The following is a 57,671-nucleotide window of genomic DNA, read 5'->3' on the forward strand; positions in this document are numbered from 1 at the left end:
TTTCTATGTGTTTGGTTTGATTCAATTTGTCGCTTTGCTACCGCGAAGCCCGCCCACTATTTGTGCTAGTTGTGTCACTTATTTCAGTACACAAATACTATAATATAGCGATCGCCTGTGCCAGTTGCGTAAGTCCTGTTCATTACAAATTAGTAAATTAGGTTGCAAAGCTATCTTGGCAAAAATACTTTTTCCACCAGGGGCGGCACACATATCAAAAACTAAACCCAACGGTTGGGGAATAGTTAATAAAACAGAAGCAGCAAATACAGAGGAAAAATCTAAACAATAAAAATAACCCTGTTCATGTAGAGGATGTTTACCCGGTTTTTCTCCTAATAATAAACGATGTACAAAATCGGGTTGCCAATTTGTTGGCAATTCTACTGTAAAGGGCAATATATCAGGCTGGTTTTGACACCAAATAATGGCGGGATTAAAAGAATGGGGATGAATTAATGTATCAATAAATTTTTCTTGTTGCTGAGAGTTGGTAAACAAACGCCGTGAAAGTTTTATTAATAAATTTGATGGTTTTTCCATTAGTAAAAATGTTGTAGAAGAACAGTGTTATCTATGCTCTTGGCTGCATACTGAAATTACAATGACCGCCATTCTCAAACTGATTAATCTGAAACCACTATACCGGAGATGGTGATAAATGTTAGATAACTTTCAGCAGAAATTACGCCGAGAAGCACAATTGTGGCGAGATGAAGGACTCATTAGCTCTTCCCAATACCAAGACCTAGCCCAACGTTATAAATTTAATCACCTCGAAACATCAACACGCGATCGCTTTCGCTCCCTTGTGATTGTTATAGGTGGGATATTTGTGTGTTTGGGTGTAATTACCTTTGTAGCAGCAAACTGGCGATTATGGTCACGGGAAGTCAAATTTATTTTGATGATCAGTTTGTTTCTATCCACCAGTATCACTGGTTTTTACATCAGGAGAGAAGGTCAATCAAGCAACAGTCAACAGAATGAAAAACAAAGCAAACGCATTCTAGGAGAAGGACTACTAATTTTAAGTGCTTTGGTCTTAGGAGTAAATATACTGCTAATGGCGCAGATTTTTAATGTTAACGGTTCCCTTAATGAACTGTTTCTAGCCTGGGGATTTGGTGTTTTGGTGATGGCTTACAGTTTATCGTTAACTTCCCTAGGGACTATGGCCATTATCCTCATTGAAATTGGTTATTGGATGGGAAGAGGAGAATTTTCAGGTTTTGCAGGTGAGTGGAATTGGGCGAGTTTGGCCGTTCGACATATGCCTTTATTGTCGTGGTTACTATTTGTACCCTTAGCATACTTTTGTCGATCGCGTTGGATTTTTGTTTTAGCGGCTTTAGTATTTGCTGGTACTTTGCAATTAAATCTTAACCCTTTACCTCTGCTGAATTTTGCTAATATAACTCCCTGGGTGGCTTCCTTTGCCTTGGTACTCCCACCTGCATTATTTTGGAGTTATGACGATTTGCTGTTTCCCACCATCAACTATAGGTTGTTTCAACCCCTAGCCCGTAACCTAGCATTGATATTTTTTGCCCTTGTATTTTATGTTTTGTCCTTTCGTTGGCAATGGGTAGCCCCTACATTAAATTCTTTTCCCTCGAGTACCACTAATAGCTGGTTTATGTCTGTGCCCATCATTGACTTGGGCATTCTCAGTGGTTTAGCAGTATTACAATGGCTATCTCTACTGCGGTTGAGAAATAACCCCCCGAGACGGGAAGTAATTTTCACCATTGGTGTTGTGACTACCTTTTTAGCTTTCATTATTATTACACCCTTCTGGCATTTAGCTATTACTCCCATTGCTGAACTAGGCAGTTTTATCTTCAATGTACTTTTGGCATTTTTGGCATCAGGGTTAATTCGAGAAGGATTAAAATTAAATAGCAGAAGTAGCTTCTGGGTAGGTATGCTATTATTAACCCTGCAAATTATTAGTCGGGCTATAGAATACGACACAGACCGACTATTTCAGTCCCTGGTTTTATTTCTCTGTGGTTCAGCACTAATTATTGCCGGATTGTGGTTTGAGCGTCGCTTACCCGCTGAATCTAATTCCTAATTGTCATGTCAATAGCTGAGTTGTTGACTATGAGCTATAATAGTTAGCAAAATCTCATTTTTTCACCTTGTTTAGAGAGTCTCTGCGTCATTCCTAATTCTGGTATTAAGCCAGACAAACTAATAAACCATTATTTTAGGACTAGACTCATGAGCAGTAATTCCTCTGAATCAAGTGAAAATAAATCATTGAGAACATTATCTCCTGAAGTCGAGTTTTCCGAAAAGCTGACTTTTAAAGATTACCTCATTGCTACAGAAGAAAAAGCCAACAAGCCTCTACCTTTATGGCGGCTATTACTTGCTTTGTTCATTCAAACGGGAATAATTCTGGCAGTTCCTGTCCAAGCAATGTATACTAACATCATTGGTAGAGATGTAATTTTGCAAACTCTACCCCAAAGCCCTAACAATGTAGTTCAAGAATTTTCTCTTTCATTAGAATACGATATATCCCGTGTGGAAAATTTGCGGAGACTACCGGGATGGAATAACTTAGTTAAAACCAATCAGGGTAGAAACAGACAACTACGTTCAGGAACCAACTTATACCTAATTTTACAGGAGCAACCGATTTCATCAAATCTTAGTATTCCCAGACCTTGGAAACCAGTACGGGTCACTAGCGATCTACCCCAGTCTTTACCCAGGAATCAAGTAGCTTTAAAAGGTGTGTATGATAACAATGCCATTATTTATGGAATAGAAACATACTACCTTCCCCAACAGCAACGGCAGCAAATTACTAACGATATTTTCCAAACCGTCCCACCAACGAGAGGAAATCAAAGCAGACAAATTCAACCAATTACAGTCAGAGTTAAGGTAGATCCTCAAGGTAATGCTGTACCAGTTAGTTTGTGGGTACGGAATAGCGAAACCGTGCAAAGGAGTCGAAATTATCGTTTTTAACCAAACTCCAAGCACCAAGCAACGCCCCAGCGTTGCTCAAGTTTATATCTCAGGTGTTTAGGAAATGCTATGAGTTGACCAATAAATTAAAATACTTGCCAATTTGGCATGACAAATACTGTACTTGCGGTTTAAATAATATATCAACAGGGATGACGGGAAATTGAAAACTCTACACAGTATAGGGTCAAGCCTTGTTTTTCATAATCCCATTCCCATGCCAGTTGTTGATTTGGTGCTGTGGAAAGACTATCAATGGGTGAACCGGTCAATTCTCCGCGCTAATCATCGCTTCATTACAACTGGCTAAAATTCCCACTACTGCAATAATTACCCGTGATCATTTTTTAGTTTTGGAACTGGTTTTATTCTGGGGCTGTTGGTTCTTCCACTGGGCGAATAATGGCTGGGGCTGGGGTGACTTCAGGCTGAAAAATTCCTTCTAATGCTTGTTCTAGGGTGGGAGCCATAACAATGCGATTTTCAAAAGCCACAATTACCCTAACCAAGGTTGGTAGTCTATTTTGGGTGGCTTCTAAATATATTGGCTCCACGTATAATAAGGATTGCTCAATGGGGATAATTAATAAGTTACCCTGGACAACTCTAGAACCTTGACGATTCCACAGGGAAATTTGCTGGGAAATTACCGGATCTTGGTTAATTCTGGCTTCAATTTGCTCTGGTCCGTAAACCAGGCGTTCTTTAGGAAATACGTACAACAGCAACTTACCATAATTTTCGCCATCCGATCGCGCGGCTAACCAAGCAATTAAATTAGAGCGTTGTTTGGGGGTGTAGGGTAGTAAGAGAATAAATTCTTCAAAGGGGACGGTGGGGAGACTGGTAATTAAATAGTAGGGGTCTACTGGTCGGGCTTTATTCCCGTAGATTTCCTGTGGTATTTGCCACTGGTCTTCTCGATTATAAAAAACCTGGGGGTCTGTCATGTGGTAGGTCATCAATCGTTCAGATTGAATTTTGAACAGGTCCACTGGATAGCGGATATGCTTCAGGAGGGTTGGAGGTAGGTCACTGAGGGGTTTAAAGGTGTTGGGAAATATTTTGGACCAAGTGTTAATAATGGGGTCGCTAGAGTCAGCAACGTAAAAGTTAACAGTGCCGTGGTAGGCATCAACTACTACTTTTACTGAGTTACGGATGTAGTTTATTTCTTCGCTGGTGATGTCTGAGTAGGGATAGCGATCGCTAATGGTGTAAGCATCTATAATCCAGTAGAGATAATTGCCATTACTTTCAAAATCGTTATTGTCATTACCATCAGGGCTGGCATCAGCCGCCACTAAGTAGGGGTTGCTATCAAATTGTAAAAAAGGTGCAATAGCTCTAATGCGTTCTTTAATATTGCGCCGGAATAATACCTTAGTATCTGGCAAAAAGTCACGTGTAAATAACATTTGCCAATCTTTTAAATACATAGCAAATAATAACCGTCGCCAAGGTGCGCCAATGGAAATTCCCCCCAGCCCATCATAAACATGGTAAACATTATCACTGCCACTAGGAAAGTCTAACTCTTGAACTCTCGTGCCAGTCATCACATGATTATCAGTTATTTCGCCGAAATAGATACGGGGGTTACCAATGGGGATACTGTCACGAATAGCCTCACTGGAGGTAGCCAGGGGGCTTTGATCATTGCCGGCGATATCTTTAACAAAATACTCAGGTAGCCCACCCGGTCCTACTGTATTAACTGGACTCATGGTAAAACCAAAACCGTGAGTATAAATTAAACGGCGGTTGACCCATGTTTGGGCTTGTTGGGGTACGGCAGTATAATCTAGTTCCCTAGCGGCAATCAATACCTGTCGTCGTTCCGTGGCTTGGTTTTCTGCTTGGTTAGTTGATGCAGACTGTGTTGGTGCTGCGGGTCTTTGGCTGGGTAATTCTTTAAAAAGAGTGTAGCGGTCAATATCCGCATCAGGAAAGCGGTAATATAGTCGAATTTGTTGCAGCTGACGGTTAGTCTCTAGCAGTGGTTGTTGATCCCAAAGGCGAATATTACGAATAGTTAAATCATTTTTTTCCAAGTCGGCTTTAGTTAAGTTTCCTGTGGGGTTAAAGGTTTGCACATCAATCACGTCTAAATCAAATGCTTGCCGAGTTAAAGCAATGGTACGCTCAATGTAGGGTTGCTCTCGTTGTAATTCATTGGGTTGAACCACTAAATACTGCACTACTGTAGGTAAGATAAAATCAGCGGCGACCACCACCAACACATAAATCCCTAGTCCGTAAAATAGCGATTGGCGATGGAGAGAGTGGGGCTTCCAAGAAATTGTCCGCCACAATAAATAAAAAGCCACTCCCAAGGCCAAGACACATAAAACTGTGTAAGCTGGCAAAACTGCCACTACATCGGTGTAACTAGCACCGTATGTCACCCCACGTTGAGAATAAACCAATTCATAACGACTCAGCCAATAACTAAAGGACACAACCAGCATGAATAAGCCACTCAGGGCGAATAAATGACGCTGTTGCTGAGAGGAAAACCCAGGAAAAATTCCTTGGCTGAGACTGTTAGCAGAGAGGAGGTAAGTTAGGGCTACAGCTATAAAGCCATACAAAAACAACCCCACAAACCACAGTTCCAGCAGTTCCCAAAATGGCAGAGAGTATATATAAAAGCTAATATCTAGATTAAATAAAGGCTCAGAAGCGTTAAAAGCCGTGGGCTGAAAATATTGCAGCACTCTAGCCCAGTTGTGAGATAGTATCCAAGCCAATAACAGACTAAAAGCAATGGCTATAGTTTGTAATATAATTTTGGGATACATTAAAATGGACACACCCACCACTGCAATTAAGCCAACATACCAAACCGAGGAGAAAACTTGCACTTTCATCAACTGCCAAATTCTCTCTGGTCGAAACAAGGGCGGGACTGGTGGAATATCTCTAGTAATGGGAGAATGCCAGTAGGTAATGGCTATATCCAGATAGTGAACTAACATTAATCCCACCAATAAAGTTAATACCAAGCCGATGGGTAGTAACCAGATTAATGTTAATGGTTTAGTGCGAGATAATGGCGTTGGTCTTTCATAGCCTTGGGTATAGTGAGGACTGAGAAAATTTTGCAAGTCTGTATTAAGTCCAGCTTCCTGACGCTGAACTTCTTTAATTTTCATAGTCCGGGGATATTTTAGCCCTGCTGCTATGTGAAGATTTGCTAATAAATAGGCAGCACTAACACCAGCTACAAGTATCCACAACCCCCCTCTAGTGACTAACCTGAGTAGAAATACTTGTAAATAGCCCACATTCTCAAACCAGAGAATTTCTGCTCCCAGACGAGAAACCAAGTCCAGGAATAGCCACAGTCCCAGCAATACTATTATTAATCTCGCACCTTTCCATAACATGACTTGTGTAGGGGGGAATCTTTTTAGTTAGATCATAACTCTTGTAGTGACGGCATTGTATGGATTTTTGGACATGAACGCGGGGTTTAACCCTAGGGAAGATGCCCGCACTAGGAGATTTTTATGATTGCAATGTGTTGAGTAGGGGTATAATTGTTTGTATAATTTAATTTATCATATTGTAACCATGCTCACCAGTGTTGACCGCTTATTATTTGTCCGCCAAGTGCCGATTTTTAAAGAGTTGCGAGATGATTTTATTGTGCGCCTGGCTTCAGTAATGCACGAGTTACAGTTTCCTGCTAATTATACCATTTTTAGACAGGGAGAACAGGGGCGATCGCTTTACATTATTGTTTCTGGTAAAGTTAAAGTCCACATTGGAGATAAAAAACTGGCCGAGGTAGAAGAGGGAAAATACTTCGGTGAAATGGCAGTATTTGACACTCAGCCTCGTTCTGCTTCTGTGACTACCTTAGAACCCTGTGAGTTTTTGGAACTAACCCAGGAGCAACTTTACGATGCTATTGAGGAAATTCCCGAAGTTGCAGTGAATATCATTAGGGAATTATCTCGTTTAGTTCGCAAACTCAATGATGATATGACAGCAATTTTAAGTAATTGAATAGTTTCCAGGTATCTAAACCACCTGCTGATCTCTATACTCCATCTCTGTCTACATCACCCTCCGCGTCTGGGTATCCTGGAGGGTGAGATATAAAAATATGGTTTATTTAGCTAAAAACCGCTTGGATAAATCCCACATTGTTGTAAAAACCGCAGTGCTATTTCTGCCCGTTCTCCCCAGTGCAAATGAATATAAGAGGCGTAAACATTGGTAGGTAAACACCATCCTTCAGTTCCCAGATTTTCCTGACTATCATAACGATAAGTTGCTAACAAAGGCGGATGGGGATTTATATTTAAAGAGGAACGATGAAACTCATGCCCGTAAAAGTTTGTACCTGATGACACTAATAAGTTATCTTGTAAAGCAACTGCGCGACGATAACCTAAAGTTAAACGCCCCCCCATAACAGCAGATGTGGGTAACACCCCCACCATAGGCCAAGAGTTACCTTCAAAATCAATAATTTGTTCACACAAATACATTAAACCTCCACATTCGGCAATGGTGGGTATTCCTTGGAGAATTGCCTTTTTTACTGCTTTGAGAATGGCGGTATTTTCTGTTAGTTGCTGGGCGAAAACTTCAGGAAAACCCCCACCAAAATACATTCCTTGCACACTAGGGGGTAATTCAGTATCAGCCAAAGGACTCCAAAAAACTAATTCTGCACCTAAGTTTTGTAATAAATCAAGATTATCTTGATAATAGAAATTAAAAGCGCGATCGCGTGCTACGGCAATTTTCACCGGTTCAGAACTAGAATAACTCCATAACTTCACTCCATCACCCTGGTTTTGCCCCGGGGCTTTTTTGGGTTGTAACAGTGGTAGTATGTATTCCCAATTAAAACAACTTTCTCCCAAATCAGCCAGACGATTAATTACAGTGTCCAACTCAGGTAATTCGGCACTAGGGACTAAACCCAGATGGCGATCGGGTATGGTAATATTATCTTGACGACGCAGGACACCGAGAACAGGTAAATTTAGTGGTTGTAGAGAATCTTGCAGAAGAGATAAATGGCGATCGCTTCCCACCCTATTTAACACCAACCCAGCCATTTTAACTCTAGAATCAAAAGAACAATAACCGTGAGCGATGGCAGCCACCGAACCAGACAAACGGCTACAATCAATTACTAATATCACAGGTAAATCTAACAGCCTCGCCACGTGTGCGGTACTCGCAAAATCGCTAGTAATAATACTTTCTGGTTGATTGTGAACATATTTAACCCCGTCAAAAAGACCCATTACGCCTTCAACTAGGGAGTATTCACACTCTCCACTATAAACAGCAAAACATTTTTTAACATAAGCCTCAGAAGTCAGTACTGGATCTAAATTACGACAAGGGCGGCCAGTGATGTGAGCGTGAAACATGGGGTCAATGTAGTCTGGACCCACCTTAAAGGACTGTATAGCCAAACCACGACGGCGTAAAGATGCCAAAAGAGCGAGGGTAACTGTTGTTTTCCCCACTCCACTACGTTCTCCAGCAATGACTAAGGCCATAAATAAAAACAGATAATATGGGCAATTTTACCCAAATTTATTACATTAGCGGGCAAGACTTGTACTGAGCGCTTCGTACTGAGCGTAGTCGAAGTATAGTCGAAGTATGCCCGCACCACAAGAAAAGTTAGATCAATCCAAATTGACAGTCTGGGCTATAACCTGTAGGCTTTCTTCAAACAGTAACTCCCGACCCCAACGTTGTACCTGCTGACTTAGTAAAGCTTCCGCTTTTTGTTCTGAAAGTGAACCCACCTGTTGAAATAGACCAGGGGATTGAGCGCCGCCGTGTGTTTCCATCCGCATACAGCCCCCAGTCTCGGAACATATAACAGTACTAGACTCAGCCTGGGCATTGATTGAACTGAGGCGTAGAGCAATTAAATCACCCACAACCTCACCCACATCAGCCACCGGAACTCCGGCTAACTCGGCTTCAACTTGTCGCTGGTCAGGGGAAACAAAGGTAATTTTAGTGATATCATAGTCACCAGCTTCCTTTTTATAGGAAACCGGCGACCATTGTAGGCGACTTGCCAGCCAACCCACAAACAGCATGGCTTGGGTGGGGTTGCCTTTTTCGTAGTCAATAGTCACCCGGTCAATTTCCCTCAGTCCGGCGCGACGATGGGGAGAGTCGTAGGCTTGGGCTGTTAACTCCTGCCATGCTGATAATCGTCGCCAGTTTAAGTCAGCTAGGGGAACACCAGTTTCTACTAATTTCTGGAGACTTAATAAATCAGTTTCTGGCTCGTTAAAGTTACAAGAGTCAACAATAACATTATTGCAGACCGCCGCTAGTCGCTTAAACAAATTATTGTTAGGGTCTGGTGTGGCTTTCCACCAGAGAAACTTGGGCAGTCCACCAATTAATAATGCTGGGATCATTCCTCCCACTCGTTCCAAAGCGGCAGCAGTTCCAGTTAAGGTGATGTATTCACAGCAGATCAGTGTACTTGAACTTTGCTTTTGAATGGGGCAGTAGGCAGAAACTTGAGCTTTTACCCCCTCATCTTCCCCGGCGATGGGAAATAAAGCGATAATCCGGCAGGGGTTACGCAGGGCGATTTCATCGGCAATTGCTGGGTTAATGGGACTGAAGTTATAAGCCACGCTTTCCCCGGTGGCCATGTTTCCCTGACGTTTGGCGAACTCTTCCCGCAAAACCTTCAGTGTTTCTGGTGTGGCTGTACCTGTTTCAGGTAAGCCATATTTAACTTGTACTTGCCGTAGGGCCGCTGTCATTTGTGGACCGAGAATACCATCAATAGGTCCGGTATAAAATCCTAAAGCAGCTAACAAATATTGAGTTTCCTCTGGTTCGTAAACCACTAGGGTAAATGTTGTGGCTCTGGTGGCTGCGGGTAGCCCTCCATCTTCTCCGCTAATACCGTAACTTTGCCAAATTTGATTCAGTTCTGTTTCTATTTCGTTCAGGGAAGTATCTTTGGGAGCCTGAAGAGAAAAAATTGTAGGAGCTTGGGAAATCATAGTAGTTTGGTCATTAGTTATTGGTTATTGGTCATTGGTCAGATATGATGCTTTTTACAGCCTGCGCCAGCTACGACCATCTTGGTTAATGAGCAGTTCAGCCTCTGCTGGTTCCCATGTTCCTGCTTCATAGCGAGGAATGGTGGCCGGATCTGCGGGTGCATCCCAAACAGAAAGGGCAGGGGTTACTACTTGCCATGCTGCTTCTACTTCGTCCGCTCGTGTAAATAGTGTTTGGTCGCCCATCATACAGTCAAGAAAAAGGCGATCGTAAGCATCGGAAGTTGCTTGAATGCCGAAGGAACCGTAACTAAAGTCCATATCAACAGAACGAGTGCGAAATTCTGCCCCTGGCATTTTGACATCAAAGCGTAAAGAAATTCCTTCATTAGGCTGAATCCGCATAGCTAAAACATTGGCGTTTCTCTGTTGGGCTGCAGATTGAAACATCCGAGAAGGAACATCGCGGAAGTGAATAGATATTTCACTCACCTTTTTAGGCATCCGCTTCCCTGTACGCAAGTAAAAAGGAACTCCTTGCCAGCGCCAGTTATCAACCAAGAACTTCATAGCCACATAAGTAGGAGTGATAGAGTTAGGGTCTACTCCCGGTTCTTGGTGATAACCGGGGACTTGTTGCCCTTTCATCCAACCTGCACTATATTGACCTCGCACTGCTGAACGTGACAAGTTGGGAACATCAGCTAATCGAGTAGCTTGTAATACTTTTACTTTTTCCGTGCGGATACTGTCGGCATCCATTGAGTTGGGTGCTTCCATTGCCGTTAAGCAGTAAAGCTGCATCAGGTGATTTTGCAGCATATCCCTGAGAGCGCCGGCTTTTTCGTAGTAGCCCGCTCGGTCTTCTACCCCCACGGTTTCTGCTACAGTGATTTGTACGTGGTCAACAAATTGACGATTCCACAATGGCTCAAATATGGCGTTGGCGAAGCGGAATACTAGGAGGTTTTGAACTGTTTCTTTACCTAGGTAGTGGTCTATACGGTAGACTTGGTTTTCTTGGCAGTACTTTTTTACTACTTGGTTAAGACTTTGTGCTGATGCCAGGTCACGACCAAAGGGTTTTTCAATGACTAGACGATGTTTGTAGGAGTCCTGTAGCATTCCGGCGCTTCCTAGCTGTCTGATGGCTTCGGGAAAGAAGTTGGGAGCTACGGAAAGATAGAACATCCGGTTTCCTCTGGTGTTCTCTTTTTCGTCTAGTTCAGTGAGGAAGGTTTTTAGTTTGTGATAGCTTTCTGGTTTGTCTATATCTCCGGGACAATAATACAGACGTTGAGAAAAGTCTTGCCAGAGTTCTCCTAATGGGACGTTAGGATGGGCTTCTGTCATCCCTTTTTCCATTTGCTCCCGGAAGTATTCATGGCTCCACTCTCTTCGTGCTACGCCCACTACTGTTATTTCTGGTGGTATGCGTCCTTCTCGCCGCAGTTTGTACAGTGCGGGGACGAGTTTACGCCAAGTAAGGTCACCTGATGCGCCAAAGATGACTATTATTTGGGGTTCGGGCATTCCTTGCTGTTGCAGACCAACGCGCAAGGGATTTTCTAGAAGGGTAATCATAATGTTTTCAGTGGGCTGTTGAGTGGTGTGTTGTTGGTTTGGTTTTCTCTCAACGAGAATGCTTACACGGGTGACAATAACCTGATTTTGTTTTCTAAAGAGTTCATCAAGGACTGGTAGGGTTTGACAAATTTGTCAATGCCTTCTTTTAGGAGTTCGTCCATGACAATATTGAGATCAATGTTAATGTCTGGGTCTTTAAGGCTTTCTATGAGTTGGTGGGCTTCTTCAACTCCTGTTTCTAAGCGATTAGCTACTTGACAATGGTCGGCACAAGCAGCAATGGTGGCTGGTGGTAGGGTGTTGATGGTGTCGGGTCCTATTAATTCTTCTACATACATAACGTCGCTGTATAGGGGGTTTTTGGTGCTGGTGCTAGCCCAGAGTAGTTTTTGTTGGTTGGCTCCTTTAGCTGCTAGGGTTTGCCATCTCTGGCTGTGAATGATTTTTTTGTATTCCTGGTAGGCAATTTTGGCGTTAGCTATGGCTATTTTGCCCCGGATGGCTTGCAGTTTTGCTTCCTGGGTGATGTCGTCCAGTCCACGCTTCATTTTGGCTTCTATTTTGGCATCAATGTTAGTGTCTATGCGACTGAGAAAGAAGCTGGCTACTGAAGCTATTTGGCTGAGGTCTTGATTTTGTGCTGCCCTTTTTTCTAAGCCAGCCATATAAGCCTCTGCTGTTTTGATGTAGCTATCTACTGAGAACAACAGAGTAATGTTAATATTGATGCCTTCGGATATGGCTTGTTCTACTGCGGGTAGTCCTGCTGGTGTTCCAGGAATTTTTACCAATAGGTTTTCTCGCCCGATTTCTTGGCTATAGCGCCTGGCTTCTGCTATTGATGCTTGGGTTTCATGGGCGATGGTGGGGGGTATTTCTATACTAACGTAACCATCTAGTCTACGACTGGCTTGATATACGGGGCGGAGTATGTCGCAGGCGTTGCGTATGTCGGCAAAAACAAGGTTTTCGTAAATTTGGTATGTGGGTAGTCCGGCGCGAATTCCTGCTTGGATGTCGGGGTCATAAATGGGGTTGTTGGCGATGGCTTGTTCAAAGATAGTGGGGTTGGAGGTGATGCCAGAAATACCCTGATTTTCTACTAGGTTTTGCAGTTCTCCTGATTGAATGATTTCACGGTTCAAGTTATCCATCCAGATGCTTTGACCATGTTGTTTGATTTGGTGTATGTGATTGGTTGCCATGGCTGTGGTTTTTCTCCTGTTCATAAAGAAGACTTTTTTGAATTGTCGCTTTGCCAATCACTTATGACATCAACCAGGTGAAGTAATTTTTAATTCATAAGTAGAGATGTTGTCTAATTACATGGCTGTGGTCAGGTTTTGCGTACGGTTGGTAAAATTGGCGTATTTTTAATTCTAGCTTTGGTGCTGTTGGAGTCTTTTTCTCCTGGGGTTTTAGTGTCCATTTTGAATGAAGGATTCTACTTTGGCCACGTCTTGTTTACTACCAATTATTAAAGGTGTACGTTGATGCAGTTTTTTGGGTACTACGTCTAAAATGTCTACTAATCCTGTGGTGGCGCGTCCTCCTGCTTGTTCTATGACAAAGGCTAACGGGGCTGTTTCATAGAGAAGCCGCAATTTACCTTCTGGTTTCTGTATTGTGCCTGGGTAGAGAAATACACCACCTTGAACTAATATGCGGTGGATGTCGCTGACCATGGCTCCACTGTAACGGGCTGTGTAACCTTCCGTGCGGTGGACGTAGCGGATATATTCCCGCATAGATTCTTCCCATTGCCAAAAGTTACCTTCGTTAACGCTATATACTGAACCGTGGTTAGGGATGCGGATGTTTTCTTCTGAGAGGATAAATTCCCCGAGGCTGGGATCTAGGGTGAATGAATGAACTCCGTTGCCCATGGTATAAACTAGCATGGTGCTGGGTCCATAGAGTATGTATCCGGCGGCAATTTGCTTGTGTCCGTTGGTGAGGAGGTCAGATGCTGTTTGATCTTTGTCGTCGCCTTGTTGTTGTCGAAGGGAGAATATGGAACCCAAACTTAAGTTAGTATCTGTATTCGATGAGCCGTCAATGGGGTCATAGAGTAAAGTGTAGCGACCGATGGGGCAGTTTTCTGGGATGTAGTACGGTGCTTCCATTTCTTCGGAGGCTAGGCGACAAACTAAGCCGCTTTGCTTGAATACAGAGATGAATACATCGTTGGCGTAGACATCCATGTTTTTGACGCTTTCTCCCTGGACGTTGATATCTCCGGAGAATCCCAGAACGCCTTCCATTAGTCCGGCGCGACTGAGGCGACGAGCTATGAGTTTACCTGCTAAGGCGATGCGATTCATCACGGCGCTTAAATCTTGTGCTTCTGCTCCAAAACTGTGCATTTGTTCGAGTACGTGACGGGATAATGTTGTACAATCACGATCTAAGCTTTTCTTGGTGGCATCATTCACAGATAGGTTTAAAGATTCGGGCGCTTGAGTCATTTTTGTTACTCTCTAGGATTTGGCTGATGGGTGAAGATCATTAATGGCAACTTGGTCGTTGCTATCTATATCTTAGAAAGGTATTTTGATAACTTAAATATGATTTTAGATAAACTAAAGAATTAGACATTGCCCACAAAAAATCTAGAAACTTGGAATGTAGCATCTCTGTTTGGTGGATGTCTTGAGGAAACGGGGATGTTTTTTTATTCCATATCGGTAAATGCTGAAATAGCCGTCATAGCTCGGTTGCAAATTTCTTGCTTGTTTACCATTTTCCGCAACTCAGAGACTTTATACCGACCTTCATTAATCTCTAAAGAGGCTTGGTTAATGGCTTGACGGTATGCGCTTTCTAGAGATTCCCTGAGTTCGGAGTCGTCAAGGTATGTACCTTTGGATTTAGGACGAGCATTCAAGTCCTGAATTTCTAAAATCGCGTTTCGGATGAATACATCCCAAGAGCGAGTGGTGCGTTTTTCTACGTCTTGCTTGATGAAATGTAACATAAGAACTATACCATAACTACGAATTTTATTCAAAATATCCTTTTTGCTCATCTCTTCCATTTCATCAATCATCAGTAGCGCACTGGATATGTTGCCTTTTTTTAAAAATTTCCGTAATTCTATTAGTTCTTCCATGAAATTTCATCTGCAAAAGTAGGCAGTAAATATTGCTGCGTGAACACCCATACATTGGCCATGCCATAAGAGTTTAATCTATTTTAAACTTGTTGGCTAACTAAATGAAATGTTTTGCTCCTGAGAATGGATAAAAATGCCCGGCTTTTGTGAAAACTTGGTTAATGTTGACAACTAGCCGGGTATATATTCATTATTTCTAGCAAATTTCTGCAAATTAATTTTGCATAACTAGAAAAAAATATGGTATGGTAGTGAGTCCACTTGATTAAAAATCTTGTTTTTTTGTCCAACCCCCTCCTCGCCGATTATCTTCCTTTGGTTTAGCTTTGTTGACTCTCAGTTGACGACCCATCCATTCTGCGCCATCTAATTTGGCAATAGCAGCATCTTCTTGGGCATCTTCGTTCATTTCAACAAACGCAAAGCCACGCATTCGTCCTGTTTCTCGGTCGGTAGGTAGCACTACTCTTTTGACTTCGCCGTAGTCTGCAAATACTTCTCTTAAATCTTCTTCAGTAGCGCGGTAAGAAAGGTTTCCAACGTAAATAGTCATGTGGGTAACGTAATTTTTAACAAAAAGCGATTAGTTCAGCTGGGGAAACAAAAGTAAACAAACTACAAAATATTGCATGGTCTACTCTGACTCACCTATGGCGAATGTTGTAGGACAGCGATGGTTATGCTGGCTTTTGCTTCAACTAAGGATGCCAGAGGGCTGAACTTACGCTTATGCTCACATAATAACTGATTGTGACATTTTTCAAAGTATGAGATTTAACAAAGTCTAATAATATGGATTTAGGCGTGTTTATATGTTTTTATATGTGTTTATATGTGTTTATATTTGTCTTTTTATGTAATGAGATTTGGTTTAGCCAGCCCTAAGTATACTGTTAGGGCTGGCTAAATACTTACCCTACAAGAGTTTTATTCACACTCTACCTTGGGTTATTGAATTTTGAGATGGGTGACAGTTTCAGTCAATGGCAATTTGCTGAGGTCCGCTAGCCTTACCATTATGTGCGTCGTGAGTTGAGGTAGTATGAGTAGTTGAGTTAATTTGTTGGTCTAGCCAGCTTTTTACAGGATCGTCCTTGAGGTTGAGTCGCAGCACACCTGAAAAAAAACCCCCCATAAATGAAACTGGGTGCTTGGTCAATTGTTGAAATATTGGGGACAATTCATCAAAGAACATATTTCACAGTCTCCTGTTGTTTAGTAGCAATGTTGACATAATCACTGATCTAGAAGGTGACAGTATTGCACCTGTAGCTTCTAATTCATTAGCGATCGCTTTGGAAAATGAAAAAATCTGTATTTCTTGATTCACTTTATGTCGTTGGGTACGACTGCCCTGGTTAATTTGTTGTCCAAACTGAATATACTACCTGACCATTAATAATAGTAAGCAGAGGTTTAATCAAGGGGATTTTTTCGGCGGTAACGGTCATTATATCGTCAGAGATAACCACCAAATCAGCCAATTTGCCACATTCAATCGATCCCTTTTCTTTTTCTTCAAAAGTGACATAGGCGTTGTTAATAGTTAGGAGACGCAATGCTTGCTCTCTGGAGATTCCCTGATCGGGATTGACTAATCCCCATTTCCATGTATTGCGAGTATGAAGAAAATAAATAGCCGTGAAGTAATTCAAGGGAATGCTAGAAATATCACTCCCCAAACCTACTGGAACCCCGCTCTCAATTAGCATTTTAAATGGGTCCATTGTTTGCGCCACGGTTTTACCGTGATAAACTTCAAGCGCAGGATAGTAATAGTAATGATGCCACATGGGTGTCAGGACAACACCAAGTTTTTTCATCTTTGCCAAATGCCGCTCTTGAGGATAGAAGAGTTGGGAGATGATCCAGCGCCGGTCTGAAAGTGGATAAAGATCGTTGACGCGATCGAGAATATCTAACACCTCATCAATCGCTAAATCACCCCCTGCCAAAATCCCACCACTGATGCCTAATTTTGCCATACCCGTGATGATTTGCTCTATTTTTTCTGTGCTACCATCCCGGCTACTGTGAAAGCGACGGACTCGCTCTTCAGGGACGCGCTGATTGTAAATAGGTGTGCTTAAATTGCTCCGATTGTATTCATCATCGGCAAAAATATAACTTGCTCGGTCTATTTGAAACCAGCGATCGCCAAAAGGATTGTTGAGATAAAATTGCTCGAAGTTGCTTAAAATCTCTGAGATGGGTAGGGACATATTTAGGGATAATTGCGCTGAGACTCGAATCGGTAGTTTACCTTCGCGGTAAAGTTGATGGTAAAAACGCAAATCCGGGATGGAAATGCCTCCTTCTCGAATACTGGTGACTCCCGCTTTAGCACACTCTCCCAATGCCCAAAGTAAAGCATTTCTTTTTTGTTCTGCGCTAAATTTTAGATGAACACCATCAAGGAGTTTAGCTGCATCCCCCATCAGTACACCTGTTGGTTCACCTGTAACCGGGTCTTTTTCAATCCAACCGTATTCTGGCTGCGGAGTATTTTTTGTAATCTTAAATTGTTTGAGAGCATAAGAATTAAGATAAATATATTCCCCACGCAATATTACCGGATGTTCGGGGGCAACTGCATCGAGTTCTTCTTTTGTTGGATCTCTCCCTTCTTGAAGCATTTGCGGAAACCAACCGGAATTACTGGTAATTACCTGACCTTTTGGGATTCTTGCTGCTGCTTCCCTCACGGCATCAAGAATATCTCCTACACTTTCTGAAAGAGAAATATTCGCGCCGTATTTTTGGGCGGTTGCTCGATCTAGCAAGCGAAAATGTCCGTCGATAAATCCGGGAATAACTGTTTTTCCTTCCAAGTCTAATGTTTTTGTGCTTTCTCTTGCTAGAGATAGTATCTGATTGCTTGCCCCCACGGCCACAAATCTTCCGTCTTTAATTGCTACTGCTTGTGCAATGGTGAATTTCTCATCTACAGTGATAATCTTAGCGTTGTACAAAATTAAATCCGGTGACATCACTAATTCCTTGTTCTCTTGACTATTCATAATATAGCATTTCTTAAACAAGCGACATACAAATGTAAATGATAAAATTATTCTATTGCTGGCATCTTGACTGCTAAAGATGTACCTCACTTGGTCAAAATTTGCTATAGGGATTGACGGGGGAAAATTCAGGCGATTTTTGTGTCAATGTTTTCTGGTTCCCCTAATTTATAATCCCTGAATAATTGGTTAGTCTGTTGTATAGCTGAGAGCAATGATGCCAGTGAATCTTCTGGCGCACCAAAGGCGACTACTAAAATATTTTGGGATGTTTCAGTAACTTTTGTCTGTTTGTCTGGTCCATCTGACAGAGAAGCCATCACCGTTTTTCCATTTTTCAAAATAATAGCTCCCTCTGCTAAAGTTAGATTTCCTTGAGAAATGTGATCCAGTGTTTCCAGACCTTTAGCTACTCCTACATAAATATCTTTTGGGATTTTATCCAAATCGTGCAACCCCATCAAGATCCCATTTTGTAGTTCAATTCCATAGACCAAATCTACAGATGGATTACTCGGCTGGTAATTTCGTCCATTTAGTGTAGATTTCAATAGCGATAAAATATGATACCTATTTTTAGAGCCTATCCTTTTGTAGAAATGTTTCATGTGATCTGCACGGGACAAAAGCTCCTTCTCATTTGCTTTTACATAATTAGGCAGGGTTTCGATGAGTTTAGTAACTTCCGGTGATTCCTGCGTATTATTAATGTTATTTATAGTACTATAAGCAATTTTGAAGCCGGGATATCTTGACACCAATTCAGATTCCAGATATGTTACTGTCATCGGACACCTTTATCAAGGGTAAACTAACTACATAATTACAGCATATTTCCGGTAAATGAGGTGCAAATTTTGATCACAAAACCTTGCACCAAAAGAGTTTTACCGTTGAGCAGTGTTCGCGTAGCGTGCCGAAAGCTGCTGTAACTCTTGGATAAATATAACACAAAACTCTAACCCAAATATCCTTATGGAAAATTATCTACTGTTCTCAACTAGAGTGGCTCAAGGGTATCAGATGGCAACGGGCGATGGACAACTGATTCCATCTCGTTGTGTTTTGCTGAAGGCAATTGAGACTAATCAACGTTTAGGACATGAAAATAGAGGATTTCTGTCTGAAAAAAATGGATTTATGCCTATGAATTTGCCTTTACAGGCATTACCATCAAGCCATAGGATTTGGGATGATATTGCTTCTGAACTGCCAGAGCTTTGCCGAAAGCTAAATCTACGCCAACGTCTCAACGCAATGCCTCTGCTACCTGCGGATGCCAATAGCCTTTCTGATGTCATGCTATTGCGTGCTTCGTCAATTATTAGTGCTTTTGCTCATACCTATTACTACATTGATACAGAACCTCCCTCCGCTTTACCCCCATCCATCTTGAAACCTTGGCAAGAAATCGCCCAACGCCTCCACAGAAAGGAAGCCCATATGTCCTATATCGATATGTCAACCTACAATTGGCGTTTAATCGACCCCAATGGTCCGATGGAGGTAGAAAACCTGCGACTACTGATTCCCTATTGGGGTAATGAAGAAGAACGTATTTTTCTGGGCAGTACAATTGAAATCCAAGCCCAGTCAACCCCTTTAGTTGGTGCCATAGTCCGCGCCCAAGAAGCCGTCACCAATGACAACCCGCAAGAGTTAGAAAAAGAACTATTGGTGATGCTAGATTGTTTGAACCACCTGACTTTTGTATGCTTGCCCAAGGTAATTCCTAATTCTCGGAGTCGTTTATTTGTAGATCCTGTTGTCTGGGCAAAAACGATCGCACCCCTTTCTGTGCCAATTCGTCAGGGTGCAGCCGGTCCGGTTGGCGCAGCCACAGCGTCCTTACAAGCACTAGATGCCTTTTTAGAAAGAGGCAGTTATGCTAGTGACGTTGGTCAAGAAAGTATCCATGTCCGGGAATGGTTTCCCCCCCACTGGGCTGATTTTTTCTTAGCAGTTAAAGCGATTTCTGTTTCTAATTATATCCGACAGAATAATATCCCCAGACTGAACCGAATCTTTCAAGATGTACTCTATGCCTATGCAGGTGAAAATGGATTTCTCGGCAGACACCGCCTGAAGGCGGCTGGTTATATACAAACAGCTTTCAAAAGCGGGCGTTCTGCCACTGCGGCGTTTAAAGGTTCTTTCAAAGACCGAATTTGGGAAAACATAGACAAACAACTTGAACTAGCACGACAAGAGCGTTACCATTGCTTTTCTAAACAAAATAACTATCATCAAGCTTTTATTAAAGAAGTCAAGAGTGTGAGTGAACTGGGTAATGTAGTGCAAGTCAAACTAGGATTAGAAGAAAGTTGCGTCTATTACCGTCCTGGAGATCGCTGTGCAGTTTTACCGGAAAATCAGGATATTTTAGTAGAAAAAACTCTCAAAGCCTTACAAGCAACTGGAGATGAATTAATACCTTTAGATCCCACTTGGCAAGTAGCGATTAATTATCGGCATGGGTATCAAGGTTATCAAAGTTTGCCCCTCAGAACATTATTAAAATTTGGGCAGATTCGTCCGATCAAACGTCCTGTTGCCAAACTACTATTTACCCTCACCCATCATCCCACACTCAGACGGATTATCCAGAACCATGTAGAACAAGAATGGGAACTTTGGGATTTGCTGGAAATGCTGATAGCAGATGGCTTTGATCCCAAAAGACTTTTGGGAGTTGAACCTGATGCAGTTAAACATATCTGTCAGGTTGTTCCACCAGAATATTTCCGACTTTACTCAATTTCCTCTGTCATGACCACACCTGTTGGTTCAAGTTTAACTAAAGGTGCAACTGAGTTAGAGTTAACAATTGGTAAACTGCACTATGAAACTCAAGACAATGAACTTTCCCGTCAAGCCAGACGGAGCGGTACAGCTTCACAGTTTTTAGCTAGGGAAAATCAGAATAAAATCGCCATCAGAATTGTTCCTTCCCCAAGTTTTCACCTACCCCAAGATGTTAATCGTCCTATCGTTATGTTTGCTGGAGGGACTGGCATCTCACCTTGCCGGAGTTTTCTGCTAGAACGGGCTACAGCCGGAAAGACTGGCGAAAATTGGTTATTTTTCAGCACCCCTACCCGGAGGGATTTCCATTATCAGCCGGAATTGACAGACCTAATAGCCGCAGGAAAACTTCACTTGCGAATGGTTTTTACTCGTGAGGATATTCAAGCTACTTTTCAGTCTCATGGTGACGAAAATAGCTGGCAATTTACACCGAGAAATCGACATCGCATCGGTGATGAGATTCAGCAGGAGGAAAACAAACAATTACTCTGGAAACTCTTACAGGGAATAAAAGAGGGTGGGAAAGGTGCTTATATTTATGTCTGTGGACAAACGGGTTTTGCTACCAGCGTTAGGGAGGCGCTTGAGCAAGTTATTGCTGGTTTTTGTGAAGGTTATCCCCAAGAAAAACAGCGATTAGCAGCGGAAATGATAGAAAATCTCATGGCTGATGGTCGTTATTTGGAAGAAACTTTTACCCCGTTTGTCGGTGCTTTAGAGGAGACAGTCCCATTATATGATCTGTCGGAAATCGCTTTACACAATAATGAGGATGAGGGATACTGGCTGATTATTAACGACGCTGTTTATGATGTTACCCCTTTCCGCAACCAGCATCCCGGAGGATTTAAGATTCTGCGCTCCTACTCTGGAATGGATGCCACCGTTGCTTATCATAAAGTGGGACACCATGCCGATCAAGAAATTCAGGCTATGTTAGCTAGTTATCGTATTGGCATCGTGCGAGGATTTGCTAATTTTCAAGCAGCCACCCCTATTGATAATTTTTATCGTAGTTGGGTTAGCTATCTTTTTCTGATTGTGGAGATAGAAAACGCTCTAAGTAATGATTTTAGTATTCAGAGGGAAATTGTCACCCAAGATGAAGTGCAAAATGGCATCTCTGTTTCTCCTGTGAAGCTGATGATGTATATCAAAACCCATCAGCGTTTTCTGTTAGAGTTTTTACCGCAGATTTTTGGTGAAGTATGGGAACAAGTTTTGCAAATGACAGAGGAAATATATCGGGAAGATTTCACTGAGTTACGGGAGGCATTTTCCAAACTTCAGGAAACGGAAACCTCCCAAAAAGTGTTGGCAGTCTACCCACAGTTTATAACTAAACTAAAAACTGCCGTGGGCAATCATACAATTTCTACAGATGAAGTGATCTTGAATTTAGGTGAATTTTGTGCCCATCTGGAGCAAGCAGACAGCGACCTGCTAAGGAAACTCAAGCTAACTGTCTGTAAAATAATTCAGCTATTCGAGCAGTTTGGGGATGATGTGATGACTTTAGAGGTTAGCACGGAAATTAGGCAAATCGCTAGACAGTTTCCTGATATGATGCTGCATTATTATGAGCGGGTTGCTGCCTTGGCTGAAAGTCCATAGCGAATTTTACGCAAGTAAGGTACATCCTTAGCTGGCAAGATGCCAGCACTACAACACGATCATTTACATTTGTATCTCACGTATTTAAGAAATGCTACGTATTTCTAGATACTCTGTAAATCTTTATTATTATCTAAGCACTGGAAGATCACAGGTAAAGCATAATTAATCTCATTTTCCAGCGTCATAGAGTAGGCTAATTCTCCTCCTGCGGACCCAATTTTGTGGGCTAATTCATCATTATTTTTCAAATATACAACAGTTTCTTCTAAATCTGAAAAATCCGATTTAACGGGTACATAGTTTTCCCATGGAATAAGTCTATCATGAAACCATTGCCTAAATCCTCGTTCTGAATTTACTTTCAGTACGGTACTCCCTGTTAACAACCGCAAAAATAATCCAGTCCAAGTGCTACCATGACCATCAAGATCAATTAAATATTTATAGTTTACCTGATCAATCGCTGCGGCATAGGGTGCAGTCAATCCGCTATTCTTGATCTCGGCAATTACTTCTTCTGAAGAAAACCGATTAGTAATGCGTGTAATTTTTATATCAAACAAATCTTTATTAGCGACCTCAGTTGCGAATTGACAAAGCTGAAATCTTGGCATCATTCGCCATTTATGATCATCCTTTTTGTCCCCTGTTGCAGAACCTCGCCAATATAAAATTTCTTGCCGTGCTTCCCACGGAATAGACTGAGTTGCTAATTGGTCTTTGAAATCTTGATAAGCATATCTGTAAAGAAAATCAGAGTCAGGCAAAAGCAGATGATGGTCAAAATTGCTGTCATAACAGAGTACACTGCCTAAACCTCTACCTTTATCGCCATAAAAAAAAGGCACAATGCCAGAGATTCCGGGGTATTTTTGCCCAAACTTATCAAATAACATGGCTAAAGGCAACAATCTGGACAGAATCATCTTGACACTTTGATGAACATTGAGTTCATCATTGAGCAGAAAAGAGTATTTATGAGTTTCCTCAATTCGTGTTATCAAAAAAGAGAAACTCCCGTCACTATGAACCTTGATCAATTGGGTAATTTGTCTATCTAGTAATTTTTCAATGGCTGGAATAAGACGAACTTCTTTAAGCTTTAGAAAATAAGGATACTTCTGTAGAATATCTGCTCCATGCTCATCAATACTAAAATATCCTTGATTGATTATCTGTTCATCAATCAGATCAAGTAGTTCATTGTCGAACACATCCATCAAATAAGTAGAACCACTCGGCTGATTTATCTCTTTTTCTGGCGGAATAATCCGAAAACCCTGATTTACGTTCATTGCTAATACACCTAGGTACAATATAATTGGTTTGATTTTTTAAATCTATGAACTTACATCTGGATATCTCCTCAATGTATTAGGGTGCAACCCCAGAAATTCGACCGCTTTTCTGAGTGGTATGTATGCCACGGAGAAGGTATAGCATTAGTTCACAAACGTTAGCACATGATTAACTAGCTAATTTCCTTTATATTCCGTCCAGCGATGGAATTTCGGTGTCCCTTCTTTTGCCAGTCTCTGGCGGGCTTCCTGCCACCCCCGATCCCACTCTACTGGATCATGTAGTTCGGTTTCAGGATGTTGGTAACTACGGGCAACAAAACCCGGAAAAAATTCCCTGACTTTAGGCTGATCAATTGGGGTATAGCGACAGTCAAAACTCCACCGAACTTCTTGACTGTGGTTAGCATAAGAGGCATGAATTGTGCGTTTGTCCATTAATAAGACGCTGCCACGTTTGACGGGGACAGGTACTGCTTGTCCAGCAATTTTCAGATATTCATCCGGAATATAAGGTCTGCCTCGATCTAGAAAGTGTTGCAGTAAACCCAGATGGTGACTGCGAGGCCAAACGCACAAACAGCCGTTGTCAACAGTAGCATCTTTCATGGGAAACCAGGCGGTTAACATTTCTGTTTCATCCACTTCTGGCAGTAAACCTGCATTATCCTGATGAATCAAGGTTTTTCCCAATTGTACGCGCCCCATGTGATCGTGAGGCGTTAAATGTTCTGGTGGTTTAATGCGTGTATAGAGAATGGGAGCCGCATATATCTCTCCACCAATAATAGACTCAATGACATCTAGTAGGCGTTTGTGTCGCAAAGCCTGAAACACTGCTGGTCCCGCCCAATAGGGAGTATTTTCTTTGACACCATCCGCGGGGAGCGAAGGGTTAAAGTATTGACCATGCACCTTACCACTATCTTGATAAATGGCGATCAGACGTTCCTCAAAAGGTAAATCCGCATACAATGATCTAATTTTACCTTGGGCGTAGAGATCCTGGGCGAGATGCTCTAAAACGCCAAGATATTCTTCCATAATCGGATTGAGATCGGTTTGGGGATCGAAGATATTATCAATAACCAAATAACCGCGATCGCTAAACTCGGCAATTTGTTCTTCAGTTAGTAATGTCATCACAAACCACCAATTACTTACAACTATAGCCTTCCTCAATAAGCGTTAGATACAAATGTCTTGTGGCGCGAGCATCCTGCTCGCTGCTTAATACAGTAAAAATGTACCTAAATTGGGCAAAATTCGCCATATTAGGGCAGGTCACCACCATTATCGCACCAGTTTCGTATTGCCTCATCAGGTAACATTTCTCGATGAAGAGTATCCCACCGTCTTTCCTGTTCGGCGGTAAACAAATCAACATAATCGCCGACTTTCCCCTTACGAATCATTCTGCCTTTGTTAATAATTGGCATATTCAAAGGGATTACTCTAGGTTCAAATTTGTGGGAATTAGCCTGCATCCACTTGAAACCACATTTTTCGATAATACTGAGCCATTGTGCTGAGGATGGCTCCAAATTTAGGAAGTTAGCGATTTTTTGGAGATTACCTTCAAGATCGTTTTTGAGATCGCCATAGTGGATAAACAGGACGTTTTCAGAATGACGATAAGGCAACCAAGCATTGATACAATTCCAATAAGATTGCCACTGTTGTAAATAGCAGTCAAAAAAAACATCAAAGGAAGGAAATAGGAAAGGTCTTCCTCCCCAAAGTTCTCTAAATTCTTCTGTGGTACTATTGCGGTAATAATAAAAAGAAACTAGAGAATCTTTCCCATTACGCACGGGAATAATATATCTGACCTTTGGTTCAAAGGGCAGTTTAGGGGGAACTGCATGGGTTTTGATAGCACGGAATGGATATTTTTTAAATACAGTGTTTTTCCACCGTTCCAGTCGTTCTTGATCCTCTTGTCCTGGATATTCCACAAATTCAGGTCGGGGACATTCTTCATTAATATCTTGAAAATCAGCATCTCCACCGGTGCGCAGTTGGTGGACAATGTTCTGCATCCAAGTTGTTCCCTGTTTAGCCGCGGATGAGATGACAACATCACCCGCTTTCCAGTCAATTTGAGTAAAAATAGTAGATGGCCAGGCTGGAGGCAGATAGTTTTCACAATGCTTGCAATTCATAAATAATTGAGGTTTTTGATTGATAGATTTAACTAATTATTGATCTTTGATAATTGAGGATGTTCTTGGATAATTTGCATATTTTGAAGTTCCAGATACCTTCCTTCTTTGGTCATTAATTCTGCATGATTTCCACTTTCTAGGATTTTTCCTCCTTCTAAAACTACGATTAAATCGGCATTTTGAATCGTAGAAAGTCGGTGAGCAATAACTAAGCTAGTACGACCTTTCAATAGCTGAGTTAATGACTCTTGAATCAGTTTTTCCGATTCAGTATCAAGAGCAGAAGTTGCCTCGTCAAGGATGACAAATTGTGGATTCTTGACCAAAACACGAGCAATAGCTAAACGCTGTCGCTGTCCTCCTGATAATTTGACTCCTCTTTCTCCGATGATTGAATTATATCCATCGGGAAAACTCATAATAAAATCATGGGCATTAGCCGCTTTTGCAGCTGCTTCAATTTCAGCATCGGTAGCCTCTAGTTTACCGTAGGCAATGTTATCACGGATAGTTCCGTAAAGGAGTAAGGTGTCTTGGGAAACAATGCCCAAATGCGACCGCAAAGAGTCTAGAGAAATATCTCGCAAATCTTGATCATCAATTAAAATTCTACCATTTTTGGGGTCATAAAAACGAGCGGCTAGTTTAGCAATTGTACTTTTTCCTGAACCAGAGGAACCGACTAAAGCAATGGTCATTCCGGGTTGAATATCAAGGGTAAAGTTATGGATGATTGTTTTTCCTTGACGGTAAGCGAAGTCAACCTCTTCAAATCTCATTCTACCCTGGACAGAGGTGAGAGCAATTGCATTGTCCTGTTCTTTCACTTCTGGTTCGGTCTCCAAAATTGCAAAAATCCGATCAGAACTCACTAGTGCTTTTTGCAGGATATTCAGAATTTTACTAAAACGTAGAATGGGTCTGCTAACTTGATTCGTGTAGGCAAAAAAAGCCGTCAGTTCACCAACGGTCAATCTATCCGCTATAACTGCCCAAGATCCTACAACCAAGACGATTAAACTACCAATAATATTAATTGTATCTATAGTTGGTACAAATATAGACCATAGACGAATAGCCTTAATATTCACCTGCATATAGTTACGGCTTTGCTCAGAAAAACGGTCTATTTCATACTTTTCATTGCCAAAAGATTTGATGGCATTAATATTAGATACAGTGTCTTGGATATGATTGTTAATTTCTGCTGCTTGATGCTCTACATCTTGATAAGCAACCTGTATAAAGTTACTGAAAATTTTGGTTATATAAATCTGTAAAGGCCAAGTAACAATTAAAAGCAAAGCTAATTGCCAATCAACACTCAATAAGTAAACGATAATTACTAATACAACCAAGCTATCGACTAAAATCTCCGAAATATCTGATGATATTAACGTTCCAATGGTATTAACATTTTCGGACATTCGGGACATTAAATCCCCTGTTCTCTGATTATCAAAAAAGCTAATAGATAGCTTTTGGATATGTTGATATAAATCATTGCGGATACTTTCAACTATTTTTTGACCGAACAACGACATTAGATAAATGCGAAAATAATCAAGTATGCCTCTAAAGATTGCGATTAAAAGGGTAGCTGCTGCTATAAAAGGTAAGAGATTTAGTTTTTTCTCTGGGATAACCACATCAATTGAGTAGCGGGCAATTTGGGGAATGAGAACCTGAAAAATCGACAGGCAAAAAATTATCCCTAATGCTAATAACAAAATTAACTGATTCCGCCAAACATACTCGAATATACGCCGTAACAGTTTCTTAAATGCCTCTAATGTTTGTTGATTGTGTCCATTATTGTCAACAAATTGAAGAACCACATTTGCCCTCATTTTACTCTCCTTAGTTTTGCTTGGGTTTATCAATTACTATGGCGGAAATCTACTGTTTAATTATAATTTTCTGTTAATTGATATCTAGGTAGTTATTAACGAACTAAGTTAGGCGGAAATTTAACATCATAATCTTGATCCTGATAAACCACTTTCCCACCTACAAGAGTTGCTAAAGGTTTTAAATCTAAAATTTCCTCTTCCGGTACAGTTAAATAATCCCCCGAAAGAATGACGATATCTGCTAGTTTTCCCGGCTCAATCGATCCCTTAATAGATTCTTCAAAGGTTAGATAGGCAGAGTTTAGGGTATACATTTGTAAAGCTTGTTGACGGCTTACTGCGTGTTCGGGACCGATTAACCCCCATTTTTTAGTCTGTCTGCTGACAAAAAAGTATATTCCTTCAAATGGACTAGCGGGTATTTTAGAATAATCACTCCCTCCAGCCACCATAATCCCAGCATCTAGCCATTCTTTAGCCGGGAACAGATGAGCAGCCCGTTCTGCACTATGATACAGTGCAAAAACCGGGTAGTACATATAGGGATGATACTGCATCGCCACGACTAAATCCATACCTTTAACTCGTTCGATATGGCGTGATTGACCATAATGGGCATGATCTAGCACCCAGCGTTTACCTTTGAGAGAAGCAACTTGATCAGCAGCAGCAAAAGCATCTAGCAAAATATCTACTGCCACATCCCCTCCTGCGTGTACAAGAGGTCGCCAACCTAGCTTGTTGAGGGTAATACAAATTTGGTTAAGTTTATCACAGGATAGACGCTGAATACCTCGGTAGTTAACTTGACCTTCTCCTACTAGGGGAAGGGTAGAGTAAGACCAACTATTGAGCATTCCATCAGTGGATTGATCGACCCAGAGTTCGCTTACTCCATTCACTCTGAGCCATTCATCCCCGAAGGGGGGGCGAATTCCCCAGCTTCCTAGCTCTTTTTCCAGTTCTTCCACGGATAAGTTAACATGATCGACATTAACATCCATTGCTATCCGCAATGTGAGTGCCTGATTTTGCCAGAGTCGCTGATAGGCGACCATTTCATATGGTTGTAGTGAAGGGTTGCGAATGCTAGTAATTCCGGCTGAGTTAGCTAAACGCTGGGCCCAAAGAACTGCCGTGTAAAGCTGATCCTCTGTGAATACCCCGATATCACCAGTTGCACTAGAGCCTTTTGAGAGGAGTAACCGTTGAGCAGTCCCCGCAAAGACTCCGGTTAATTCCCCGGTCTCAGGATCTCGCCCAATCATGCCTTTGGTGGGGTTGGGGAGGTCTTTAGTAATGCCGCATAATTCCATCATCCTTGTATTGGTGTGGCGGCCATCTTCAAAGGTGAGAACCACCGGGTTATTCGGACAAGCTCGATCAAGTTCTGCTAAGGTGGGCGTTCTCCCTTCATCTAATAACTCGGCTGCACAACCAGCATTGCTGATAATTACCTCTCCTGGACCTAGTTCTTTGGCTTTTGCTAGCAGTGCGTCTATGATTTGCGGGACGGAGGTAAATTGATCTAAACGAATTCCATTGTAGGCACGGGCTGCCCGGTTCATAAAGTGATGATGGGAATCATTAAAACCAGGAATTACAGTTTTTCCGTTCAGGTTGACCTGAGTGGTATTGTCGCTGGCGAATCTGCTAATGGACTGATCGGAACCGACAGCCAGAATTTTGTGATCTTGAATAGCAACGGCTTGTTGAATGGAAAAATCTGGATCTACGGTCAAAATCTTGCCGTTGTAGAAAACCAAATCCGCTTGGCTGTCAGTTCTTAACATCTGTGAGACTCCTTATTTAAAATATCGGGGTTGAAGATTGTACATAATTTCTAGAAGATCAAACTGGCAATTCTTGCTCTAATTTAGTCCGCAGATCAATGATTTCTTGGCAAATAGGATCAATATCCTGAGCATAAAACCCTTGTGCCAATGAAGGGGCAAACTCCATCAATTTTTCGCAGGCCGTGGTACTAAAGGCAGAAAAACCATTTTCATCAATGATGGCAGCACCCATATCATAACCCCCTTGTTTATTGAGGGCGATCGCTTCCTCTTCTGTACAGTCAGCTGGAAGATCAAGCTCAACTTTGCCATTTTGCATAATTACCGGATAGCCACCTGGTAAACCATTTGGACCCGGTACATGAGTCATCACTGGTGTATTTCCCAGCAAAGCGGTGAGTACTTCTGCGCTATTTGTTCCCACCAATTCGTTGATAATCTTGCCTAAATCGTTGACTGAACGGAGATCATAGAAAGCATCAGCCAGGGTTTTTTCTGCATCAGGCACTTCTTTTCCATCTATCCAAACTCTTGGTCCGTCTAAATCGGAGTGAGTTTTGCCGAGAATTTTAAAGTAATGATAAAGATGACCGATAATTTGTAATTTATGTTCGGGTTGGGGATAGCGCCATCGCATACAACCAGCAAACATGGCTACATTCCCGATCCCAGAAGTAATCGGTAGACCTAAATATTTGAGAATGGGATTGACATGATCTGGAAAACAAGCATTAACTAGAATAGGAGATGGATTCATCTGTTTCACAATAGCGGCTACCCGTTTCACCAGGGCAACTTGGGTAGGTACAATAATTGCATTACCCGCCGCCCAGACAAGTTGTTTCCAGCGAGTGGGTGTTGATGCACCGAGAAAATCCCAGGGCGATTGCAGAGATGCGGTTTGAAAAATTAGACGGGGGGAATATTTAGCAATTTTGTCAGCTAAATCGTTTTCACTGTCCCAATCGATGGTATCACCAATAAAATTGACTCTATGATTCAAGGCACCGGACATGGCGTTAGCTAAGGCCACGACAATATCTACTCGGGATTTTGAACGACCCAGTACAGCGACTCTGATGGGTGCTGCTGACATCAAGGCCAACGCTCGGCAGGTTGTCTCACACACCGAACCTGAACCCATAATTAAAATGTCAAAGCTCATTAATTTCTCCTGATCATAAGTAACAAAATTATTGAATCACGAATTCAGATGTTTCTCTTCGTACTTGACCAAGAAAGCGTGTGATGTTAGTTCCGCTTGTTCCAGAGACACCAGCTTCTTTTTTCCTTGCCTGCTTTACGACATAATTAGCACTTATTTCTAGATGTTTTTTACGGAAAGCATCTAAAAGTTCGACGCTTTGATTGTATAACGCCTTTATTGTTAAGTAACCCTGTTTTTTGCTGAGAATATATTCTCGCAAAGACGGTCTGGCTTCAAGGTCTGCGAGAAACTGACGATGCTTTAAAGGCATATAGTCACGCATTTTCCGCAAAAATTCGCCGCCTTGATTGTGATGGGTGATACTCAAGGCAATATCTAAGGTATGGAATAAAGAACTCTGAGCCGCACTAGCAGCGATCCACATTTGAGGTTCCTCGCTAACACCTTCATAGATAATGCCTGGTTCTTTCCAAGCATCCAGAATCGGACGTAACCGATTATAAAATATATAGGGATCGCATTTTTCCGGCAAACGGTTTAAGGTGGCGAGCATTTTTTCCTGTGCGACTATGAGGCAGTGCAGATTCTGCTCTACAGCAACCACATCGTCATCAGCCATCGCCAACTGTATATCAACTATCGCCTTTACTGCTGGGCCACCGTGAGCCTCGATAACTACCATATCAAGATAAAACCAGTGTTCGTCTTGACTTCCTTGGTAGGAACGGGAAATTGCCAAGTTATCCAAATCTAGTGGCTCAGACTTGTCGATCCGAAACCAGTTGTAAAGCATCATGGAGAAATAAGTAAATACTGGGGGTAGCCCTACTTTTTTCGCTACATAGCACAGTGGCATGGCAAGGTTACGTGGTAGAACGGATGCCTGTTCTGTCTCACCCATAATATAAGCATTCGCCATGACCGAAAGCAATAGAAAAGCACGGTAAAGTTGGTCTTTGCTTTTTAGGGAAACTGGATCAATAATGGCCATTTTATCTATGATCTGACGTACTTTCCCAGCGGTCAGCAATGCAGGAATTTGGGCGCTTATCGTTTCCCAAGCAGCAAAATCAGGTGGCAATTGTGTCAGAGGATCCTCTGAGGGGACAAAGCCACGCACTGGGTCAATTTCATAAGTAGATAAGTCAATCATGATTCTCAACTTTTATGGTTTTTTAATATTGTTGATCAGCTTGTTATTAAGGCTGATTGTGATTCTTATTGACTGATGTGCTGCTTTTTTGATTGCTTCAATGTATAATCCAGAATCTATACTAGCACTTCTCCGCCGTTGTTGCTCTCTGATCAGGATGTTTCCCGTATTCATTGCGATAACAGTAAAGTTGAGAGACGTACTTTTTCTCTTTAAAGTCGTGCCAATGCCCCGTGCCGACTACTTATATCTTATATAGCATTTCTTAAACACGTGAGATACAAATTTAAATGCTCGTCTTGTATTGCCGGCTTCTTACCCGCTAAGTATGTAACTCACTTTGGCAAAATTCGCTACAACACACAAAAAAGCCGTCCCAGAAGGACGAGCTTGTAATCCTATTCTTTTGGTCATTGGTCAACGGTGATCAGACACAATTAAATCTACAGTATCAAAATTAATCATGTGTCCTGTTTGAGGATAGTTACCCGACTTTTGTGAAGCCGGGAATCTTTTTATCCCACAGGTGTTGCTGTTGGGAACATACATTTATCAGAATCGCAACCAGTAGGACCTGCTTCTGTTATTTCCCCAGAATCATACTGAGTTAACGATAGGCAGAAGTCATCAGTCTTGCGTCGGTTTTTCACTTCTTGACTCAATCGGTAGTAGGTGAATTTGTCTATGGGTTCAAAAGGCATCCGGGGAAAAGACTGGAGGTCGTCAAACCGTGCCAGTAGAGCTGCTGAAATGTACCCTTGATTGTTATGGATACATTCATAAATCCGCTTACCTAGGGTTTCCACCTCGTGCGATCGCAACTCCAATGTAGCAGAAGTATTGTGTGTTGTGTACCACTGTTGAACCTGCATAAAGAAGTCAAACTGAGCCAAAGCAGAAAATTGAGAAATGTCTATGTCGTCTGCCCCCGGTAGGTCAGCCCAGGAAACAGCCACAGGAATTTCCACTAACCATTCAGATACACGCGGATCATGGGGGTCGTTGAGTAGTACTCCATTTTCATCTTTATCTGATTGAGATGGAATGACGTTATAGCCATAGTCGATGCAGGCTAAAGCCACAGGGTCATTTTTTCTGAAGGTGATGCGGCGGATAAATCTTTGAGCTTTGGGGGGATGCCAGCCTGGACTAGCACCAGTTAAAAGTGATTTTGTACCACTGGGTTGTACGGTAGTGCATCGGTTGGGACGCTTCAAGTCATGGCGATCGCAATATTCCCAAACAACACGGTGTACAGTTTGTTTCCAAAAACTCAGATATTCTTGCTCTCGGCGTTTAAAGTTTTCTCCTTCTAGGCAGAGGGGTCGCCCTTCTTGCCACCATTTTAGCCAATCCACACCAAAAGCATGAACGAAAAAGTCAAACAGTCCCGTAAAAGACACACCCACAATAGGGTCTAGCTCCCGGCTCAGTTGATATCTAGGTTCACAGAAGCGATGGTGTAATAAAGCAGCCACTGACAAAGCGCCAGCAGTAAAAGCAGCCTCTTGCTCCTCAAAGTCATGGGGGTTGAGTCGGTTGAGGTGAACTTCCGAGAGATTGCAGTGAAAATTGTTGCCAATGATTTCACCACAAGGGTTAAGCCCATAACACGCTAAACGGTGGTTAATTTCTGCCTGCTCCATATCTGGATGAAATTGTTTAAACCAGAGGTTAATAGTTCCCTCTTGGTAACATTGAATAAACTGGTTTTTTAGTGCTTGTGTTGGTAGGATATCGACGCTGGCTCTAGCAACGGCTTCTCCAGCCCACTGAATAGCACCTTCACCGCTAAAGTATTGCTTACGCACTGCTTCTATACATTCCTGTTCAGTGGGTTTGTGGTGAAATACTCTGGTGTGGTTAGCCATACGGAGGGCATCCCGCTCCGGGTCAATGCGCCAATTGCCGTCTGAGTCTTGTTGCCATAAATTATCTTTTGCTACAGATCCCAAGGCATCATTAGAGTTAAATTGTCTCATGCCCGCACTACGTCGGATGTTGCCCGCGACTACGGTTATGGCTGCATGGTCGATGAGTAGGCAACATTCTACAGAGTTTAGTTGGCGACCAACAGCTTTATTGAGAATTTTGGCGCAGTTGTAATATAAGTCAGGTAGTTTCACTGGGTTAGCTACACCGCCAAAGCCTTTGAGACTTTCTCCTGCGGGTCTAACGTTGCTTAGATCCACGGATACTTGTATGGGAGCGTTAAAACCATCATCTGATGATAGTTCTAGTATTTTTTGATAGGAGTCTACCCAGCCTTGTCTGCTGTCTCCTACTTCGATGGTGACGTGATGGCCGTTTATATTTACTATGGTTTGTTCTTGACGTTGATGTGAGGGTTTGGCACCAATCTGTTGTGTGATGCTGACGTTTAATTGATTGCGGATAACGGGTAACTGACCGATATACTCCGGTTCTATTACAGCACCTGTACCACTTCCCATCATAGCTAAACTCATCATCAAGCCAAAACCTGCCCAGTCTGTGAGGTTGGTTGATGTACAGTTATATGCCCCGGAGAAGTTTTGATTTTGGTTGATCCAGTCTGTCCCTCCTACCCATAGCCAGCGACCACTGGGAAGTGCTTTTAAGTCGCGCTGCATACGCTCTATGATGGCTGTTTCAGCAGGTGTAAACTTGCCTAATTTACGTAGGTCTTGGATGGTGCGATCGCACACTTGAGACCATGACTCGCGCCCGTGGGCTTTCTTCCGGCTATAGGTTCTAAAAAATACTGGGTTGGCGGTTGTGGCTTCTTCTGGAAATTCACTGAGATGTGATGGTTTATCTATGTTTTGCACCATAATTTTTGGATGTTAGCTTGTAGATAGATTATGACTATACGCCAACTGAATGTAGGATTAAAGATTGCCAAATTTTCCACTTTGCGCTATTAGTGGCGTAGTCAGTAAAAAATAAACCTACCACCGTAAAGGGTAGAATTGTAAAAATGTCTGTTAATTCTCCCGGCGGACACCATCCACAACCGACTTAACCTCATTACCTGAAAAAGGAGTTGTACCCCCAGTCCAATTAAAATCACTAATACGGATGCTGAAACCACCCAACTCTAGCACAGGGTTATAACGTAAAGTTAACCCATAGGTACGGCGGCTATATTCTAGTATGTAGTCGGTGCTGGTTTGTTTACCTGTGTCTAGGTTGACTGTTGTTTGAAAGCCTAAACGAAGCGGTCCGTAAATTTGCTGTGAAATTCCCGCACCTAGGACTTTGTTATCAACTGAGCGGTCAAATAAAAATGGTGATAAGCCGCTCTTGATACCCTGGGAGTAAGTGATGTTAAAGGCTGTATAGTCTAGATAAGGGCGGGAAAAGTTACCAAACTGCCCTACTAAGCTGATTGTGCCGTTAAGGGTGGTTTGATTTTCGCCGTTGGTGTAATAACTACTAGTACCTGTGAGGCTGGCAATGGTCTGTAAGTAAGGAACCAGGGGGTTAGAGGTGTATTTTAATCCCTGTGTTGGGGTAGGTGGGAGGGGTTGACCCTGCCAAACTAAAAAGCTTTTACTCAGGCTCACACTACCTTGTAAGCGACCGAGAGATATGCGATTATTTGTGGGGTTTGCTGGTAGTAGGTCTAAACGGTCGGTGTTGGCGTTGATATATTGCGCCCCTGCTTGATAGTTGAGATTAACACCACTATTACCTAAAGGAATCACAGGAGAGCTAATTAAACCACCTATGCTACTTTGGACGGTTTGAAAGCCAAGGGTACCGTTATAGAGGCGATCGCGGTAGCTATATTCTAGGTTTAAGATGTGAGGATTGATATCTCCTAGTGTTTGGCGCATTCGCGCGCTGGCCCGCAGGTTCTCATCTGCTTTGTTTAAGTTGAAGCTGGTTAATTCACTGTAACCTTCAAGTGTTGCCTGTTTGCTCAAAACGCTGTTGAACTTGGTTTTGATGCCAAATAAGCTGCTTACATCGGTGCTGTCTTGTAAGGCTTTTTGCACAAATAACTGCGGTGTGATTCTTAAACGTGTCTGGTTGGTATCAACTACTGTGAAGCCTCGTTCGACAAAGAAACCACCACGTTTATCTCCATCAAAGCCGGGGGAAACATAAAATGGTGAAGGATCTCGTTGAAATCTATCTATGGTCTGTGTGTCTACGGGAATAGGTAAGGAAATTGTTTGGTCAAATACTAATCCCTGTCCCTGTGTTTTGATGGTTTCTACTAAAGGTGACTCCCGGATAGAAGTAACTTTAGATGCCCTTAGTTCTAGTTCTGGGGGTGAAAATGGGTCATTGGTAATTCGCACATCCAGTCCTTGCCAACCTCGGGGATAAAATTCTATGCGTTGAGCTTCAAAGCGCAATCGTCTAACTTGACCACCCGGTTTTGGTAAGGGTATATTGCTTGCGTCTATTGTGCCACCTAATGTGAAGTCTATACCTCCGGGGCTGGTGATGCCCGAAAGGGGCTGATTTCTTCTGACGCGATCGCTCACGGTGGGCTGTATGTCTCTGGGGTTGTTGTCGGTGGGTGAAAAGGTTAGGTCTGTTTGGGCTGAGGGGATGAAGATTTCTCCACTGGCGTTGTCGATTTCTCCTTGATCTTGAAGAAAGTTATATTTAAAGCTTTGACCACGCAGAATTTGATCCCCGCGTGTTAAAGCCACATTACCAGACCCTACGGCGATAAGATTGTTTAAATTGACTTGCAGGCGATCGGCATCTACCACAGCCCCATCAAATCGCACTACTACGTTACCTTCTGCGGTGATAATCCGCCGTTGTTGATCATATTCTTGCCTGTCTGAGATGACTTCTATGGTTCTCTGTCTGCTGGGAACTGCTTGTTGAGCCACAAGGGGTGGTGATTTGAATTCTCTGGTTGTGGGGGTTGAGTTGTTGTTGGTGGTTTGACGTGTTTTAATTTTGAGTGTGTTTTGTATTGGTGGGGTGGTTTTTTTCTGTGGGTCTGGCTGTTTGGGTTGATGCAGGGTTTCCCACCACTCTGGCGTATAACTAATTGTTTGGGGTTGACCCAAAATAGCTGCACTTTTGGCGGCGGCTGGGAAGATTTCTGGTGTGTTGGGTGTAGTTGGTTTGTTGGCTGTTTTGTGATCCCTGGTGGCGTTGAGGGTTTTTGATAAGGGCAATTTGTTTTCAGGTTCTTTCTGTTTTGAGTCTTGCTGTGGTGGTGTTTGTTCTGGTTGTTTTTGGGGGTTGCCGTAATTAGTTACAATTGGGAGCGACTGACTATAATTACCATGTGCCCTAGAACTTAGTGATGGTACTGCCTCCATTATGGGAAGCTGTGCAGGTGGGGAAACTGAATGAAGCATATTTAGGCAAGTGAAGCTAAAACGTAGCTAACTGACAGCCGGAAGGATAAATTACACTTTTTGCCTTCCGACCTTTGCTTTTTGCCTAAATATAGCAAGCTGCCATAGAGTTGGGGGTTTGGTGTTTTCCTTCTGCCGGCAGTTGTAGATAATTTGTGGAAATCCTACTCTGAATCCCTGCCTCCAGGGTTACGAGCTGGATCATTGGACAAAAACCCAAAAACGAAAATGGCCACGAAGAGGCCAACAACAATATAAACAGCGATTTTTAAAGTCACCATACAATTATCTCCAAAGGGTGTGAGAAAAAAGTTTCTCTCTGACCTATCCGCTAGACAGGAGAGACAGGAGAGATAGCTACTTTATATTACCGAAATCTCGTCCCTTTTTGAGATCAGTTTGGTTTTTGTGCTTGATCTGTTTTTAACTGGCTAGTTTAGAGACGTTGACTCAGACCGGAAGTTTCCGGTTGTGGTCGAAAGGTAGTTGGATTGTGGGAAGCATCAAGATACCACCAAATCTTTGCTAACTCGGCTTTTAATTACTCGTACAGGTACACCCACGGCTACAGAGTAGGGGGGAATATTTTTATTGACAACTGAGCATGCGCCAATAACACTGCCCTTACCGATAGTAACCCCATCTAATACCGTTACCCCATGCCCTAACCAACAGTCATCTTCAATCACGATTCCCTGACGAGTTACTCCTTGGTGTTTGATGGGTTGGGCTGGGTCTGTAAATTTGTGACTATTGGCATATATTCCTGAATGGGCTGCTATCATACATTGCTTACCTATTTTGATGTTTCCTGGTCCAGCAATACAAACATCAGGACCGATAAAAGTTTCATCATCAATGGATATGCAAGTGTTATCTAAACAGCCAATATCAACGTAGCGTTCCAGCGCTACTCCATTGCCTAAATAAATTTTATTGTTTTGGTGTCCTCTGGCATCCACCCGTACACCTTGAAAAATATAAACCCCATCACTGATTTCAATACCAGAAGTTCCCAGAAATTCCACACCGTTTTGAATATAAACTGGTCTACCCATCCGCGCAAAAATCATACTATAAATGATATTTCGCAGTTTTGGACCAAGAGCAATTGTGGGAATATCTCCTAACACAGTAGTGATTAATAATTCTTGTAATCGCTGCCTTTTGGAGGTATATTGATTGTTATTCATGATTAAATATCGCTAATTTGACTTTTATTTAAGGCTTGCTGAGAAGGTATAATGGATTGGGGTAGTGGCACTTATACTGTTATTATTAAAGGCATGAAATTGATTTTCATGTATATAAAATATTGCCCATTACATTAGTTTTTCTATAAAAATAGAAAATACAATTTTGAAGGCTAATAATTTATGAATGAATTAAATCAGTTAATTAGATATGTTTAGCTGTGCCAATTTCTAAGTTTTTGGCAGAGTGGAATCTAGTTTTTACCTTTCCAGCAACTCACTTTCAACTACGAAATCTTGAGAGTATATTGACGGAAAATTACATTGTTATTTTCCGGAATATGTCAAATTTGCAGACAAATTCCCCGGAAATATAAATGCAATTTATATTGGGTTTTTATTATTTTTGTGTAAAAATAAATCAAACTTATGGTGGAGTATCACCAACTTCAGCCATGGCATTAAAATTGACCATCGGTGCAAATAAATAAGCGCTTCCACGATTACTATGACGAGTTTCTGGCAACGAATTTCTACACTTTTCTCCGCTAATCATGTTGCACACCGATGAGTTACAGGCGAACAAAATCAAAATTTGAATTAAATCAATGATTTTTTGATATATCTTCTTAAGATTAACACATTTTTTTTAAATGGAAACACTTTAAATAAAAAACTTTTATCCATTTGGGCTGCATTCATGTAAATCGGAAATTTTGATAACATCATTAATTGCGTAATAATTGCCATTTTTTATTGTATACTTATAGTTAAAAACACATTTTTAGCCAAGAATATATTAGAAATAATCAGGTTTATAGCATTTATTAAACACAGGAGATAAAGGTCTTAAAGTCTTGTAGTGCGAGCATCATGCTCGCTGCTTAATACGGTCCCGCTAAGGATATACCCCACTTTGGCAAAATTCCCCATAAAAGGTGTAATGTTTATTTGACTGAATCTTGTGAGAGTGTGAGATACCTTGATAAGGGGTTTTTATCGCTGTGGCTGGAAATAAAGGCTTGGTGAAATTAAGTATATGACCAAATACTGCTGAATATAGATATGATTGATACTTATTTACGTAATTTTTATTTTTTGGCGAAGAAGCAAACAAATACTGTTATAATTGGAATACATAAATAAAATTTGTAGCAAAAAATACAAACCACAAACCTGATTGGAAGAAAAGATTAAAAAATTACCTTTACTCTTGCTCAATAGAGAGAAAATAAATTTTAATATACCAAGTAAATACTTGAAGGCAATTCCTAGACTTAGCAATGCCTAGAGTGTAAACCTTATCAGCGATACAAAGAATAACTCTCAATGCTAAACTTTCGTCATAGCAATTTTACAAACACCGTAAAAAGAATTGGCAACATTGGGTAGAGACAGTAATACATAAGTAAGCAATAGCCAAAATTAAACTTGGAGTTTTATCAGACTATGCAGCCAATTCGCACATTTAACGTTTCGCCATCCTTACCGTCGCGGCTTGAACCCCTGCGGGAACTAGGATATAACTTGCACTGGGATTGGAATGTTGAGAGTAAAGATTTATTTCGCCGCCTAGACCCTGACTTGTGGGAATCTAGCCGCCATAACCCTGTATTAATGCTGGGTACAATCAGTCAAGGGCGACTGTTGGAAGTGGTGGAAGATGAAGGCTTTTTAGCACAAATGGATCGTGCTGCTCGCCAATTGGAAGAGTACTTACAAGAACGTACCTGGTACGAAAAACAACGCAGCCAAAAGCCCAAGGAATGCTACGCCTATTTTTCGGCGGAATTCGGACTTGTGGATTGCTTGCCAATCTATTCTGGCGGTTTGGGGGTTTTGGCGGGGGATCACCTGAAATCAGCCAGCGACTTGGGTTTACCTCTGGTTGGGGTGGGCTTATTGTATCAGCAGGGGTATTTTGCTCAATACTTGAATGCTGATGGCTGGCAACAAGAACGCTACCCCATCAATGATTTCTATAATATGCCCTTACATCTGGAGCGCAATGCTGATGGTTCGGAGTTGCGCATTGAAGTAGATTATCCAGGGCGCAAAGTCTACGCCAGAGTGTGGCGGGTACAGGTGGGAATGGTTCCCCTGTATATGCTAGATACCAACATTGAACCTAATAACCCTTACGACCACGACATTACAGATCAGCTATACGGTGGGGACATTGATATGCGAATCCACCAAGAAATGATGCTGGGGATTGGTGGTGTCAGGATGTTGAAAGCTCTGGGTTACAATGTCACTGCTTACCACATGAATGAAGGTCATGCAGCATTTTCCGCTTTAGAGCGTATCCGCATCCTCATTCAAGAAGAGGGTTTGAGTTATGACCAAGCTAAACAAGTGGTGGCTTCTAGCAATATCTTTACTACTCACACCCCAGTACCAGCAGGGATAGATTTGTTTTCTCCTGACAAAATTTTGTATTACCTGGGGCATTACTCAGAAATCTTTGGTTTGCCTAAAGAGCAGTTTTTGGGACTGGGGCGAGAAAATACCGGGGATTTATCGGCACCTTTTAGTATGGCAGTGTTGGCTTTGAAAATGGCTACATTTTCTAATGGTGTAGCCCAGTTGCACGGTGTGGTGTCCCGGCAAATGTTTCAAGGGTTGTGGAAGAAAGTTCCAGTCCAAGAAGTACCCATTGCCGCCATTACTAATGGTGTTCATGCCCGTAGTTGTGTAGCTAAATCAACTCAAGAGTTGTACGATCGCTATTTGGGTCCAAACTGGTCATCAGTACCACCAGAACACCCATTGTGGGACCGGATGGATGCTATCCCGGATGAGGAGTTGTGGCGCAATCACGAACGCTGCCGCTTGGACATGGTTTTATACGTGCGAGAGCATTTGGTTAAGCATTTGCGCGATCGCGGGGCTTCTGCTTTGGAAATCAACCAAGCCCAAGAAGTTCTTGATCCCAATGTTTTAACCATTGGCTTTGCTCGGCGGTTTGCTACCTATAAACGGGCTACCCTCTGGATGCGTGATGTGGAGAGGATCAAGCGGATTTTGTTGAATAACAAAAATCGTAAAGTGCAATTTGTCATTGCAGGTAAGGCTCACCCCAAAGATATCCCTGGGAAGGAACTGATCCGCGACATCAATCACTTTATCAGTGAACAAAACTTGGAAAAACAAGTGGTGTTTGTTCCTAATTACGATATTCACATTGCCCGGTTAATGGTGGCTGGTTGTGATGTGTGGTTAAACACACCACGCCGCCCCCGGGAAGCTTCCGGAACTAGCGGGATGAAGGCCGCTATGAATGGACTGCTCAATTTAAGTGTTCTAGATGGTTGGTGGGATGAAGCTGATTATGTCCGCACTGGTTGGTCTATTGGACATGGTGAAAATTACGATGATCCCAACTACCAGGATGAAGTAGAAGCCAATGCTCTCTACGAATTGTTAGAGAAAGAAGTCATACCTCTGTTTTATGAGCATCAAGATGTTGATGGTTTACCCCGGTCTTGGATTGCTAAAATGAAAGACGCAATTCGCTTGAATTGTCCTTTCTTTAATACAGCCCGGATGGTGGGAGAATATGCACAAAGGGCTTATTTCCCAGCCAGCGATCGCCATCATAGTCTCACTGCTGAAAACTACGCCCCAGCTAAAGATTTGGCTAATTGGAAGGGCAAACTCAGCGAGCATTGGTACAACATCAAAATTAAAGATGTTGATGTGTCAGCAGATGCGGATATAGAGGTTAATCAAACCGTGAGTGTCAAAGCCAAGGTAGACTTAGCCGGCTTGACTAATGAGGATGTCCGGGTGGAGTTATACCAAGGTGCAATTGATGCAAGTGGTGAGATTGTCAATGGTGTGCCTGTAGTCATGGATTACCAAGGACAAGATGGAGAAAGTTTGAGTATTTACACTGGTAATATCACCTATACAACTTCTGGTTTGCAGGGGTTGTCTTTGCGTGTTTTACCGCAACACCAAAACTTATCTAGTCCCTATGAGCCAAGATTAATTGCCTGGGCAGAATAAGCTGAGGAAGTAGGGGGTAGGGTATTTAATATCACCCACTCCCTATTTTACTAGGGATGCGGAATTTATCTAACATCTTAATTACCGCTTACTAGGGATGACAATATAACCAGTGGTACTATCCCCTAGCACTAAATTACGTTGTTCACCCCAATACCACCAGTGGGCTGCTACATAAGCACAAATTAAGCTATCTAGTTGGTCTTCTACTGCTTTGAGTGCTGCGCCTGTATTGGGAACTTGAAAAAACCAATCTTTAAAAGGCAAAGTACACAGAGAGGGAGTCAGACTTGGTAGAATGCTGAGAATATAATTTTGCAGTTTCATTAATTCTAAGCGGCGCTCATTGATGCGTCCTTTTTTATATTTAAGGATGCGGTCTAACTGAAATAAATTAATTATGGCTGGATGGGGAAAAACTTCTATTTGATATCTGCCAATTTTTTGGGGATCAATGATGGGTGCATGAACAAATCCACGGGATTCTAACTCTAAACCAAAGTTAACAGTACGTTGTGCAAAGGGTAATTTTTGATTAGCTGGGTAGCATCCAGCATGATATTTGCCAAAGTATTTGTGAGTGAGTTTGTCCGGGAGACGACTTCCTGTAGGGTTAGGAATCAAGGTGGGCGCGTCTACGGCAATCATAGCCGGTGCTTGTGGTGGAACAATGTTATCAATCCAGGCGAGGATATCTACTATCAAATCTAGTCGCTGTAAATCTAGTATTTGCAGTTTTCCTGCTATTATTTCTAAACAGCATAAGCCGCTTGGTTGGGATTTCCAGCCTAAATCAATGCCGATAAATTTCATTTTTTTCAATCTAAAAGATTTGCATAGAAATAAAGATCAATATATTCACGCTTGCAGGTTAAAATAATTATATTAGATTTACGTAAAATAATGCCCAACGCCGATGAAGGGTAATTTTTTTCCAGATTCTACCTACTTATTGAGAAATTTATCGTGGAATGTGTCAAAATTAAATGAGTTTTGTAACCGCAACCTTACATAGACCGGATTCAATATTAATTAAGTGTAAATTTATGGGTAAGCAGCGTGTTCTTTCTGGGGTTCAACCAACAGGCAATTACCATCTAGGTAACTACCTAGGAGCCATTCGCAACTGGGTAGAAAGTCAGAGTGAATACGAAAATTACCTGTTTGTGGCTGATTTGCACGCCATTACAGTACCACACGACCCCAAAAGGTTAGCTTCTGATACTTATACCCTGGTGGCGCTTTATCTGGCCTGTGGTTTGGATTTAAATCACTCTACTATTTTTGTGCAGTCTCACGTCTCTGCCCACAGTGAACTGACTTGGCTGTTTAATTGCATTACACCTTTAAACTGGTTGGAAGACATGATTCAGTTTAAGGAGAAGGCTGTTAAGCAAGGTGAAAATGTCAATGTGGGGTTGTTGGACTATCCTGTGCTGATGGCTGCTGATATTTTGCTGTATCAGGCTGATAAAGTGCCAGTGGGTGAAGACCAAAAACAACACCTGGAATTGACCAGGGATATTGTTAACCGATTTAATCATCAATTTGGTAAGCCTGATCAGCCAGTAATTAAGTTACCATCGGCTTTAATTCGTGAAGCAGGGGCGAGGGTGATGAGTTTGGCTGATGGTACGCGTAAAATGTCCAAGTCTGACCCATCGGATTTAAGCCGAATTAATATACTTGATACGCCAGAGCAAATTGCTAATAAGATTAAGCGGTGTAAAACTGACCCGATTCGGGGTCTAACTTTCGGTGATCCAGAGCGTCCAGAGTGTAACAATCTGTTAACATTGTATATGTTGCTATCGGGAAAAAAGAAAGAAGAGGTGGCCGCGGAATGTCAAGATATGGGATGGGGACAGTTTAAGCCGTTATTGACGGAAACAACAATTAATGCTTTAAAACCCATACAGGAAAAATATCAGGACATCATGGCAGATCAAACTTACCTCCAGTCGGTTTTGCGGGAAGGACGGGAGAAAGCCGAGGTTATTGCTAATCAAACTTTGACACAGGTAAAAACTGCTTTGGGTTACACTTTGCCTGCATGAATGTTTCCCTTTTGGGCTTAATTCGTTATAGCCTGAAAAGAAATAGAAACATGAATGTTATGCAGGATACGCAAAATACCACGGTTTTAAATTCCTTTCGTCACGCCGCCCAAAGGGGCGAATTTTTAGTTACTGCTGAGGTAGCACCTCCCAAGGGGGCAGATGTTACACACATGATTTCAATGGCGGCGACCCTTAAGGGGAGGGTTCATGCTGTCAATATTACCGATGGTAGCCGCGCTGTATTGCGGATGTCTTCTTTGGCTGCGTCTGTTCTGTTGCTGCAAGAAGGTATTGAACCGATTTGTCAGTTTGCTTGCCGCGATCGCAATCGAATTGCCTTACAAGCTGATTTGATGGGTGCTAATGCTTTAGGCATTCGCAATATTTTAGCCTTAACTGGTGATCCGGTGAAAGTAGGTGATCACCCCCACGCTAAAGGCGTGTTTGATTTTGAATCTGTGCGACTGCTGCAACTAATTCGCAAGATGAATCAAGGTGTTGATGATAATGAAAAGCCTTTTACAGATGGGGGGACAGATTTATTTGCCGGTGCTGCGGTAGATCCACAGTCTCCTAGTTGGTCAGGTTTGCAAAAGCGATTTGAGCGGAAAATTGAAGCAGGAGCGCAGTTTTTCCAAACTCAGATGATTACAGACTTTGAACGCATGGAAAAGTTTATGGATACTGTGGCTGGTGGTTATAATAAGCCGATTTTGGCGGGAATTTTTCTGTTGAAATCAGCTAAGAATGCTCTGTTTATCAATAGATGTGTTCCTGGTGTCAATATACCTCAACACATTATTGATAGGTTGGCTCAAGCAAAAGATCCCATTGAGGAAGGAATGAAAATCGCGGCGGAACAGGTGCAAGTTGCCAGACAATTATGCCAAGGTGTACACATGATGGCTGTGAAGCGGGAAGATTTGATTGTGCCAATTTTAAATTTGGCGGGAGTTACACTTAATTAAATAACTTTTCTACCCAGAAGCTGGTGAAGGATACAATAGCGGTTGGTAACGGTACAAGCCAAGCCAATCGCGCTTCCTTTTTTAGGAGGAAAAATTAAAATAAGTTAAGTAATACAATAAGGAAAAAAATCAAGTATATGTCAACTGAAATTGAGACGGAACTGCTTCAAGCAGTTGAACTGCGTCGGAACTTTGCCATTATTTCTCACCCCGACGCGGGCAAAACTACTCTGACAGAAAAACTACTGCTATACGGAGGAGCTATTCACGAAGCCGGGGCTGTTAAAGCCCGTAGAGCGCAGCGCAAAGCCACTTCAGATTGGATGGCGATGGAACAACAACGGGGGATTTCTATTACATCTACAGTGTTACAGTTTGCTTACCAAAACTGTCAAATAAATTTATTAGACACACCCGGTCACCAAGATTTTAGTGAAGATACATATCGCACCCTAGCTGCTGCTGATAATGCAGTTATGCTGATTGATGTAGCTAAGGGCTTGGAACCCCAAACCAGAAAATTATTTGAAGTATGTAAATTAAAAGGACTGCCAATATTTACATTTGTTAATAAACTTGACCGTCCGGGAAGGGAAGCCCTAGAACTGTTGGATGAAATAGAGCAGGAGTTGGGTTTACAAACCTATGCGGTGAACTGGCCGATTGGTATGGGCGATCGCTTTAAAGGAGTATTTGACCGTCAGGAGCGAAAAATTCACCTATTTGAACGCAACGCCCACGGGAGCCGGGAGGCTAGGGAGACCACTGTAGAGTTAGGTAATGCCAAAATTGAGGAACTGCTGGCGGAAGACCTGTACCACCAACTGAAAAATGATCTAGAACTATTAGAAGGAGTTGGACCGGAACTGGATTTAAACCTAGTGCATCAAGGCCAAATGACTCCTGTGTTTTTTGGGAGCGCCATGACCAACTTTGGGGTAGAATTATTCCTTAAATACTTTCTCAAATACGCCCTCAAGCCAGTAGCTCATAACAGCAGCGTGGGTGAAATACCCCCGACCTATCCCGAATTTTCTGGTTTTGTTTTCAAACTACAGGCAAATATGGACCCGAAGCACCGCGATCGCGTGGCGTTTGTCCGGGTTTGCACAGGAAAATTTGAAAAGGATATGACAGTCAACCATGCTCGGACTGGCAAAGTAGTCCGCCTATCTCGCCCGCAAAAACTATTTGCCCAAGAACGAGAATCTATAGACATAGCTTATCCAGGAGACGTAATTGGTTTAAACAATCCCGGAGTATTTGCCATTGGTGACACTATTTACACAGGACAAAAACTGGAGTATGAAGGAATACCTTATTTTTCCCCAGAATTGTTTGCCACTCTGAGAAATCCCAACCCTTCCAAATTTAAGCAATTTCAAAAAGGCATTTCCGAATTGCGAGAAGAAGGAGCAGTCCAAATCATGTATTCCACAGATGAAGCCAAACGTGACCCTATAATGGCCGCAGTAGGTCAGCTGCAATTTGAAGTGGTGCAGTTTCGGTTGCAAAATGAGTATGGTGTGGAAACCATACTAGAAGTACTGCCCTACAGTGTCGCCAGGTGGGTTGAAGGTGGTTGGGAGGCCTTGCATCAAGTGGGGCGTGTTTTTAACACCACTACAGTCAAAGATAACATGGGACGGCCAGTTTTACTCTTCCGCAATGAATGGAATTGTCAACAGTTGCAGGCGGATCATCCAGAGTTGAAATTAAGCGCGATCGCCCCGGTGTATTCTGGTCAACAACCAGCCAAAGAATAATTTTCGCTTATAGACTAACCGGGTGGAATTGATGACCACATGAAAGATTCGCGCTTTTGTTTCGAGTATTACCACAGTGGATCATTAGTAGACATTCCATACGAAAAAATCTATGCCTTCTCTACAAGACCCTATGCCAACAAATGCCGAATTGTCTTTAGAGGCCGGTTTAGTTGCCCTCAAACAAGGAAATTACCCATTAGCCATCGCTAAACTTACCCCCGTAGCTAGTAGTCAAGAAAATCCTACTACCAACTTACAAGCCCGGGTTGGTTTAGTCATGGCTTATGCGCGCACTGGACAAATTCGCAAAGCCACCGTTTTGTGTCAAACACTCACAGAAAGTGAGAATACACAAGTTAAAGAATGGGCTAAACTTGCTCTGACCCACTTGACACAAAGCCAAAAAAGTAGTAAAGCCAAAAGTGCCGGAAGAGTTAACTCCCCATCACAACACCAACCAAAAAAAACAGCGCCAGAAACTACTGTACCATCGGTTGGTTTAATGAATACTGTTGTATCATCAGTTAAGTACGGGAATAAAACAGTCACACCCAGCAGCCATACACCAAATAAATGGAGTGCTGATATTCCCACCCCATCATCCAGTATTTATTGGCGACAAGGAAAACGCGCCAAAGTATGGCAGCCCCTAAAAAAGCCTAATTCCATTCCCTTGGATTTACTGGCACTGGGCACACTTGCTGCCTTATATTGGGTATTGACGGCGGTAGTTAAAATAATCAGTGGAATCATTAACTATACCTTGGTTCAACTACCATATTTAGAGCCATTACAGTTTCTATACCTCAATCCCGCCTCATTTGTATTGATGTTTGTATTGTTAATGATGGGACTATCACCCTGGCTGCTAGATTGGTTATTAACTAAATATTATGGGCAGGGAGAACTGTCTAAAGATGTTTTACATAATCACAGTCGGGAAACCATCAGAGTACTAAAACGTTATAGCCAACAGCGAAGCTGGCACATACCTAAATTAAGAATCTTGCCCATACCAGCACCAATAGCTCTAACATATGGTAATCTTGCCCGTAATGCCCGGATTGTGGTCAGTGAGGGACTATTGGAGCAACTAGCAGAAGATGAAATTGCCACCATCTATGCTGCCCAATTAGGGCATATTGCCCAATGGAACCTGGCGGTAATGTCTCTGGTGTTGCTGCTGTCACTACCCATTTATCACTTATATCAGCAAATATCAATATGGGGCAACCGTCAATCGGAGGGGATTTGGTATAAACCAATAACTATTTTAGCCAGTGTTGTTTATGGGTTCTGGTGTTTGCTAACAGGTATTAGTTTATGGCTGTCCCGGGTGCGGCATTACTATAGTGATATCTACAGTACAGAAATTACAGGTAATCCTAATGCTCTGACACGTGCTTTACTGAAAATGGCTGTGGGAATAGCTGTTGACATCCAAAAAACAGAACAAACCAGTTGGCAATTAGAAAGTTTAAACTTATTACTACCGGTAGGTTATCAGCAGAGTGTTTGCTTGGGTAGTATAGCCGGTCAAATGCCCTTTGAATCTATATTGATGTGGGATACTTGTCATCCCTATGGCCGTTGGTTTGCCATTAATAATAGCCATCCTCTCATGGGCGATCGCATCCAGCGTCTTAGTCAAATTGCTCGCCAATGGCACATCGACCCTGAAATACATCTTACCAGGCAACAAACAGCCCAAGTGAAGTTTCAGTCCTTCCTATTACATATTGCACCCTTTGTGGGCATTCCCCTAGGTTGTGTATTTGCGGGTTTAATCTGGTTAACTTGGCAAACTGCATTTACCTTGAGGTTATTAAACTTAAAATGGATATATGATGATGGGAAATTTGTCATAGGTTCCCTACTCATTGGCTTTAGCATCGGTATGGTGTGCCGAATGAACTCATTTTTCCCAGACATCAAGACCACTAATGTGGGCAATGAGCAAAGCCTACCCCATCTCTTAGCTCATCCATCTGCTCTTCCTATTGATGGTATTAGTGTGCAGCTAGTCGGTAAGCTATTGGGTCGCCGGGGTGCTGGCAATTGTTTAGGACAGGATTTAATCCTACAATGTGGCACAGGATTAGTGAAATTACATCACATTTCTTTGGGACAGTCGGTCAATCCTCAAGATTTCATTGGTCGGCAAATTATAGTTACGGGCTGGTTCCGTCGGGGAGCAACACCCTGGATTGATATTCACACCGTGCAAACTCAAACTGGTAAAACCATTTATAGCCCTCATGCTATTTGGTCTACTGCTGTGGCGGTTGCTGCACAGGCTTGGGGAGCATACATTTTTCTGACGGGTTAGTATTGCTGTGTAATCAATCATGCTAATGTAAATAAAAGTTTAAGTTGCTGTTTTCATCAATGAGTGTTACATTTATTTACATACTTTCCTAAAGCCCAATTAACTCAGCAATATAGTCTAGTTACCCAGATTTAGCCGGTTTATGCAAATTTATGCCTTTTACCCTCCCCATACAGCAGCTAAATCACCAGCCGATGGCTGGTTTTTGTTTCTGATCAAATTTTGTGAGAGAAAAAATGTATTTGATGCTACGATATATGAATAAAACAGTTAAAAATGTATGTTCTGAACCAGCTACGTAGATAATACCGTGGTAATGTAGGTAATGGTATTTATTCTGCGGGCGAGATTATCAAAGAAGATATTTACTTTAACAAGCCAAGGCTGATAAATTTACGATTCTTACAATTAAGGTAGTATTTGCTAGTCGTCGTATGCACCTTTGTATTAAACAAGCTTTATCCCAACTAAAAACTGTATTGTAGAGGTTGAAAGTTAGGAGTAAAAATTTTGGTTTACGGCAGTCTTGGTCAACAGCATCTATTTAATAGCCAAAGCCAAGTATTTGTTTTCTTGCCTTGCCATGTTCGTTCTAATTTGGAGGTATAATTCATGTCTGTTCGCCTGTATATAGGCAATTTGCCAAAAGAAGAAATAGATCGTCAAGATTTGCAGGCAGTTTTTGCCGAAGAAGGCGATGCTGTAACTACAAAACTAATTAAAGACCGCAAAACTGGTAAGTGTCGTGGTTTCGGTTTTCTCACTGTCAACAATGATGAACAAGCTGATCAAATTATTGAAAAATATAATGGTCATTTGTTCAAAGAAAGTCCTATCAAGCTAGAGAAAGCACTACCCCGGACCAAAGGTGAAGAGGGCGAGGAGCAAGCCCCTAAAGCTGCTACTCCCGCTCCTACGCAACCCGCACCTACTCTACAAAAAGAAGGCGGTCGTCGTGAGAAAAGCGGTAAAAAGTCCCGGCGTGGCGGCGGTGGTGGTGCGAAGGAAACTACCACCACAACTGGTGACTCAGATGCAATTCGTCCAGATCCACGCTGGGCTTCTGAGTTGGAAAAACTCAAGCAAATGCTAGCGGCGCAAACTACGAATTGAGTCTGTGGGGATTATCGGTTTTCCTGATGATTCAGTGCAGTGCTGATTCAGCCACTTTTGTCACTGCGATGGCAACTCTTGGTAAAATCCCCAATACCAAGAATGTCCATCGCTTTTTTATTGGACAACCGGGAACAGGGTTTTGAGGATTTCTCAAGGTTGGGTATGTGATGGCCAAGAAAAAAAATTTTTTTGTACATAATTAAATTAAAATGAAGATTAATTAAAGTTTCTGAAAAGTGCTGTATACGCGCGCGGCAAAACTTTGACTGAAATATCAACGGCGAGCAGAGCTACTGGCTTCAGACATGGGGGTTAGCCGTTGGCGATTTTAATCGCCTTCCCCATTAAACAGACGGTGAGCGACTAGGTTGCTGTGGTCTGTCAGTGAGTCTGTCAACATACACCCCTACCTGAGTAACACACAAACTATGAACCCTACTAGCGACAAATGTATTGCCTTAATTTCTGTTCATGGAGATCCGACCGTTGAAATTGGGAAGGAAGACGCTGGTGGGCAAAATGTTTATGTGCGGAATGTGGGTGAAGCACTGGCAAAGCTGGGCTGGCAAGTTGATATATTTACCCGCAAAGTGAGCGTGGAGCAAGATACCATGGTGGAAATGAGGGAAAATTGCCGCACTATTCGGTTAGCAGCAGGTCCAGTTAAGTTTGTGCGTAGAGATGATCTGTTGGCATATATGCCGGAATTTTTGCATAATTTACTTCAATTCCAAATAGAGAATAATATCAAGTATCAGCTAGTTCACACTAATTACTGGCATTCTAGCTGGGTGGGGATGCAACTAAAGAAAATCCAAGGTACTCGCCAGATTCATACCTATCATTCTCTGGGGGCGGTTAAGTACAATACCATGGGAATAATTCCTACAATTGCTAGTCAGCGATTAGCAGTGGAAAAGGAAGTATTAGAAACGGCAGAACGCATTGTAGCTACAAGTCCCCAAGAAAAGCAGCATATGCGATCGCTCCTTTCCACTCAAGGTAAGATAGAGATTATTCCCTGTGGTACAGATATTCGCCAATTTGGTGCTGTTGACCGCCAAGCTGCTAGATTAGAGTTGGGAATTAAACCCGAAACTAAACTGATTTTCTATGTGGGACGTTTTGACGGACGTAAAGGAATAGAAACTCTGGTGCGTGCGGTTAATCAATCCCAATTACTTGGGGATAAAAACCTCAAATTAATTATTGCAGGTGGTAGCACACCGGGAAATAGTGATGGTATGGAGCGCCAGCGCATTGAGCAGATCATCAATGAATTGGGGATGAATGAATTTACCACACTCCCGGGTCGCCTGACTCAGGAAATACTGCCGGCTTATTACGCTGCTGCTGATGTTTGTGTGGTTCCTAGTCACTATGAACCTTTTGGACTGGTGGCTATTGAGGCTATGGCTAGTGGTACACCTGTAGTAGCTAGTAATGTGGGTGGACTTCAGTTTACTGTGATTCCTGAAGTCACAGGTTTATTGGTCCCTCCCCAAGATGTAGCGGCTTTTGCAGCTGCTATTGACCGGGTTTTGTTAAACCCACAATGGGGAGAAAAATTAGGTCAAGCTGGTAAAAAACACGTGGAAAGTAAATTTAGTTGGGATGGGGTAGCCACTCGATTAAGTGAACTTTACGGACAAATTCGGCAGGAAAAGGTGAAAGAACCAGCATTAGTTCAGTAAGTAATAGGTGATTTTAACTGTTGTGCAACCAGTAGACTATACTACTTTGACTGCTGCTTGTAGCGAACTACGCGCTTACTGGCTGCCATCTCGATTAGAACAAGTTTATCAACGCGATCGCTATACTATCGCAGTAGCTTTACGCACTCTGAAACAAAGGGATTGGCTAGAGATTTCTTGGCATCCCCAAGGGGCGCGCATTTGTACGGGGGAACCACCCCCAAGACTACCGGACACTTTTACATTTAGCCAACAATTAGTACATCAATTGGGTGGTTTGGCTTTGGTGGATATGGGGGCGATCGCCCCTTGGGAGCGTGTTGTCAATTTGCAATTTGCCCGTCGTCCCGGAGAGGAGGCACTATATCATATATATGTGGAGGTAATGGGTAAATATAGTAATGCTATTCTCACCGATGCTAACAATATAATTATTACAGCTGCCCATCAAGTTAGTCAGCATCAATCCAGCGTGCGTCCCATCCAAACCGGACAGCCTTATGAAACTCCACCAAAGCTGACCGGACCTGTCCCCAGTTTGAATGAAAGTTTAGAACGCTGGCAAGAACGCATCAGCTTAGTACCGGGAACAATTAAGCGTCAGTTATTAAAAAGTTATAGCGGTTTGAGTTCTGCACTGGTAGAATCTATGTTACTGGCTGCTAATTTACTCCCTGAAACTACCACAGAAAACCTGAAGCCCCACGAATGGGAACAACTATTTACACGATGGCAAGAATGGTTACAAGCTTTAAAGTTGAGTAAGTTTCAACCAGCCTGGACAGCAAATGGATATACTGTTATGGGTTGGGGCGCAGTTGCACCAGAAAAAGACATTCAAACCCTACTTTACAAATACTACACAGACCAGTTAAGTCAGCAGGGGTTTACTCAGCTACGGCATCAGTTAAGTCAGAAATTAGATAACATTTTAGTAAAATTACGCAATAAAGCTGAGACCTTTTCTCAGCGCTTGCAGCAATCAGATCAAGCCGATGAATACCGAGCAAAGGCTGATTTGTTGATGTCAAACCTGCAAAAATGGCAACCAGGAATGAAAGAAATTATCCTGCGTGATTTTGAAACAGATCAGCCCGTAGCCATCGCCCTGGAACCAGATAAAAACGCGGTTCAAAACGCCCAACGCCTTTATAAACAGCACCAAAAACTTAAACGCGCTCGTGCTGCTGTGGAACCGTTGCTTTTGGATGTCCAGTCAGAAATTAGTTATTTGGAACAGGTAGAAGCAGCCATCGCCCAAATAGAAAATTACCAAACAGCAGCAGATTTACAGGCTTTAGAAGAAATCCGCGACGAATTAATTGGGCAAAAATATTTAGAAGATTCAGGATACCGCAGTGGAAGTTCCAGCGAAACAGCCAGCACCAACTTTTATCGTTATCGTACCCCCAACAACTTTGAAGTTTTAATCGGTCGCAACAATCGCCAAAATGACCAATTGAGTTTTCGTGTGGCGGGAGATTATGATTTGTGGTTTCACGCCCAGGAAATCCCAGGTAGTCATGTCTTGCTACGTTTAGAACCGGGTGCGGTTCCAGAAGCAGCAGATTTACAATTTGTGGCTAATCTCGCGGCTTACTACAGTCGTGCGCGTCAGAGTGAACAAGTACCTGTAGTTTACACCCAGCCCAAACACGTTTACAAGCCCAAGGGAGCTAAACCAGGTATAGCAATTTACAAGCAAGAGCGTATCCTGTGGGGACAGCCCCAGTCACTGATGAGAATATTGTAAATTTATTCTTCAAGATAGAGGTTCCCTCGGTTGGGTTATATCTTTTTTTGTGGATTTTAATCAAAAAACTGTGTGGAGTGTTACAGTATTGTTAAGAAAGGTTGCCCGTCGATTTTGGGAACGCGCAACTTGGTTTTAACTCCATTGAGAAGACAACGCGGAAAAAAGTATTTCAGGCCAGTGGTGAGAAGCTGGTCTTTTTTGTGTCCTGATACTTCGACTACCTGAGCAGAAGAAGTTTAAAAACTAAATCTTAAAAACTAAATCTAGTTCTGATAGCACCAATGACCGCATCATTGTTATTATCGTCATGGTCTGGAGATGTTAGCCAGATTACACCAGGGGTAATGGTAATGTTCTCATTAATCTGATACTGGTAGAAAGCCTCAAGGTGATAGGAAGTATTATGATCTTTATTCACCCCTGGAATGGTGGAAGTTGTGACCCTAGGTTCTACACCAGCAATAATTCCAGCTAGGTTACCTTTTTTTCCCAAGTCGGGAAAGCCCAAGGTAAGAGCATAATTCCAAACCTCCGCTTTTCCCCGTACCCCTGTTAAGTTGCGGCTATTGGTGTATCCCGCCCAACCACCTAAGACAAGTTTTTCACTGATACCCAGGGATGCTTGGATACCGTAGGAATTGCTGGAGAAAGCCGCACCATCTAAATCAAAGGTGGCATTATTACTACCTGTAGCTAATGGTTGTCTGTAGGAATTGATATAAGTTAAGCCTACGGTAATGCGATCGCTTGGGGTCAGGGTCAATTGCGCCAAAGCACCGTAAGCACCATCAAACAAACCACTCTTAGCAGCCGGGTCATTGGGTGTGCTAGTTAAATAACCCAAGCTGAGGGCTAATTTATCACTGAATTGGTGGGTTATTCCCAGCCCAGTACCATCCATCTGGTTATAAATTGGGTTACGAGTACCAAAGGTAGATAAAGCACCAGTACTACCATCACCATCAAATATATTAACTGTATTAGTGATGTCATCTGCTGCACCCGCATTGGCAATGGCGATTACCTGTGTTTTTGCACCTAGGGGAAATTCATAAAACAGCGCGTCTACCTCAGCATTGGTAGTTCCACTCTCACCAGCAAAGGCTAAGTTCCCTTCTGGTGTACCAATGTTAGGGCTAAAAATATTATTAGCGGCGATTCTAGTAAATAGGGTATCTCTACCTGTAAAACTGGTGACAAACTCAACCCGTGTCCGCGCTGCCAAGGTTGTATTCTTGTTTATGATGCTTTGATTACCTCCCAAAACATCACTAATTACTGCTACCACTTCTCCTTCTAGTTTGGTTGTGGTAGAAAAACGATTTACTTCTAATTCAGATGTCCGTGCTTCTACTGCATCTAACCGCCCCCGTAATGTTGCCAGTTCTGCGGAAAACTCCTCTTGCAGTCTTTGTAATGTGCTTAAATCTTGTTGGGTCAGCACATCACTGGTGGCGGTAGCAATTAGTTCATTAACCCGATCCAGACAAGCATTTAAACCGGCTGCAAATTCATATCTAGTTAATGCTCGATTACCGCGATAAGTCCGATTTGGATAACCTGCAACACAACCGTAACGTTCTACCAATGATTGTAATGCTTGAAAAGCCCAATCAGTAGGTTGCACATCGGATAACTGAGAAACTGAGGTAACTTGTGCGATTACCTGACCTGATGTGTTGGGTATTCCCCCGGTATACAAGAGCATAGTAACACCACATACTGGGCTAACCAGTAGGTATTTCCATAATTTTTTCATCTACTTTTTGAGACTTATTGATATTTAATTGCAATCACTCATCGTGTTCTCGACACTACCTTGTTTATCAAAGCTGTAGGAAAATATTAACATTAGTTTAATAATTATTCTCATAAGCTGTTGTGCAGCTAAGTCCAATAATCTGTATTTATAGCGGTTTTCGCTGCTTAGTGAGGTACATCATTAACAAGCAGGATGCTTGTGTTAGAAGACGATCATTTACATTTGTATCTCACGTGTTTAATAAATGCTATCACTTCCCTAGGGTTATACAAATTAAATGCGTAACAGCTTATTGCAAGTTAAAAACTAGTTTTGCCTAGTTTTTTAAGAAATGTAAAGAATTATTACAACTGCTCTTATATACATGAAAAACTTAAATAATGTGTGAGAATGATAATTATTCTATAAAAATAAACTACTTGGGTTGTCAATAAACTAATTGACCCAAGTACAGTTACAGGGGAAAAATTATGATTTTTGGGGTTGTTCCAGGAAAAAACCGATTTAGTCTGCTTTTAATGGCTGTACTCACTTTGTCAGGTTCTGGGGGTTGTAACCAATCAAATACCAATTCAACCAGCAATCAGACACCCCAACCACAGGAAGTAGTAGAAAAAACTCAGGTTGTGTCCACAATTTTGCCAATGTATTTGTTTACTAAGGCTGTGGCTGGAGATGTGGCAGATGTATCAATTATTGTACCACCAACTACGGAGGTGCATGATTATCAATCAAAGCCGGATGATGTGAAAGCAATTTCTCAAGCTAGAATTTTAGTAAAAAATGGTTTGGGATTAGAAGAATTTTTAGACAATACTATTAAAAATGCTGAAAATCCTAATTTAGTTAAAATTGATGCGAGTCAAGGTATTAAAATTTTAGAGGAAATTTCCCCGGTTGATAAAACAGTAACAGAAAAGGGAGATAGCGACGGACATGATCATGAACATGATCATGGTGAGGGAAATCCTCACGTTTGGTTAGATCCAGTTTTAGCAAAACAGCAAGTAACAAATATTCGGAATGGATTAATTGCTGCTGACCCAGCTAATACAACCGCCTATGAGGCTAATGCTGCGGCTTATATTCAAGAATTAGATAATTTACATGGAGAATTTCAACAAACTCTGCAAAAAACTCCTAACTGTACCTTCATCACTTTTCATGACGCTTTTCCATATCTGGCTAAACGCTATAATCTTAAACAGGTTGCTGTAGTGCAAATTCCTGAAGACCAACTTTCCCCAACAGATGTACAAAGAACTGTTAAGGCTGTGAAAAAATATCAGGCTAAAGCTTTATTTAGCGAACCAGGAGTAGATAATAAATTATTAACCAGTCTTGCTGAAGATTTAAAGCTAACTGTGCGTAATTTGGATTCTTTAGAATCTGCTACTGAGGAGATAAAACCAGAGTATTACTTTAAAGTTATGAAAACTAATTTACAAAGTATAGAGGCGGGGTGTAAGTAATTAGAGTTTTTGTTTATGTGGTCTTTTGTTATTAATTATCTATAGTCCGGTAGTGATGATATTTCCCATTTTAAAGGTAGAAGGTTTAAATGTTTATCAAGGCAGTTATTTGGCTGTTCGAGATGTTACCTTTGAATTATTCCCAGGAACAGATACAGCTATTGTTGGTCCCAACGGCGCGGGTAAAAGTACGTTAGTTAAAGCGATTTTAGATTTGATTCCCCATAGTGGCGGAAAAGTTGAGATTTTTGGTCGTTCAATTACTAAGTTAGGACATTTACGCCACTGTTTGGGTTATATGCCACAAAATTTTATTTTTGACCGCAGTTTTCCCATTTCTGTAGGTGAGTTAGTGGGACTAGGATGGGTAAATGAAAACAAAAATCATAATTCATGGTTTCCCCATCTGTGGAAAAGGGATAAGAGAAAATCAGTAGCAATAGCAGAGGCTTTGCGGCGAACAGATGCTGATCATCTTCAAGATCAAGCTATTGGAACTCTGAGCGGTGGTCAGTTGAAGCGGGTATTGCTGGCTTATTGTTTAGTTAGACCTCGAAAACTCTTGGTATTAGATGAAGCTTTTGCTGGGGTTGATGTCCAAGGTACAAGCGATTT

The 57,671-nt window shown here is 42.1% G+C and carries 39 protein-coding genes and 1 pseudogene (1 of these 40 running past the window's edge); 14 read left to right on the forward strand and 26 right to left on the reverse strand.

The genetic code is table 11. The annotated features are described in order from the left end of the window. Positions 1-138 precede the first annotated feature (138 nt). A pseudogene (locus NWP17_RS09165) lies at positions 139-543 on the reverse strand (RsmB/NOP family class I SAM-dependent RNA methyltransferase); the annotation flags it as partial. Between the two features lie 118 nt (positions 544-661). Between NWP17_RS09165 and NWP17_RS09170 the strand changes: the two are divergent. After that, positions 662-2,080 carry a DUF2157 domain-containing protein gene (locus tag NWP17_RS09170; RefSeq protein WP_280654604.1) on the forward strand — a complete coding sequence of 473 codons (1,419 nt, stop codon included), beginning with the start codon at positions 662-664 and terminating at the stop codon, positions 2,078-2,080. A 149-nt stretch (positions 2,081-2,229) separates the two neighbouring features. Next, a complete protein-coding gene (locus tag NWP17_RS09175; RefSeq protein WP_280654605.1) occupies positions 2,230-2,991 on the forward strand; it encodes a GDYXXLXY domain-containing protein in 762 nt (253 codons plus the stop codon). A gap of 365 nt (positions 2,992-3,356) precedes the next feature. Here NWP17_RS09175 and NWP17_RS09180 read toward each other — a convergent pair whose 3' ends face one another. Further along, positions 3,357-6,383 carry a UPF0182 family protein gene (locus NWP17_RS09180; protein ID WP_280654606.1) on the reverse strand — a complete coding sequence of 1,009 codons (3,027 nt, stop codon included), beginning with the start codon at positions 6,381-6,383 and terminating at the stop codon, positions 3,357-3,359. A 187-nt stretch (positions 6,384-6,570) separates the two neighbouring features. On the opposite strand from NWP17_RS09180, the gene NWP17_RS09185 reads away from it, so the two are divergent. After that, complete coding sequence (locus tag NWP17_RS09185) at positions 6,571-7,008, forward strand: Crp/Fnr family transcriptional regulator (protein ID WP_280654607.1); 438 nt, start codon at positions 6,571-6,573, stop codon at positions 7,006-7,008. A 113-nt stretch (positions 7,009-7,121) separates the two neighbouring features. Here NWP17_RS09185 and NWP17_RS09190 read toward each other — a convergent pair whose 3' ends face one another. From NWP17_RS09190 to NWP17_RS09235, 10 genes are all read right to left on the reverse strand, one after another. Beyond that, positions 7,122-8,528, reverse strand: a complete 1,407-nt coding sequence (locus NWP17_RS09190; protein ID WP_280654608.1) for a cobyrinic acid a,c-diamide synthase CobB — start codon at positions 8,526-8,528, stop codon at positions 7,122-7,124. Positions 8,529-8,660: 132 nt separating this feature from the next. Further along, positions 8,661-10,019, reverse strand: a complete 1,359-nt coding sequence (opcA, locus tag NWP17_RS09195; protein WP_280654609.1) for a glucose-6-phosphate dehydrogenase assembly protein OpcA — start codon at positions 10,017-10,019, stop codon at positions 8,661-8,663. A gap of 54 nt (positions 10,020-10,073) precedes the next feature. Next, the gene (gene zwf / locus NWP17_RS09200) at positions 10,074-11,603 is read right to left on the reverse strand and encodes a glucose-6-phosphate dehydrogenase (RefSeq protein WP_280654610.1); all 1,530 of its coding nucleotides are present in this window, start codon (positions 11,601-11,603) and stop codon (positions 10,074-10,076) included. Positions 11,604-11,665: 62 nt separating this feature from the next. Then, positions 11,666-12,811, reverse strand: coding sequence for a transaldolase (tal, locus tag NWP17_RS09205; RefSeq protein WP_280654611.1), 1,146 nt, complete (start codon positions 12,809-12,811; stop codon positions 11,666-11,668). A gap of 213 nt (positions 12,812-13,024) precedes the next feature. Then, positions 13,025-14,074: a class 1 fructose-bisphosphatase gene (gene fbp, locus NWP17_RS09210; protein WP_280654612.1), complete on the reverse strand. Its 1,050-nt coding sequence runs from the start codon at positions 14,072-14,074 to the stop codon at positions 13,025-13,027. A 206-nt stretch (positions 14,075-14,280) separates the two neighbouring features. Beyond that, positions 14,281-14,718 (reverse strand): DUF29 family protein, encoded by a 438-nt coding sequence (locus NWP17_RS09215; protein ID WP_280654613.1) that lies wholly within the window; start codon positions 14,716-14,718, stop codon positions 14,281-14,283. A gap of 268 nt (positions 14,719-14,986) precedes the next feature. Beyond that, positions 14,987-15,274 carry an RNA recognition motif domain-containing protein gene (locus NWP17_RS09220; RefSeq protein ID WP_280654614.1) on the reverse strand — a complete coding sequence of 96 codons (288 nt, stop codon included), beginning with the start codon at positions 15,272-15,274 and terminating at the stop codon, positions 14,987-14,989. Positions 15,275-15,697: 423 nt separating this feature from the next. After that, positions 15,698-15,916 carry a ssl0294 family protein gene (locus NWP17_RS09225; RefSeq protein ID WP_280654615.1) on the reverse strand — a complete coding sequence of 73 codons (219 nt, stop codon included), beginning with the start codon at positions 15,914-15,916 and terminating at the stop codon, positions 15,698-15,700. Positions 15,917-16,079: 163 nt separating this feature from the next. Continuing rightward, on the reverse strand, positions 16,080-17,741 hold the full coding sequence (locus tag NWP17_RS09230) for an amidohydrolase (protein WP_280654616.1): 1,662 nt from the start codon (positions 17,739-17,741) through the stop codon (positions 16,080-16,082). A gap of 128 nt (positions 17,742-17,869) precedes the next feature. Beyond that, positions 17,870-18,529 (reverse strand): phenylalanine--tRNA ligase beta subunit-related protein, encoded by a 660-nt coding sequence (locus NWP17_RS09235; RefSeq protein ID WP_280654617.1) that lies wholly within the window; start codon positions 18,527-18,529, stop codon positions 17,870-17,872. Positions 18,530-18,716: 187 nt separating this feature from the next. Here NWP17_RS09235 and NWP17_RS09240 point away from each other — a divergent pair, with 187 nt between their 5' ends. Beyond that, positions 18,717-22,163 carry a cytochrome b5 domain-containing protein gene (locus tag NWP17_RS09240; protein ID WP_280654618.1) on the forward strand — a complete coding sequence of 1,149 codons (3,447 nt, stop codon included), beginning with the start codon at positions 18,717-18,719 and terminating at the stop codon, positions 22,161-22,163. A gap of 104 nt (positions 22,164-22,267) precedes the next feature. On the opposite strand, the gene NWP17_RS09245 is transcribed toward NWP17_RS09240, so the two are convergent. From NWP17_RS09245 to NWP17_RS09300, 12 genes are all read right to left on the reverse strand, one after another. Next, positions 22,268-23,461 carry a glycosyl transferase family 90 gene (locus NWP17_RS09245; protein WP_280654619.1) on the reverse strand — a complete coding sequence of 398 codons (1,194 nt, stop codon included), beginning with the start codon at positions 23,459-23,461 and terminating at the stop codon, positions 22,268-22,270. 180 nt (positions 23,462-23,641) lie between these two features. Further along, complete coding sequence (locus tag NWP17_RS09250; RefSeq protein WP_280654620.1) at positions 23,642-24,607, reverse strand: phytanoyl-CoA dioxygenase family protein; 966 nt, start codon at positions 24,605-24,607, stop codon at positions 23,642-23,644. 131 nt (positions 24,608-24,738) lie between these two features. Further along, on the reverse strand, positions 24,739-25,629 hold the full coding sequence (locus NWP17_RS09255) for a sulfotransferase domain-containing protein (RefSeq protein ID WP_280654621.1): 891 nt from the start codon (positions 25,627-25,629) through the stop codon (positions 24,739-24,741). Between the two features lie 32 nt (positions 25,630-25,661). Then, on the reverse strand, positions 25,662-27,482 hold the full coding sequence (locus tag NWP17_RS09260) for an ABC transporter ATP-binding protein (protein WP_280654622.1): 1,821 nt from the start codon (positions 27,480-27,482) through the stop codon (positions 25,662-25,664). 95 nt (positions 27,483-27,577) lie between these two features. Beyond that, entirely contained in the window at positions 27,578-29,278 is a 1,701-nt protein-coding gene (locus NWP17_RS09265; RefSeq protein WP_280654623.1) for an amidohydrolase, read from the reverse strand. A gap of 58 nt (positions 29,279-29,336) precedes the next feature. Further along, positions 29,337-30,446, reverse strand: coding sequence for a hypothetical protein (locus NWP17_RS09270; RefSeq protein ID WP_280654624.1), 1,110 nt, complete (start codon positions 30,444-30,446; stop codon positions 29,337-29,339). Positions 30,447-30,474: 28 nt separating this feature from the next. Continuing rightward, positions 30,475-31,602, reverse strand: coding sequence for a PrnB family protein (locus NWP17_RS09275; RefSeq protein ID WP_280654625.1), 1,128 nt, complete (start codon positions 31,600-31,602; stop codon positions 30,475-30,477). Positions 31,603-32,117: 515 nt separating this feature from the next. Further along, positions 32,118-34,415: a ribonucleoside-triphosphate reductase, adenosylcobalamin-dependent gene (gene nrdJ, locus NWP17_RS09280; RefSeq protein ID WP_280654626.1), complete on the reverse strand. Its 2,298-nt coding sequence runs from the start codon at positions 34,413-34,415 to the stop codon at positions 32,118-32,120. Positions 34,416-34,568: 153 nt separating this feature from the next. Further along, positions 34,569-36,923, reverse strand: coding sequence for a DUF3769 domain-containing protein (locus tag NWP17_RS09285; RefSeq protein WP_280654627.1), 2,355 nt, complete (start codon positions 36,921-36,923; stop codon positions 34,569-34,571). Positions 36,924-37,087: 164 nt separating this feature from the next. Then, the gene (locus NWP17_RS09290; protein WP_280654628.1) at positions 37,088-37,204 is read right to left on the reverse strand and encodes a photosystem II reaction center protein I; all 117 of its coding nucleotides are present in this window, start codon (positions 37,202-37,204) and stop codon (positions 37,088-37,090) included. Between the two features lie 222 nt (positions 37,205-37,426). Further along, positions 37,427-38,116, reverse strand: coding sequence for an acyltransferase (locus NWP17_RS09295; RefSeq protein ID WP_280654629.1), 690 nt, complete (start codon positions 38,114-38,116; stop codon positions 37,427-37,429). 427 nt (positions 38,117-38,543) lie between these two features. Continuing rightward, positions 38,544-38,672 (reverse strand): hypothetical protein, encoded by a 129-nt coding sequence (locus NWP17_RS09300; protein WP_280654630.1) that lies wholly within the window; start codon positions 38,670-38,672, stop codon positions 38,544-38,546. Between the two features lie 893 nt (positions 38,673-39,565). Between NWP17_RS09300 and glgP the strand changes: the two genes are divergently transcribed. Then, a complete protein-coding gene (gene glgP, locus NWP17_RS09305; RefSeq protein ID WP_280654631.1) occupies positions 39,566-42,130 on the forward strand; it encodes an alpha-glucan family phosphorylase in 2,565 nt (854 codons plus the stop codon). An 81-nt stretch (positions 42,131-42,211) separates the two neighbouring features. Here the strand turns inward: glgP and NWP17_RS09310 are convergent, their stop codons facing one another. Continuing rightward, entirely contained in the window at positions 42,212-42,943 is a 732-nt protein-coding gene (locus NWP17_RS09310) for a DUF429 domain-containing protein (protein ID WP_280654632.1), read from the reverse strand. Between the two features lie 233 nt (positions 42,944-43,176). Here NWP17_RS09310 and trpS point away from each other — a divergent pair, with 233 nt between their 5' ends. The 7 genes from trpS to NWP17_RS09345 all read left to right on the forward strand — a co-directional run bounded on the left by trpS (position 43,177) and on the right by NWP17_RS09345 (position 53,819). After that, on the forward strand, positions 43,177-44,187 hold the full coding sequence (trpS, locus tag NWP17_RS09315) for a tryptophan--tRNA ligase (protein ID WP_280654633.1): 1,011 nt from the start codon (positions 43,177-43,179) through the stop codon (positions 44,185-44,187). Between the two features lie 59 nt (positions 44,188-44,246). Then, on the forward strand, positions 44,247-45,158 hold the full coding sequence (locus NWP17_RS09320) for a methylenetetrahydrofolate reductase (RefSeq protein ID WP_280654647.1): 912 nt from the start codon (positions 44,247-44,249) through the stop codon (positions 45,156-45,158). 137 nt (positions 45,159-45,295) lie between these two features. Continuing rightward, entirely contained in the window at positions 45,296-46,924 is a 1,629-nt protein-coding gene (prfC, locus tag NWP17_RS09325) for a peptide chain release factor 3 (RefSeq protein ID WP_280654634.1), read from the forward strand. A 133-nt stretch (positions 46,925-47,057) separates the two neighbouring features. Further along, the gene (locus NWP17_RS09330) at positions 47,058-49,256 is read left to right on the forward strand and encodes a M48 family metallopeptidase (RefSeq protein WP_280654648.1); all 2,199 of its coding nucleotides are present in this window, start codon (positions 47,058-47,060) and stop codon (positions 49,254-49,256) included. Between the two features lie 612 nt (positions 49,257-49,868). Next, on the forward strand, positions 49,869-50,369 hold the full coding sequence (locus tag NWP17_RS09335; protein ID WP_280654635.1) for an RNA recognition motif domain-containing protein: 501 nt from the start codon (positions 49,869-49,871) through the stop codon (positions 50,367-50,369). A gap of 431 nt (positions 50,370-50,800) precedes the next feature. Continuing rightward, the gene (locus NWP17_RS09340) at positions 50,801-52,066 is read left to right on the forward strand and encodes a glycosyltransferase family 4 protein (RefSeq protein ID WP_280654636.1); all 1,266 of its coding nucleotides are present in this window, start codon (positions 50,801-50,803) and stop codon (positions 52,064-52,066) included. A 22-nt stretch (positions 52,067-52,088) separates the two neighbouring features. Next, positions 52,089-53,819, forward strand: coding sequence for an Rqc2 family fibronectin-binding protein (locus NWP17_RS09345; protein ID WP_280654649.1), 1,731 nt, complete (start codon positions 52,089-52,091; stop codon positions 53,817-53,819). A gap of 253 nt (positions 53,820-54,072) precedes the next feature. On the opposite strand, the gene NWP17_RS09350 is transcribed toward NWP17_RS09345, so the two are convergent. After that, positions 54,073-55,581: an iron uptake porin gene (locus NWP17_RS09350; RefSeq protein ID WP_280654637.1), complete on the reverse strand. Its 1,509-nt coding sequence runs from the start codon at positions 55,579-55,581 to the stop codon at positions 54,073-54,075. A 473-nt stretch (positions 55,582-56,054) separates the two neighbouring features. Between NWP17_RS09350 and NWP17_RS09355 the strand changes: the two genes are divergently transcribed. Together NWP17_RS09355 and NWP17_RS09360 are read left to right on the forward strand one after the other, a co-directional pair. After that, positions 56,055-57,056, forward strand: coding sequence for a metal ABC transporter substrate-binding protein (locus NWP17_RS09355; protein WP_280654638.1), 1,002 nt, complete (start codon positions 56,055-56,057; stop codon positions 57,054-57,056). Between the two features lie 55 nt (positions 57,057-57,111). Then, positions 57,112-57,671: the 5' portion of a metal ABC transporter ATP-binding protein gene (locus tag NWP17_RS09360; protein ID WP_280654639.1), read on the forward strand. Its footprint extends 214 nt past the window's final position; 560 of the gene's 774 nt are visible here — the first part of the coding sequence; the start codon lies at positions 57,112-57,114; its stop codon lies off the right edge, out of view.

Origin of the sequence: Chrysosporum bergii ANA360D, from assembly GCF_029891735.1 — a bacterium.
In the GTDB taxonomy this organism is placed as follows: Bacteria; Cyanobacteriota; Cyanobacteriia; order Cyanobacteriales; family Nostocaceae; genus Umezakia; species Umezakia bergii.

Excerpts from the sequence above, each read along its gene's own strand:
- NWP17_RS09310 (WP_280654632.1), bottom strand. The coding sequence starts at position 42,943 with ATGAAATTTATCGGCATTGATTTAGGCTGGAAATCCCAACCAAGCGGC.
- opcA (WP_280654609.1), bottom strand. The coding sequence starts at position 10,019 with ATGATTTCCCAAGCTCCTACAATTTTTTCTCTTCAGGCTCCCAAAGAT.
- NWP17_RS09350 (WP_280654637.1), bottom strand. The coding sequence starts at position 55,581 with ATGAAAAAATTATGGAAATACCTACTGGTTAGCCCAGTATGTGGTGTT.
- NWP17_RS09335 (WP_280654635.1), top strand. The coding sequence starts at position 49,869 with ATGTCTGTTCGCCTGTATATAGGCAATTTGCCAAAAGAAGAAATAGAT.
- NWP17_RS09320 (WP_280654647.1), top strand. The coding sequence starts at position 44,247 with ATGCAGGATACGCAAAATACCACGGTTTTAAATTCCTTTCGTCACGCC.
- prfC (WP_280654634.1), top strand. The coding sequence starts at position 45,296 with ATGTCAACTGAAATTGAGACGGAACTGCTTCAAGCAGTTGAACTGCGT.
- NWP17_RS09260 (WP_280654622.1), bottom strand. The coding sequence starts at position 27,482 with ATGAGGGCAAATGTGGTTCTTCAATTTGTTGACAATAATGGACACAAT.
- NWP17_RS09170 (WP_280654604.1), top strand. The coding sequence starts at position 662 with ATGTTAGATAACTTTCAGCAGAAATTACGCCGAGAAGCACAATTGTGG.
- NWP17_RS09215 (WP_280654613.1), bottom strand. The coding sequence starts at position 14,718 with ATGGAAGAACTAATAGAATTACGGAAATTTTTAAAAAAAGGCAACATA.
- NWP17_RS09275 (WP_280654625.1), bottom strand. The coding sequence starts at position 31,602 with ATGATTGACTTATCTACTTATGAAATTGACCCAGTGCGTGGCTTTGTC.
- NWP17_RS09180 (WP_280654606.1), bottom strand. The coding sequence starts at position 6,383 with ATGTTATGGAAAGGTGCGAGATTAATAATAGTATTGCTGGGACTGTGG.
- NWP17_RS09340 (WP_280654636.1), top strand. The coding sequence starts at position 50,801 with ATGAACCCTACTAGCGACAAATGTATTGCCTTAATTTCTGTTCATGGA.
- NWP17_RS09245 (WP_280654619.1), bottom strand. The coding sequence starts at position 23,461 with ATGAACGTAAATCAGGGTTTTCGGATTATTCCGCCAGAAAAAGAGATA.
- NWP17_RS09220 (WP_280654614.1), bottom strand. The coding sequence starts at position 15,274 with ATGACTATTTACGTTGGAAACCTTTCTTACCGCGCTACTGAAGAAGAT.
- trpS (WP_280654633.1), top strand. The coding sequence starts at position 43,177 with ATGGGTAAGCAGCGTGTTCTTTCTGGGGTTCAACCAACAGGCAATTAC.
- NWP17_RS09190 (WP_280654608.1), bottom strand. The coding sequence starts at position 8,528 with ATGGCCTTAGTCATTGCTGGAGAACGTAGTGGAGTGGGGAAAACAACA.
- NWP17_RS09255 (WP_280654621.1), bottom strand. The coding sequence starts at position 25,629 with ATGAATTGCAAGCATTGTGAAAACTATCTGCCTCCAGCCTGGCCATCT.
- zwf (WP_280654610.1), bottom strand. The coding sequence starts at position 11,603 with ATGATTACCCTTCTAGAAAATCCCTTGCGCGTTGGTCTGCAACAGCAA.
- NWP17_RS09330 (WP_280654648.1), top strand. The coding sequence starts at position 47,058 with ATGCCAACAAATGCCGAATTGTCTTTAGAGGCCGGTTTAGTTGCCCTC.
- NWP17_RS09250 (WP_280654620.1), bottom strand. The coding sequence starts at position 24,607 with ATGACATTACTAACTGAAGAACAAATTGCCGAGTTTAGCGATCGCGGT.
- NWP17_RS09175 (WP_280654605.1), top strand. The coding sequence starts at position 2,230 with ATGAGCAGTAATTCCTCTGAATCAAGTGAAAATAAATCATTGAGAACA.
- NWP17_RS09240 (WP_280654618.1), top strand. The coding sequence starts at position 18,717 with ATGGAAAATTATCTACTGTTCTCAACTAGAGTGGCTCAAGGGTATCAG.
- NWP17_RS09225 (WP_280654615.1), bottom strand. The coding sequence starts at position 15,916 with ATGTTCTTTGATGAATTGTCCCCAATATTTCAACAATTGACCAAGCAC.
- NWP17_RS09300 (WP_280654630.1), bottom strand. The coding sequence starts at position 38,672 with ATGATTAGCGGAGAAAAGTGTAGAAATTCGTTGCCAGAAACTCGTCAT.
- NWP17_RS09355 (WP_280654638.1), top strand. The coding sequence starts at position 56,055 with ATGATTTTTGGGGTTGTTCCAGGAAAAAACCGATTTAGTCTGCTTTTA.
- tal (WP_280654611.1), bottom strand. The coding sequence starts at position 12,811 with ATGGCAACCAATCACATACACCAAATCAAACAACATGGTCAAAGCATC.
- NWP17_RS09185 (WP_280654607.1), top strand. The coding sequence starts at position 6,571 with ATGCTCACCAGTGTTGACCGCTTATTATTTGTCCGCCAAGTGCCGATT.
- fbp (WP_280654612.1), bottom strand. The coding sequence starts at position 14,074 with ATGACTCAAGCGCCCGAATCTTTAAACCTATCTGTGAATGATGCCACC.
- nrdJ (WP_280654626.1), bottom strand. The coding sequence starts at position 34,415 with ATGGTGCAAAACATAGATAAACCATCACATCTCAGTGAATTTCCAGAA.
- NWP17_RS09285 (WP_280654627.1), bottom strand. The coding sequence starts at position 36,923 with ATGCTTCATTCAGTTTCCCCACCTGCACAGCTTCCCATAATGGAGGCA.
- NWP17_RS09290 (WP_280654628.1), bottom strand. The coding sequence starts at position 37,204 with ATGGTGACTTTAAAAATCGCTGTTTATATTGTTGTTGGCCTCTTCGTG.
- NWP17_RS09235 (WP_280654617.1), bottom strand. The coding sequence starts at position 18,529 with ATGACAGTAACATATCTGGAATCTGAATTGGTGTCAAGATATCCCGGC.
- NWP17_RS09270 (WP_280654624.1), bottom strand. The coding sequence starts at position 30,446 with ATGAGCTTTGACATTTTAATTATGGGTTCAGGTTCGGTGTGTGAGACA.
- glgP (WP_280654631.1), top strand. The coding sequence starts at position 39,566 with ATGCAGCCAATTCGCACATTTAACGTTTCGCCATCCTTACCGTCGCGG.
- NWP17_RS09265 (WP_280654623.1), bottom strand. The coding sequence starts at position 29,278 with ATGTTAAGAACTGACAGCCAAGCGGATTTGGTTTTCTACAACGGCAAG.
- NWP17_RS09230 (WP_280654616.1), bottom strand. The coding sequence starts at position 17,741 with ATGAATAGTCAAGAGAACAAGGAATTAGTGATGTCACCGGATTTAATT.
- NWP17_RS09295 (WP_280654629.1), bottom strand. The coding sequence starts at position 38,116 with ATGAATAACAATCAATATACCTCCAAAAGGCAGCGATTACAAGAATTA.